This is a genomic window from Clostridium gasigenes, assembly GCF_017348895.1.
Classification (GTDB): Bacteria; Bacillota; Clostridia; order Clostridiales; family Clostridiaceae; genus Clostridium; species Clostridium gasigenes.
Window position 1 is genome coordinate 3,270,120 of the sequence record NZ_CP071376.1, and the last position, 57,671, is coordinate 3,327,790.

58 protein-coding genes, 2 riboswitches and 1 other annotated feature (2 of these 61 cut by a window edge) are annotated in these 57,671 nt (G+C 27.3%); of the genes, 14 read left to right on the forward strand and 44 right to left on the reverse strand.

Features of this window, described 5'->3' with window-relative positions; genetic code table 11:
* The 7 genes from J1C67_RS15310 to J1C67_RS15340 all read right to left on the reverse strand — a co-directional run.
* Positions 1 to 867, reverse strand: partial view of a DUF6414 family protein gene (locus J1C67_RS15310; protein WP_167865090.1) — the 5' portion only. The gene continues 72 nt to the left of window position 1, outside the view; only the first 867 of its 939 coding nucleotides appear in the window; the start codon lies at positions 865 to 867; its stop codon lies beyond the left edge, outside the window.
* Positions 868 to 1,097: 230 nt separating this feature from the next.
* A complete protein-coding gene (locus J1C67_RS15315) occupies positions 1,098 to 1,451 on the reverse strand; it encodes a DUF6508 domain-containing protein (RefSeq protein ID WP_089966057.1) in 354 nt (117 codons plus the stop codon).
* A 200-nt stretch (positions 1,452 to 1,651) separates the two neighbouring features.
* Positions 1,652 to 2,356 carry a 3'-5' exonuclease gene (locus tag J1C67_RS15320; RefSeq protein WP_167865091.1) on the reverse strand — a complete coding sequence of 235 codons (705 nt, stop codon included), beginning with the start codon at positions 2,354 to 2,356 and terminating at the stop codon, positions 1,652 to 1,654.
* 85 nt (positions 2,357 to 2,441) lie between these two features.
* Positions 2,442 to 3,290 (reverse strand): TerC/Alx family metal homeostasis membrane protein, encoded by an 849-nt coding sequence (locus J1C67_RS15325; protein ID WP_423231024.1) that lies wholly within the window; start codon positions 3,288 to 3,290, stop codon positions 2,442 to 2,444.
* Positions 3,291 to 3,465: 175 nt separating this feature from the next.
* On the reverse strand, positions 3,466 to 3,852 hold the full coding sequence (locus tag J1C67_RS15330; RefSeq protein WP_089966062.1) for a hypothetical protein: 387 nt from the start codon (positions 3,850 to 3,852) through the stop codon (positions 3,466 to 3,468).
* Between the two features lie 282 nt (positions 3,853 to 4,134).
* Positions 4,135 to 5,799: a ribonuclease J gene (locus J1C67_RS15335; RefSeq protein ID WP_167865092.1), complete on the reverse strand. Its 1,665-nt coding sequence runs from the start codon at positions 5,797 to 5,799 to the stop codon at positions 4,135 to 4,137.
* 182 nt (positions 5,800 to 5,981) lie between these two features.
* On the reverse strand, positions 5,982 to 6,776 hold the full coding sequence (locus J1C67_RS15340; RefSeq protein ID WP_167865093.1) for a RelA/SpoT domain-containing protein: 795 nt from the start codon (positions 6,774 to 6,776) through the stop codon (positions 5,982 to 5,984).
* A 171-nt stretch (positions 6,777 to 6,947) separates the two neighbouring features.
* Between J1C67_RS15340 and J1C67_RS15345 the strand changes: the two genes are divergently transcribed.
* Complete coding sequence (locus tag J1C67_RS15345; protein WP_167865094.1) at positions 6,948 to 7,169, forward strand: hypothetical protein; 222 nt, start codon at positions 6,948 to 6,950, stop codon at positions 7,167 to 7,169.
* Between the two features lie 83 nt (positions 7,170 to 7,252).
* Here J1C67_RS15345 and J1C67_RS15350 read toward each other — a convergent pair whose 3' ends face one another.
* On the reverse strand, positions 7,253 to 8,155 hold the full coding sequence (locus tag J1C67_RS15350) for a cation diffusion facilitator family transporter (protein WP_089966070.1): 903 nt from the start codon (positions 8,153 to 8,155) through the stop codon (positions 7,253 to 7,255).
* Between the two features lie 411 nt (positions 8,156 to 8,566).
* Between J1C67_RS15350 and J1C67_RS15355 the strand changes: the two genes are divergently transcribed.
* Complete coding sequence (locus J1C67_RS15355; RefSeq protein ID WP_089966072.1) at positions 8,567 to 9,004, forward strand: GatB/YqeY domain-containing protein; 438 nt, start codon at positions 8,567 to 8,569, stop codon at positions 9,002 to 9,004.
* A gap of 75 nt (positions 9,005 to 9,079) precedes the next feature.
* Here J1C67_RS15355 and J1C67_RS15360 read toward each other — a convergent pair whose 3' ends face one another.
* The 5 genes from J1C67_RS15360 to J1C67_RS15380 form a co-directional block, all read right to left on the reverse strand.
* Positions 9,080 to 9,274: a hypothetical protein gene (locus J1C67_RS15360; protein WP_089966074.1), complete on the reverse strand. Its 195-nt coding sequence runs from the start codon at positions 9,272 to 9,274 to the stop codon at positions 9,080 to 9,082.
* A 126-nt stretch (positions 9,275 to 9,400) separates the two neighbouring features.
* Positions 9,401 to 10,219 (reverse strand): ZIP family metal transporter, encoded by an 819-nt coding sequence (locus tag J1C67_RS15365; RefSeq protein ID WP_167865095.1) that lies wholly within the window; start codon positions 10,217 to 10,219, stop codon positions 9,401 to 9,403.
* A gap of 185 nt (positions 10,220 to 10,404) precedes the next feature.
* Positions 10,405 to 11,325 carry a hypothetical protein gene (locus J1C67_RS15370; RefSeq protein WP_167865096.1) on the reverse strand — a complete coding sequence of 307 codons (921 nt, stop codon included), beginning with the start codon at positions 11,323 to 11,325 and terminating at the stop codon, positions 10,405 to 10,407.
* A gap of 69 nt (positions 11,326 to 11,394) precedes the next feature.
* Positions 11,395 to 14,559, reverse strand: coding sequence for an AAA family ATPase (locus tag J1C67_RS15375; protein WP_167865097.1), 3,165 nt, complete (start codon positions 14,557 to 14,559; stop codon positions 11,395 to 11,397).
* A 2-nt stretch (positions 14,560 to 14,561) separates the two neighbouring features.
* Complete coding sequence (locus J1C67_RS15380; protein ID WP_167865098.1) at positions 14,562 to 15,740, reverse strand: exonuclease SbcCD subunit D; 1,179 nt, start codon at positions 15,738 to 15,740, stop codon at positions 14,562 to 14,564.
* 236 nt (positions 15,741 to 15,976) lie between these two features.
* Here J1C67_RS15380 and J1C67_RS15385 point away from each other — a divergent pair, with 236 nt between their 5' ends.
* Positions 15,977 to 16,885, forward strand: a complete 909-nt coding sequence (locus tag J1C67_RS15385) for a tyrosine-type recombinase/integrase (protein WP_167865099.1) — start codon at positions 15,977 to 15,979, stop codon at positions 16,883 to 16,885.
* 184 nt (positions 16,886 to 17,069) lie between these two features.
* Here J1C67_RS15385 and J1C67_RS15390 read toward each other — a convergent pair whose 3' ends face one another.
* The 6 genes from J1C67_RS15390 to J1C67_RS15415 all read right to left on the reverse strand — a co-directional run bounded on the left by J1C67_RS15390 (position 17,070) and on the right by J1C67_RS15415 (position 22,525).
* Positions 17,070 to 19,397 (reverse strand): AAA family ATPase, encoded by a 2,328-nt coding sequence (locus tag J1C67_RS15390; RefSeq protein WP_167865100.1) that lies wholly within the window; start codon positions 19,395 to 19,397, stop codon positions 17,070 to 17,072.
* Positions 19,398 to 19,399: 2 nt separating this feature from the next.
* Complete coding sequence (locus J1C67_RS15395) at positions 19,400 to 19,699, reverse strand: ATP-dependent Clp protease adaptor ClpS (RefSeq protein WP_089966088.1); 300 nt, start codon at positions 19,697 to 19,699, stop codon at positions 19,400 to 19,402.
* 147 nt (positions 19,700 to 19,846) lie between these two features.
* Positions 19,847 to 20,869, reverse strand: a complete 1,023-nt coding sequence (locus tag J1C67_RS15400) for a tetratricopeptide repeat protein (RefSeq protein WP_167865101.1) — start codon at positions 20,867 to 20,869, stop codon at positions 19,847 to 19,849.
* 4 nt (positions 20,870 to 20,873) lie between these two features.
* Entirely contained in the window at positions 20,874 to 21,566 is a 693-nt protein-coding gene (locus tag J1C67_RS15405) for a tetratricopeptide repeat protein (RefSeq protein WP_167865102.1), read from the reverse strand.
* Between the two features lie 59 nt (positions 21,567 to 21,625).
* Positions 21,626 to 22,030 (reverse strand): hypothetical protein, encoded by a 405-nt coding sequence (locus J1C67_RS15410; protein WP_089966094.1) that lies wholly within the window; start codon positions 22,028 to 22,030, stop codon positions 21,626 to 21,628.
* Positions 22,031 to 22,186: 156 nt separating this feature from the next.
* Positions 22,187 to 22,525 (reverse strand): arsenate reductase family protein, encoded by a 339-nt coding sequence (locus J1C67_RS15415; protein WP_089966096.1) that lies wholly within the window; start codon positions 22,523 to 22,525, stop codon positions 22,187 to 22,189.
* Between the two features lie 186 nt (positions 22,526 to 22,711).
* Between J1C67_RS15415 and J1C67_RS15420 the strand changes: the two genes are divergently transcribed.
* The gene (locus J1C67_RS15420) at positions 22,712 to 23,728 is read left to right on the forward strand and encodes a zinc metalloprotease (RefSeq protein ID WP_167865103.1); all 1,017 of its coding nucleotides are present in this window, start codon (positions 22,712 to 22,714) and stop codon (positions 23,726 to 23,728) included.
* A gap of 71 nt (positions 23,729 to 23,799) precedes the next feature.
* Here J1C67_RS15420 and lepB read toward each other — a convergent pair whose 3' ends face one another.
* The gene (lepB, locus tag J1C67_RS15425) at positions 23,800 to 24,351 is read right to left on the reverse strand and encodes a signal peptidase I (RefSeq protein ID WP_167865104.1); all 552 of its coding nucleotides are present in this window, start codon (positions 24,349 to 24,351) and stop codon (positions 23,800 to 23,802) included.
* Between the two features lie 155 nt (positions 24,352 to 24,506).
* Entirely contained in the window at positions 24,507 to 25,415 is a 909-nt protein-coding gene (locus tag J1C67_RS15430; protein ID WP_167865105.1) for a metallophosphoesterase family protein, read from the reverse strand.
* A gap of 217 nt (positions 25,416 to 25,632) precedes the next feature.
* On the opposite strand from J1C67_RS15430, the gene J1C67_RS15435 reads away from it, so the two are divergent.
* The 7 genes from J1C67_RS15435 (at position 25,633) to J1C67_RS15465 (ending at position 32,709) form a co-directional block, all read left to right on the forward strand.
* Positions 25,633 to 26,676 (forward strand): amidase domain-containing protein, encoded by a 1,044-nt coding sequence (locus J1C67_RS15435; protein WP_167865106.1) that lies wholly within the window; start codon positions 25,633 to 25,635, stop codon positions 26,674 to 26,676.
* A gap of 39 nt (positions 26,677 to 26,715) precedes the next feature.
* Positions 26,716 to 27,495 carry a zinc transporter ZupT gene (gene zupT, locus J1C67_RS15440; protein ID WP_167865107.1) on the forward strand — a complete coding sequence of 260 codons (780 nt, stop codon included), beginning with the start codon at positions 26,716 to 26,718 and terminating at the stop codon, positions 27,493 to 27,495.
* Between the two features lie 117 nt (positions 27,496 to 27,612).
* Complete coding sequence (locus J1C67_RS15445; RefSeq protein WP_167865108.1) at positions 27,613 to 28,539, forward strand: DUF5685 family protein; 927 nt, start codon at positions 27,613 to 27,615, stop codon at positions 28,537 to 28,539.
* The gene (locus J1C67_RS15450) at positions 28,511 to 29,116 is read left to right on the forward strand and encodes a J domain-containing protein (protein ID WP_089966110.1); all 606 of its coding nucleotides are present in this window, start codon (positions 28,511 to 28,513) and stop codon (positions 29,114 to 29,116) included. Before J1C67_RS15445 ends, J1C67_RS15450 begins: the two co-directional genes overlap by 29 nt.
* Positions 29,117 to 29,144: 28 nt before the next feature.
* Positions 29,145 to 29,639, forward strand: a complete 495-nt coding sequence (locus J1C67_RS15455; protein WP_167865109.1) for a hypothetical protein — start codon at positions 29,145 to 29,147, stop codon at positions 29,637 to 29,639.
* Positions 29,640 to 30,026: 387 nt separating this feature from the next.
* Complete coding sequence (locus tag J1C67_RS15460) at positions 30,027 to 31,163, forward strand: betaine/proline/choline family ABC transporter ATP-binding protein (protein ID WP_089966114.1); 1,137 nt, start codon at positions 30,027 to 30,029, stop codon at positions 31,161 to 31,163.
* The gene (locus J1C67_RS15465) at positions 31,156 to 32,709 is read left to right on the forward strand and encodes an ABC transporter permease/substrate-binding protein (RefSeq protein ID WP_167865110.1); all 1,554 of its coding nucleotides are present in this window, start codon (positions 31,156 to 31,158) and stop codon (positions 32,707 to 32,709) included. Before J1C67_RS15460 ends, J1C67_RS15465 begins: the two co-directional genes overlap by 8 nt.
* Before the next feature lie 76 nt (positions 32,710 to 32,785).
* Here J1C67_RS15465 and J1C67_RS15470 read toward each other — a convergent pair whose 3' ends face one another.
* Positions 32,786 to 33,478, reverse strand: coding sequence for an MgtC/SapB family protein (locus J1C67_RS15470; RefSeq protein ID WP_089966118.1), 693 nt, complete (start codon positions 33,476 to 33,478; stop codon positions 32,786 to 32,788).
* 494 nt (positions 33,479 to 33,972) lie between these two features.
* Between J1C67_RS15470 and J1C67_RS15475 the strand changes: the two genes are divergently transcribed.
* Complete coding sequence (locus J1C67_RS15475; RefSeq protein ID WP_089966119.1) at positions 33,973 to 35,631, forward strand: glutamine--tRNA ligase/YqeY domain fusion protein; 1,659 nt, start codon at positions 33,973 to 33,975, stop codon at positions 35,629 to 35,631.
* Between the two features lie 137 nt (positions 35,632 to 35,768).
* Here J1C67_RS15475 and J1C67_RS15480 read toward each other — a convergent pair whose 3' ends face one another.
* The 9 genes from J1C67_RS15480 to J1C67_RS15520 form a co-directional block, all read right to left on the reverse strand.
* The gene (locus J1C67_RS15480) at positions 35,769 to 36,647 is read right to left on the reverse strand and encodes a CPBP family intramembrane glutamic endopeptidase (protein WP_167865111.1); all 879 of its coding nucleotides are present in this window, start codon (positions 36,645 to 36,647) and stop codon (positions 35,769 to 35,771) included.
* Positions 36,648 to 36,854: 207 nt separating this feature from the next.
* On the reverse strand, positions 36,855 to 38,513 hold the full coding sequence (gltX, locus tag J1C67_RS15485) for a glutamate--tRNA ligase (RefSeq protein WP_167865112.1): 1,659 nt from the start codon (positions 38,511 to 38,513) through the stop codon (positions 36,855 to 36,857).
* Positions 38,514 to 38,624: 111 nt separating this feature from the next.
* Positions 38,625 to 38,851: a binding site (T-box leader), on the reverse strand.
* An 81-nt stretch (positions 38,852 to 38,932) separates the two neighbouring features.
* Positions 38,933 to 39,529 carry a sugar O-acetyltransferase gene (locus tag J1C67_RS15490; RefSeq protein WP_167865113.1) on the reverse strand — a complete coding sequence of 199 codons (597 nt, stop codon included), beginning with the start codon at positions 39,527 to 39,529 and terminating at the stop codon, positions 38,933 to 38,935.
* 19 nt (positions 39,530 to 39,548) lie between these two features.
* Positions 39,549 to 40,340 carry a DUF4097 family beta strand repeat-containing protein gene (locus J1C67_RS15495; RefSeq protein ID WP_167865114.1) on the reverse strand — a complete coding sequence of 264 codons (792 nt, stop codon included), beginning with the start codon at positions 40,338 to 40,340 and terminating at the stop codon, positions 39,549 to 39,551.
* A gap of 20 nt (positions 40,341 to 40,360) precedes the next feature.
* Positions 40,361 to 41,041: a hypothetical protein gene (locus tag J1C67_RS15500; RefSeq protein WP_167865115.1), complete on the reverse strand. Its 681-nt coding sequence runs from the start codon at positions 41,039 to 41,041 to the stop codon at positions 40,361 to 40,363.
* 9 nt (positions 41,042 to 41,050) lie between these two features.
* Positions 41,051 to 41,749: an ABC transporter ATP-binding protein gene (locus J1C67_RS15505; RefSeq protein ID WP_167865116.1), complete on the reverse strand. Its 699-nt coding sequence runs from the start codon at positions 41,747 to 41,749 to the stop codon at positions 41,051 to 41,053.
* A gap of 3 nt (positions 41,750 to 41,752) precedes the next feature.
* Positions 41,753 to 42,118: a GntR family transcriptional regulator gene (locus J1C67_RS15510; protein WP_167865117.1), complete on the reverse strand. Its 366-nt coding sequence runs from the start codon at positions 42,116 to 42,118 to the stop codon at positions 41,753 to 41,755.
* A gap of 477 nt (positions 42,119 to 42,595) precedes the next feature.
* On the reverse strand, positions 42,596 to 43,507 hold the full coding sequence (locus J1C67_RS15515; RefSeq protein ID WP_167865325.1) for an IS3 family transposase: 912 nt from the start codon (positions 43,505 to 43,507) through the stop codon (positions 42,596 to 42,598).
* A complete protein-coding gene (locus tag J1C67_RS15520) occupies positions 43,483 to 44,151 on the reverse strand; it encodes a helix-turn-helix domain-containing protein (RefSeq protein ID WP_167865118.1) in 669 nt (222 codons plus the stop codon). The genes J1C67_RS15515 and J1C67_RS15520 overlap by 25 nt, the downstream gene beginning before the upstream one ends.
* A 212-nt stretch (positions 44,152 to 44,363) precedes the next feature.
* On the opposite strand from J1C67_RS15520, the gene J1C67_RS15525 reads away from it, so the two are divergent.
* Both J1C67_RS15525 and J1C67_RS15530 read left to right on the forward strand, forming a co-directional pair.
* Entirely contained in the window at positions 44,364 to 44,510 is a 147-nt protein-coding gene (locus J1C67_RS15525) for a hypothetical protein (RefSeq protein ID WP_167865119.1), read from the forward strand.
* A 386-nt stretch (positions 44,511 to 44,896) separates the two neighbouring features.
* Positions 44,897 to 45,376, forward strand: a complete 480-nt coding sequence (locus tag J1C67_RS15530; protein ID WP_167865120.1) for an MORN repeat-containing protein — start codon at positions 44,897 to 44,899, stop codon at positions 45,374 to 45,376.
* 112 nt (positions 45,377 to 45,488) lie between these two features.
* Here J1C67_RS15530 and thiE read toward each other — a convergent pair whose 3' ends face one another.
* From thiE to cbiB, 13 genes are all read right to left on the reverse strand, one after another.
* Entirely contained in the window at positions 45,489 to 46,097 is a 609-nt protein-coding gene (gene thiE, locus J1C67_RS15535; RefSeq protein WP_089966137.1) for a thiamine phosphate synthase, read from the reverse strand.
* Positions 46,098 to 46,111: 14 nt separating this feature from the next.
* A complete protein-coding gene (gene thiT, locus J1C67_RS15540) occupies positions 46,112 to 46,720 on the reverse strand; it encodes an energy-coupled thiamine transporter ThiT (protein WP_167865121.1) in 609 nt (202 codons plus the stop codon).
* A gap of 14 nt (positions 46,721 to 46,734) precedes the next feature.
* The gene (tenA, locus tag J1C67_RS15545; RefSeq protein ID WP_167865122.1) at positions 46,735 to 47,397 is read right to left on the reverse strand and encodes a thiaminase II; all 663 of its coding nucleotides are present in this window, start codon (positions 47,395 to 47,397) and stop codon (positions 46,735 to 46,737) included.
* A gap of 2 nt (positions 47,398 to 47,399) precedes the next feature.
* Positions 47,400 to 48,179, reverse strand: coding sequence for a hydroxyethylthiazole kinase (gene thiM / locus J1C67_RS15550; protein ID WP_167865123.1), 780 nt, complete (start codon positions 48,177 to 48,179; stop codon positions 47,400 to 47,402).
* Positions 48,180 to 48,190: 11 nt separating this feature from the next.
* Positions 48,191 to 48,982: a bifunctional hydroxymethylpyrimidine kinase/phosphomethylpyrimidine kinase gene (thiD, locus tag J1C67_RS15555; RefSeq protein WP_167865124.1), complete on the reverse strand. Its 792-nt coding sequence runs from the start codon at positions 48,980 to 48,982 to the stop codon at positions 48,191 to 48,193.
* Positions 48,983 to 49,093: 111 nt separating this feature from the next.
* Positions 49,094 to 49,192, reverse strand: a riboswitch (TPP riboswitch).
* Between the two features lie 57 nt (positions 49,193 to 49,249).
* Entirely contained in the window at positions 49,250 to 50,842 is a 1,593-nt protein-coding gene (locus J1C67_RS15560; protein ID WP_167865125.1) for a Na/Pi cotransporter family protein, read from the reverse strand.
* A 205-nt stretch (positions 50,843 to 51,047) separates the two neighbouring features.
* Positions 51,048 to 52,538, reverse strand: a complete 1,491-nt coding sequence (locus tag J1C67_RS15565) for a cobyric acid synthase (protein ID WP_167865126.1) — start codon at positions 52,536 to 52,538, stop codon at positions 51,048 to 51,050.
* Positions 52,528 to 53,196 (reverse strand): Dph6-related ATP pyrophosphatase, encoded by a 669-nt coding sequence (locus tag J1C67_RS15570; RefSeq protein ID WP_089966151.1) that lies wholly within the window; start codon positions 53,194 to 53,196, stop codon positions 52,528 to 52,530. Before J1C67_RS15570 ends, J1C67_RS15565 begins: the two co-directional genes overlap by 11 nt.
* A 70-nt stretch (positions 53,197 to 53,266) precedes the next feature.
* Positions 53,267 to 54,025 (reverse strand): ABC transporter ATP-binding protein, encoded by a 759-nt coding sequence (locus tag J1C67_RS15575; protein WP_167865127.1) that lies wholly within the window; start codon positions 54,023 to 54,025, stop codon positions 53,267 to 53,269.
* Positions 54,026 to 54,036: 11 nt separating this feature from the next.
* Positions 54,037 to 55,080, reverse strand: a complete 1,044-nt coding sequence (locus J1C67_RS15580; RefSeq protein WP_167865128.1) for a FecCD family ABC transporter permease — start codon at positions 55,078 to 55,080, stop codon at positions 54,037 to 54,039.
* A complete protein-coding gene (locus J1C67_RS15585; protein WP_167865129.1) occupies positions 55,049 to 55,978 on the reverse strand; it encodes an ABC transporter substrate-binding protein in 930 nt (309 codons plus the stop codon). The genes J1C67_RS15580 and J1C67_RS15585 overlap by 32 nt, the downstream gene beginning before the upstream one ends.
* 227 nt (positions 55,979 to 56,205) lie before the next feature.
* Positions 56,206 to 56,377, reverse strand: a riboswitch (cobalamin riboswitch).
* Positions 56,378 to 56,455: 78 nt separating this feature from the next.
* Positions 56,456 to 57,532 (reverse strand): threonine-phosphate decarboxylase CobD, encoded by a 1,077-nt coding sequence (gene cobD, locus J1C67_RS15590; RefSeq protein WP_167865130.1) that lies wholly within the window; start codon positions 57,530 to 57,532, stop codon positions 56,456 to 56,458.
* 32 nt (positions 57,533 to 57,564) lie between these two features.
* Positions 57,565 to 57,671: the final stretch of an adenosylcobinamide-phosphate synthase CbiB gene (gene cbiB, locus J1C67_RS15595; RefSeq protein WP_167865131.1), read on the reverse strand. Its footprint extends 829 nt past the window's final position; only the last 107 of its 936 coding nucleotides appear in the window; its start codon lies off the right edge, out of view — the gene reads right to left on this strand; it ends in the stop codon at positions 57,565 to 57,567.

Below are 57,671 nucleotides of genomic sequence, written 5' to 3' on the forward strand. Positions count from 1 at the left end.
AATAAGACCTTCATCCTGTAATAGATCTAGAAATGGTTTAATAGATTTAATTAATTTTTCATAATATTCAACTTGAGCTGTTTTTCTTAGGAGGCTTAAATTTTTCCCGTCATAACAAGTTCTCATAATTTTTCCTAATATCTCACAAGGACAATTAACTTTATCAAAAATTGATGAATTTTCATTCAAGAAAAATTTTGTATTTACAGTTACTATTAATGTTTCTTTATTACATTTTATAATAAGATCTTGAGTATTATTTTTAGTTAATAATTCTAATAAATGATTTAACATATTTAAAATTTTAGTATAGTTTAATTTTCCTAAATTTTTATCAATTAATAAGGTATCAAGATATTCTGTCCCATAACATTTTAAAACATCAATTAAAATATCTAAGTAAGAAACAAGGGAAACTGTTGTAATATCTCCTCTTATTTTAATATACTCTCCTTGGGATATCTCTCTATTACATATAGTGAGCTCATTAATTTTTGTTAATATTTTCTTTTCATACATAGCATTTATTAATTGTCTATGAAGAGCAAAAACAGTAAAAATCCGCTTTGTTTCTTCTTCTTGTCTTATAACTTCACGAGTTTCAAAGGATTTATTATTTTCAATACTATTTTGATAAGTGCCTACCTCACTACAAGTCTTTCCTTTGTACCCTTCTCTAATATCTTTTGAATATCTATCTTCATCATAAAATTGTTCTTTATTTCCTTCTAGAAGTTTACCATCAATACAGTTATCATTAATTTTTCTATAAGTTCTAATGTCTATGTACCCGTAAAAAAATACTGATGATAAATTCTTAATTAAATTTTCATCTAAATAAATTAAGAGTTCTAAATCATCTCCCATCTATTCACCTCCTTATAACACAAAATATAATAGATATATTTTAATATATTTTAAAATAGATAGAAAAATGACTAGTTAATAATTTCTAAAAATTATAGGCATATATAAAAAGGAATAAAGGTATTTAATATATAAAATATAATTTAAGTATAGTTAATATATATAAATAAAAAGCAAGCTAGTTCAAATAGAATCCAGCTTGCTTAACGTTTACAGGAATGAGCGTTTTACTATACTCTATAATTAGTATAGGCTATTTCTTCAATTCTAATTATTAATTTTTCAAATATACCATCTCTAAAAGCTTTTGCTATTATACCTTGATTAAATTTATCAATTCTTATAATACTAGTACATATCCTCTTAATACAATCTACATCTGCATTTTCTATTACAGAAATATCATCAAAACATTTAAGGTATTTTAAATAGCCTTCATAGTTTAAATCTTTAAATGGATAGACAAATTCATTTTTGTATAATACCTCTATAAAGTCATGTTCAATTGAGCGGTCGTCATTACATATTTTATTTTTGAAGCTTAAAATCTCATCATATCCTTTTTTGCAAATTCTTCTCTTCATTTTATGCACACTCCTTATATAATTAACTCTATAATTATATTATATCACAATATTCAGAATATTGAATCTTTTAACAGTTATATTTAAATTAATTAGAAAAAATTATAAGTGAGATAAAAAAATTTAATTTCTAATTTATCTCACTTTAGGTATCTTGAAAATTTACTAATTAAGTTTTCAAATAATAACTAGCTTTATAATTATTTTGAGTTCTCATTATCTATAGAGTTAATATAAATTATTTCTTCTTTATATTTTTTATAAACCCTAAATAAATTATGTGCATCATCTAAAGCATTATGTTGACTTCCCTCAAATTCAACTTTATAGTAAGTTAAGGCATTTTTTAAAGAAATCGCCTGATTAGATTTTCTATGAAGTCCATATTCACTTTGGAAATCAATAAAATTAGTTTTTATTGTATTAATTATATCTAATTTATATCCGTTCCTATCATTGTCACCTAGAAGAACTCTAATGTCATCTGGACCCCAACTAACAAAAATACATTTTTCTTGTTTAACCCAGTCTTCTAATGTAAGAAGAACCTCTTTAAAGCTCTTCGCTTCATTTACTTCATCCTGAAGTAAATTTGTTAATTCAATTATCTTAGAACTCATAACATTATTAAAGGTTGGCCTAATAATTGAGTAAAACTCTGTTGTTTCTTCAGTACTAATCTTATACTTTACAGCTCCAATAGATATTGTTTCACCTACACCATGATTTTCTTCTTTATGAAAACTACAATTCATTTCAAGATCAAAAAATATAATACTTGTAAATTCTGACGTTAACTTATCATTAATTTTTATAACTTTTAAAACTTTCTTTTTTTTATTAGACTTGTTATTTTTCAGTTTATTTAATCTATAATAGTTTTTATATTGTTGTTTGTTTTCCATGTAATTCACCTTAAGTTTCCACTTTCTTTTATATTAATACTAGTATAGCAAATTTTTTTTAATTTCTAAACAGTTTATTATGTTATTATTTGATTGAATTAGACTTTTTACTATTATCTTCATCATAAAAAATTAAAGATAATAAAATACTACCTAAAAGTATTATAATTATTATTAAAACTGATATTAAAGCTGATATTTCTATATTAAAATATAGAATAATTAGTTTTATTCCTGTAAACATTAAAATAACTATAATTCCATATTTCATAAATTGAAATCTATCATTAAGTTTAAATAATAAATAATACATACTTCTAAGACCTAAGATTGCAAATATATTGGAGGTATATACTATAAAAGGATCAGTAGTTATAGAGAAAATAGCTGGTATTGAATCTAAAGCAAACATTACATCAGAACTTTCTATAATTAATAAAATTGCAAATAACGGGGTAGCACACAATACATTGTTTTGAAACACAAAAAATTTATTTCCAACTAATTCACTAGTTACTGGAATTATCCTATTTAATCCTTTAATGATAATATTTTCCTTAAAATCTTTTACTTGTTCCATTTTGAACAACATTTTAAAAGCGCTAAATATTAATAAAAAACCAAATATGTAAATAACCCAATGAAATTTATTAACTATTTTTACTCCAAGTATTATGAATATCATTCTAAGTATCATAGCTCCGAATATTCCATATTTTAATACTCTTTCTTGATATATTAATGATATTCCAAATGAACTAAATATCATTAAGAATAAAAATAAATTATCCAAACTTAATGACATCTCAATTATATAACCTCCAAAATATTCTACTGCAGCCTGCTCTCCTCTAGCTATGTAAATAAACAAATTGAAAATTATTGATAAGGTAACCCAAAAGGCTAGTTTAGTAAAATGTTTTTCCTTTTTTATTTTCATATAAACATACTTCCTTATTAAATATTACTAAATATTTATATGAGAATATAAGTACCTATATGAATAATTCTATTTATTTGTACACCTAATTAAATTTCAATATAATTAGGCTAACCACCTATAGTTTATAAATGATTAGCTTTTAGATCCTCTAATATATTAAATTATATTATTTTATGCTCTCAAAAAACTCTAATAATATTTCTTTATTATCTTTTGCGAAGTCATATTCATCTAATACTCTTTTATTTATCCATTTACTGCCTATAATATCTTTATGTAATATAATGCTTTCTTTTATTATACCTGTATACGATGTATTTATAGCATTCTCATTTATAGTAAATTCCTTAAAAGGCGTGAAATTAAAAACAATACCTTTCAAATCATCTTTGGCAATTTTTTCAAGACATTTTTCTATTGTTTCTTTTCCTTTAATCTCTCTGTTTAGAAGACTCCATACCTTAGGTTGTCCTTTTTTAACCTTCCTCTGAATAATTAATACATTATTAAAATCGTCCTTAATTATAAGTGAACAGCTAATAACTTTACTCATTTTGATTACCCCCTTAACTTTTAAATTAGCAGAATAATATTTTATCTAAAAGCATATAAATTATACTTTATCAATATTTTACCACACTTATACTATATTTTTCTATTACTTTTTCTATTACTTTTTCTATTTACATTTTATTAAACACCTATATATTTCTTAATTATAGTAAAAAACACCTATGTAATTAATATTACATAGGTGCAATTTATAATTTCAATAGGTTACTAATATTTTAAGAGTTACCTCTATTTTTTCTATAATTTAGTATATATCCTATTACTATATTTCCATGATAATAGGAATTATACTAGGTCTTCTTTTTGTTACTTCATATATATATTTTTCAACTGCTTTTTTTATATTAAGTTTAATTATATACCACTCTATTATTTTATCATCTAAGCATTTTTCTAGTTCACTTCTTGCTATGTTTTTAATATTACTTAATATCTCTTCTGCTTCTTTAACATAAACAAAACCTTTAGTAATTATATCTGGTCCTGCACTAATACTATATGTATCCCTTTCTATTGTTACAACAATTGTTACCATTCCATCTTGTGCTAAAAATCTTCTATCCCTCAAAACTAAAGAACCTACATCTCCAACCCCTAGCCCATCTACAAATATTCTTCCTGTTTTAACCTTGCCTGTTACATTAGCACTTTCTTCATCAATAGATAAAACTTCGCCATTTTCTAATATAAATATATTAGATTTAGGTAATCCTAGATTTTGTGCTAAATCACTATGATGTTTCAAATGTCTATATTCGCCATGTACCGGCATAAAATATCTTGGATGAACAAGAGTATGAATTAGTTTTAATTCTTCTTGATATGCATGCCCTGACACATGTATATCTTCTAAATCCTCATAAATTACATCAGCTCCATTTTTAAATAATTGATTAATAACCTTAGATATCATTTTATCATTTCCAGGTATTGGTGATGCTGATATTATATATAAGTCATTGGTCTCTATTTTAATCTTTCTATGATTATCAAATGCAATTCTATAAAGACCAGCCATTGGTTCACCTTGGCTTCCGGTTGTAATAATAGTAATATCATTTGGTCTATGTTTATCAAGATCATCAAGTGATATTTGTATCCCTTCTGGTATATGTAAATATCCAAGTTCTATTGCAACCTTTGACATATTTTCCATACTACGACCACTAAATACAATCTTTCTTCCAAATAGAATAGATGAATCTATAATTTGTTGTATTCTATGAATATTAGATGCAAATGTTGCAACAATTACACGACCTTCTGCCTTTGCAATTATTCTTGTCAATGTTGTACCTATGGATTTTTCAGACATTGTGTGACCTCTGCGCTCTACATTCGTACTATCTGCCATCAATAATAAAACACCTTGCTTTCCAATTTCAGCAATACGTTTTAAATCTATAACCTTTCCATCAATAGGAGTATAATCAATTTTAAAATCTCCAGTATGTAGTATTGTTCCAACAGGTGTAGTTATAGCTATAAAGCATGAATCTGCAATGCTATGAGTACTTTGAATAAATTCTACTTTGATTTTTTCTAGCTCAATTATATCTCCTGGATTTACTTTGCAAAGAGTACACTTATCTGCAATTTCATGTTCAATAAGCTTATTCGCTACTATTCCTAGTGTTAAATTAGTTCCATAAATAGGCACATTAAATTGTTTTAAAATATAAGGCAATGCACCTATATGGTCCTCGTGACCATGAGTTAAAAATATACCTTTTACTTTATCAATATTTTTAAGCAAATATGTAACATCTGGAATTATAAGATCTACTCCATACATATCCTCATCGGGAAAAGCAAGACCACAGTCTAAAACAATTATCTCATTATCATATTCAAATACGGTAATATTTTTACCTATTTCCCCAAGGCCTCCAAGTGGTATAACTTTTATTTTCTTTTGTTCTATCAAATCTATACACTCCTTACTTTTTCAAATTTCATACTTCTATTTTATCTAAGTAAGTCTAATCTTATTCTTTATTATGTCGTGTTTTTTAAAACCACTAATTTATTTTGATACAACCATTTGAATAAATGATATTGAAGCGGTTAGATTTGATAAAATTTATTTCTTATGAGTCTATTTGAGAATTAGATTCTTTTTAATTTTTCTATTTCTTTATCCTTTTCTTTTAAAAGCAGTTTATATTCTAACTCCTTTTCACTCCACTCTTTACTAAATCTATTAATTAAAGATGCCATTTCATCTGCACTTCCTGCTATTCTATTAAAAAGAAGCAAATTAGATTTTAGTATGTTTGGAATGTCATTATGAGAATATCTTAATATATGATCTATTTCGCCATATCCTTCTTCAAATATTGTTCGCACTTGTATTTCGGCAATAACCTTTTGGCTTGTTGGATAAAACTCTACCAAATAGTGAACAGAGCGATATCCTGATGCCCTTGATCTCACTTCTATTCCTAAATCATCGAATATTTCTGTATTATCCCCATCCCTCACATTTGCAGTAATCTCTATAATTTTCCATGTATTTATAATAAAATCATGAATATCTTCCCACTGCTCTTTAAATATATGTATAACTCTTATACCAATTAAATCATTAATTTCATTTTTGTAATTATTAATAGTAAATTCAAAGTCGTTTCCATATTTGATTTTTCTATCTTGAGTTTTCCTAATAATTTTTTCTATTAGGCGTTCTGGCTCTTTAATTCTAGATTTAACAGAATGAATAGTTCCTTCACTACGTAATATATTCGCTATAAAATTTGCTTGATTTTCATAAGAGTGTCTATAGCTAATATAATCTTCATATATATCACTCAAATTTTTTATATTTATATTATTTATTTCTATAATATCTTTTGAATAAGAATATTTTTCTAAGAATTCTTCTATTTTAAAAATATTTTCCATTATGGATACCTCACTTAAATTATATTTTTCTAAATATAATTTTATTATAATCTATATTATTAGTATAGTAGGACTTTTTTCCTTACTTTATATTTTTTTTATAAATATGTTAATATTTTTTAGTTATTGACGATAATAATTATGTAGATAAAAATGTGAGGTGAATATTAGTTGTTATATAGATTAATTATTACTAAAGCAAAAAAAAATTACTATGTAGGAGTATCATTCAGTGGTACAAAGTACAAAGTATATAATAATGAATACATAGGTAGTTATAAAGTTGGATCCGATATATCATTTTATGCTAAGAAAGAAAGTGGATTTTTTAAAGATGTTCTTATTCCTATTTCAGATGAAGAGGCAGGCGTGAAAATTATTAATAATGATTAGTAATCTATAGTTAGATTTTTTTCAGTACATAACTATTATAAAAATAAAAAAGCAGAACAAATTTGTTCTGCTTTTCTAATAACTTAAATTGCCCATTTCTTATTTCCAGTAAATGAGACGTTTAGCCATTTTTCATATTTTATATGATTAGTTTCTTTATCAATTTTTTCTCTTACTTTATCCATTTCTTCTAATGATTCCATTTTAGATTCTCCGTTAAATATAAAATCTATTTCTATTCGTAAGGAGCTTCCCATTTTGCTAACTCTAGTAATAGAATCTTCAAAGTTATATTCCTTTTGAATATCTTTAACAATTACGTATATTTCATCATTAATTTCATCATTAGCCTTTACTAAAATTATTTCCTTAAATACTCTTATAAACTGTGAGATAGGAACTTTCAAGAAAATAATTGAAGTTATAATAACCATTACTGGATCTATATATATAGTTAAGTAATATAATTTAGTGTTTTTTATAATTAAGAGAATAATAAATCCTAATAATACACCAGCACTAATTGCTGTATCCATTAACCATTGGCTACTCTCAGCCTTAATTATATCTGAATTTAATTTTTGTCCTTTAGATTTCATATAAGAATAAATTAACCCACATCCAATTACTGATAATATAGCGTAGATTAGAGCAAATCCTGTATCTACAGGATTACCTCCAGTACGTATTGTTTTTATAGCATTACTTAATGTTATAAAACACATTATTATAAGTACAATTGATTTAAAAGCTACAACCATTGGTTCTAATGCTTTCTTTCCAAAAGGGAAATTAACTTTATCATTTTTAGCTATAAACTTACATATAACTATTGATATTATTGATAAGAATAAACTTATTAAAGAATATACTCCATCAAACATAATCATTTCTGAATCTATAAATAATCCCCATCCTATACCAACAAGAGCGAAAAATAATCCACCTGCAGCTGAGAACTTTAATAACTTATTTTCTGTTTTCATGATACACCTCTATCTAATTTATATTATACTAATATAATATAACAATTATATAGATTTATTAACTCACTTAAGGGTTGTATAACTTCTACTAATACGCTTATTTTTTTACATAGTATTTTTTCCAAAAAGCATAAAAGTACTCTTATTTTATGATAATAATACAAATTCTTATATCTTTTATGCTGTTTATTGCAATTTCAGTATATATAATAATTAAATCTATCTTTTAATTATATAAAATAGATAACTTTTGTTAAATGTCTTTATAAAAATATAGATGTTCTTAAGCGTATCTTAAATTCATTCTATAAAAGACTTAACAGTAACAGGTTTATTATGTATAATTAAGATGTTATTCTATTAATACACAGTAACTAATAATAATTACTAAATATGAAAGAGGTTTTTAAAATGTTAAAAGAATTATTAAAGAAAAATGAAATAACTGCAATGAAGGCAAGAGATAAGGCAACAGTAAGTGTTTTAAGACTAGTAAATGCTGATATCAAATCCTTTGAAGTAAATGAAAGAGAAACTATTTCTGATGAAGGAATAATAAAAATAATTGAGAAGCATATAAAACAATTAAAAGAAGCATTGCAATATGCTATTCAATTAAATCATGAAGAAAAAATTGCTGAAGGAAATTTTGCAATAGAATTATTAACACCTTATCTTCCCGCACAAATAAGTGATGAAGATGTTAATTCAATGCTTCAAGAAATTATAACTAATGGGAATTATACGGCATCAGATATGGGGAAAATAATGAAAGAAATTATGCCAAAGGTTAATGGGAAATTTGATAGAGCAAAAATTAACCCAATGGTTAAAACTCTTTTAGGATAGTAAAATATCAATAAACTCCCAATAGATAAATAATATATTTATCTATTGGGAGTTTTAATAATTAATCTAATTATTTTAGTCTTCGTCTTGCATTTCTTCAAATATATTATTATCTATAATATATTCTATTACTTCTTTGTCACTTTTGAATTTTTTTTCAATTTCTATTACATCCTCATCAAATGGTACATAAGTATACTTACCTTCTACATATATTTTCCCAGTCATACTTGATAATATTTCTTTATATAACTTATCTCTTTCGTTCATAAATTTCTCTCCTATCATAATTATTTCCCTTTTATTATACCACTTCAGCTAATATTATAAAATCTCTTTTTAAATAAGCCAATGGTAGTTAGCATTTTTTTAATAACTACCATTGAGCATATTTTACTAACCTAATGCTACATCTAACACCATCATAACTAAAAAGCCTAAAATTAGCCCTATAGTTGTTAGATTTTTATTTTCCATTGATGCTTCGGGAAGTAGTTCTGATCCAACTACTGCTATCATTGCACCAGCAGAAAATGCTAATAAAAGGGGAAGAATACTTCTCATTGTTATAGCTGCAATAACGCCTATTACTCCAGCTATTGGTTCAACTAATCCAGATGCTTGTCCATAAAAGAAACTCTTACTTCTTGAAAGTCCCTCTCTCCTTAATGGCAATGAAACGGCTGCCCCCTCTGGAAAGTTTTGTAGACCTATACCAAGTGCTAAAGTAATGGCCGCAATTAACGTTGTTCCTGGAATACCAACGGCGACTCCTCCAAAAGCAACTCCTACAGCCAATCCTTCTGGAATATTATGAAGGGTTACTGCCAAAACTAATAGTATACTTTTTTTATATTGTTGAGATTTTGGTGTTTCTAATTGTAATTTCCTCTTTATTATAACTCCATATGAATATTTATCCATTAGCTTATCAGCAAAAATAATAAATATTCCTCCTAAAAAGAAACCTATTCCAGGAATTATAAAACCACTCTGACCTAATTCTTCACTAAGCTCTATTGCTGGGTTTAAAAGTGACCAAAAACTAGCAGCTATCATTACCCCTGCTGCAAAACCTAACATAGTATTAAGAATTTTTTTATCAACCTTTTTAAAGAAAAATACTATTGATGCTCCCATTGCAGTTATTCCCCAAGTAAATATAGTTGCAAGTAATCCTTGAAGTACAGGATTTAAATTTATAAACCAGTCCACTAACTAGTCCTCCTAAGTATATTGTTAATTAAATATATTATATAATATACTTATAATCTTCTAATTGTTACATAAACCCTTAATTACTGCTAACTATAATTCAATATTTCTTAAAATAGAAAACACTTTACTTATTTTAGAAAATGTACTATTTATTAATTATTATTCTAAGTCAGTACAAGTACTTACTTTTTAAATTTTTCTATTATATATATTATTTTATTTGTTAAATCTTCACTTTCTTCTAAAATACTAATGCTATATTTTTTGTTATTTTCATGAAAAACATATTCAACTTGATTGAAAATATATTTATTATCTATTAAATCAACAGATATTCCATATTCGTTATTTTTATCAAATTCCATTTCACCAGTATTAATTGAATTCAATTTGATTTTTTCTCCATTTGCTAAACTAAGGGTATCATATATATCCTTTCTAGCGAATGGAATATATAAGCTTCCTTCTTGCACATTACTAAAAAAGTTATTTATATCTTTCATATTTAAAATTCTATCTTTTCCTATAATATTATAATATTCCTGGTCAATAAAACATTCATTAAATAGGATTGGTATAGTTGATGATGGAATAGCACTTATATAATTTTCTCTTACCTCATTAATTAATCCCTCTAAATTATAATCCGCACAGCTTACTTTCATTAATGCACGATCTTCACTAAATGGAATATCATTTTCATCTGTAAATTCTTCTATATTATGTTCAATATAAAAAACACCGTAAGTATTATATCCACAATCTTCTAACTCCTGTTCTATATTATATAGTTCATCTATTTTATTTTTTAAATGTGGCATATCCTCACCAGTCTCTACATTTCTTATTCCAGCAATAGTTGCATAGGATCTATCAGGTATTTTACCAAATCTATTTACTATAGGTGCTATCATTTGTTCTATTTCAACTAATGAATCAATAGAATACGCGTTATTAACATCTCCAGAAAACCTCTTAGCTAAGTATTCAGGATTAAAGTTTTCTAAACTATCTATAAATTTTCCCACGGGACAGATGATAGCTAGTTTTTTATTTTCATATGTACAAGTTACTGCACAAAGTATTTCAATTGATTTATCCAATACATTTCACTCCTTTAAAACTTTTGTAATTAATATATCATGTACTAAATTTAATATACAATAATAAAATTAAACTTTGAATTGAGCTTTGCTCCCTTTGTTTGTTAAGCTTATTTCTAATCTTGCATCTATTCTTTCTTTTAATTCCTCTACATGAGATATTACACCAACTAATCTACCGTCATTTTGAAGGTCTATTAAACATTCTATGGCATTATCTAGGGATTCTGGATCCAAGGTTCCAAACCCTTCATCTATAAACATTGTATCTAGTTGAATTCCTCCAGCATGTGCTTGAACTATGTCTGCAAGTCCAAGTGCCATTGCTAAAGATGCCTTAAAACTTTCTCCTCCAGATAGTGTTTTTATATCTCTTGATTTTCCTGTATAGTTATCAAATACTTCAAGGTCTAACCCTTGACCTTTTCTCATATCTCCTACAATTTGTTTTCTTAGAAGTTCAAATCTATTTGAAGTCATCTTATTAAATCTAATATTTGAGGCCTTAATTATATCCTCAAAATATGCAGCTAGAACATATCTTTCAAAACTTATTTTCTTAGGGTTATCTCCATTAATAATATTAGAAAGCTTCCCTACAGTTTTATATTCCTTTTCATCTATTTCTATTTCCTTATTATATTTTTCACATAGTTCAATTACTGAAGAATTATTTCTTATTCTAGAAAATAATTCTTTGCTTTTTTCCAATAACTCTATCCTATTATTAATTTCTTCATTTAATTTACCTTTAATTATTGTTAAGTCAACTATTACTTTTCCATGAACGTCCTTTAAGGAAACTTCGTATAATTTTTGTGTTGCTGCTAATTTAGAATTGAAATTATTAATTTCTTTATTTAAACTAGCTATTTCAAGTTCTAATAACATACATAGTTTATAATCCTTATAATTTTCAAATCCTAAATCTAAAACTTTTTCTTTAAATATTGTTAAAGCTTCTTTTAACTCTTCCTCTGCCAAATTTCTAACTTGCTTAGCTTTCTTATAGCTACCCATTTCTTGATCTAGTAAAGTTTTTGAGATGTTAAAAATCTTTTCAGATTCATCATAATCACTTTTAAGTTTTCTTATTTTTATAGTTAAACTATTTTCAATAATATCTAATTCTTTTAAAGTTCTCATTTCACCTTTAAATTCATTTTTAATATTATCTAGGTTATTAATTAGAACTCTTAAACTTCCTTCATTAAGAATATATTCCGCATTTCTAACTTTTAATTCTTCTCTTAATAATTCATTATCTTTTTCTCTTCTTTGTTTTTCATTTATTTTATGATTCTCTTTTATAATAATATTATTTAATATTTCGATTTTACTTTTAAGTTCTAATAAAACAAAATTATTATTATTTATAAGAGCTATTACTTCAACTTTTATTTCTTGTAAATTTTCATATTGAGCCTCAGTTACTTGATTATTATTAAGTAACTCTTTATTTAGCAGTTCAGTAGATAGTATATCTATAGAATTCTCTTTTATAGATTTTAAGGTAGAATTAATATCTGTTAACTCTGTTAGTTTATTTTCTTTTACCTCTCTTATTTTTTCTAGTGAATCTTTACTATTATTTACATACTCTTCAGTTATTTCACTATTTGCTAATTTTGCTAATTTGGGATGATTAGATGATCCACACACAGGGCAGCAAACCCCGTCTTCTAATCCTAAAGCAATTAACCCTGCCTGACTTTTCCTTAATGTATCTTCTAAGCTCTCAGTTTGCGATTTTTCTTTATTAAACTGCTCTTCTAATTTTTTAAACATAATTCTTTCAGTTAAATGTTTTTTATAATTTATATTCCATTGATTAATATTATTACTTAAGGTATTTAGTTTTGAATTTTTATTAGTGTATTCTAATTTTTCAGCTTCTAATTTGCCTTTTTCTTCTTTAGCTAAATTGATTTTTTCTATATCTTTGCTAAATTGATTTATATTAGAAGTATTTTCTTCTTTATTTAATTCTATTTCTTTAATTTTATTTTTTAATGTTGCTACTTCTATTGAAAATTTATTAACCTTATTAAATATTTTCTCGTGTTCTAATACCTTTGTTTTTAATCTTAGGTTCTCATCTATATCTTTTATTAACTGATCTTTCTCTTTTTCTTTGCCTTGCTGAAGTCTAAATTGCTCAGTTGCCTTTAAACTACTATCTTTATAACTTTCTATTTTCTGTTCTATTTCTAATATTTCTTCCTTAACCTTTTTTAAATAAATATTTTTCTCATTATACTTATCTTCATAAACTTTAACACTTATTGCTTTTCTTCCTCTATCTAATGCTACTGTTTTTTCTTCAAATTCTTTAATCAGCTTAGTTAAATCATATAACTCTTCTTTATTCTTTTCTAAGCTTATAAATTTATTATTTGTTTCCTCTCCAATAGTTAAACTTCTAGATGTTTCTTCTATAACTTTATTAATACTATTTATTTGATTTTCTAATAGAAGTTGGTCTTCTTTATCATTTTCTATAAATCTATTAAAACTTTTCATAATAACCTCTATATTAAGATTATCTGCATTTATAATCCTAAATAATTCCTCATCTTTTTCTTTACAAATAAAGCTCCTTATTTTCCCTAATCGATCCCTTTCTACTTGCTCTATAGTCTTTTTTAGTTTGATTGATTGCTCCTTTATATCCCTTTGAATTTTTTCAAATATTTCTGTTCCAAATATCTTTCTGAAAATTGCTTCCTTTTCATCACTTTTGGAGTTCAAAAGTTTTTTAAACTCTCCTTGGGGAATCATAACTAATTGTTTAAACTGTTCTGAACTTATACCAAGAATACTTTCTATTTCTCTAGTTACTTCTTTAGACCCTGTGATGGTTTTGCCCCCTATAATTCTTAGTTCTGCTGTTGGCTTACTTTCTGTGAACCCATCCCCATTTTTTTTAGGTTTAAAATAGGAAGGAGTTCTTGTAACATGATACTCCTTCTCCCTTAGTGAAAAGAAAATTTCCACTTCTGTTTTAGTATCTGCTTCTGCAAAGTCACTTCTTAAAGACTTACTTTCTCTGTCGCTTCCACTTGGATCTCCATAAAGAGAAAAATTAATTGCATCAAATATTGTTGTTTTTCCTGCTCCAGTATTTCCTGTAATAACAAACATATTCTTTCCTTTAAGGTTTTCTTCAAAGTCTAATTCCTGTCTTGATGCATAAGGTCCAAACCCTGTTATTATTAATTTTTGCAACTTCATTATCATTCACACCCTTTTTGAGCTTTGGTTATCACTTTTTTAATTACTTCTATCTCTTCTAATGAGCACTCTTCTCCAATAATATCTTCATAAAAATTTTGAAATAAATCAAACTTTGATTTTTCATTTATATTACTTGCTACAACCTTATTATTTGATGAAGCTTTAAGTCTATCTTCTCTAACTAACTCCATAACATTTGGATAAACACTTCTAAGCTTTGCCATTGGATCTAAAAGTTCTCCGGTATCTTTTAGTATTGCCTTTATATAATCCTCTTTATTTTCTAGTGCTACTACATTTTCTTTTAATAATTGCTGTAGTTCTCCAGTAATTATTCTAAAATCTTTTCTTGGCTTAAATTCAAACAACTCGATTTCAATTTCACCGTTACTATCTATATTTACAATTGTTATTCCTTTTTTTTGTTTTATTTCTGAAAAAGAATATTTTAATAAAGATCCTGAATATCTAATTTTATTACTTCCAACCTTTTGAGGCCCATGTAAATGCCCTAAAGCTGTATAATTAAATCCCTCAAAACAAGATGAATTTATAAGATCAGTTCCTCCTATTGATAAAGGTTTTTCTGAGTCACTTTCCTCTAATATAACTAATTCTTCTTTATCATTTTTACTATAGGTAACATATCCATGTGCCATAACAATATTCCGTTCCTTAGTATTTAGAGTTTGTTTTATTGAATTTACAATCTTATTCATTGCATCGTTATGTGTTTTGATTAAATTATCATCAAATAAATCTCTTACAATTGGTGGATCTGCATATGGAATTGGGTAGAAATTAACAGGCCCATATTCATCTGTTAAAGTTATCTTTTCAATATTTCTTTTTAAATTACCACTTATATATAATCCACTTCCTTTTAATAGGTCACTTCCAAAATTTAATCTTTCATTACTATCATGATTTCCAGCTAATGCTATTATAGGTGTTTTTAAACCTCTAACTATTTTATCAAATATTCTATTTAACAATTCTATTGCTTGAACTGGTGGCACTGATCTATCATATAAATCACCTGATATTAATACAACATCAGGTTTTTCTGTTTTAATTTTTTCAAATAGTTGATCAATTACAAATTCTTGGTCTTCTGTCATATAGAACCCGTTGACTAATTTACCTATATGCCAATCTGCTGTATGAAATATTTTCATATATTAAAACCTCCAAAGTATATACTTTAAATATAATTATAATTTTATCATATTTATATTTTTTTGTGAATTTTAGGTTTATTTAATTAATAAAAAACATTTTCGTATATTATTATATTATTAGTTAAATTTCGCAAATATAAATGATATAATCAATATTTTTTTGCTGTATTACTGCGTTCTATTGATATTTATGTTAAACTTCTATTATTAATATAAAAAGGTGGGCGAAATTTATGAACGTAGAAAAAATTGCTTTTGAAAAGCTTGGTTTTATTAATTATGTTCTTTCTGATTATATTGAAAATTTTAGAAAATATATAATTAATTCTCCTAGCTCTATTTCTAAAGAAACTTGTAGATTACATTGTTTGAATTTATTAGGATTTGATAAATTTTTATATTTAAAATATAAAGATATAAATTTTAATATTTGTGATTTAAATGAGGAAGATATTAAAGATTATAGAGATTTTTGTATGAAAGTTTTGAATAATAGCAGAATTACTGTTAATTCTAAACTATTATCAATTAGATTGCTAATTAAATATATGGTCGATATATTCAAAGTCTATAAATATAATTTTTCATTAAATATTCCAAAACTTAAAGTAGAAAAAACTGCTCCAAAGCATGTTAATCCTAGCCATATTAAATTAATTTTAAATATTATTAGAAAAAACAATTATGGTATTCGTGATGTTTGCATTTGTAAAATAATAATTTCTACAGGTCTTAAAATGAAATCTATATTTTCTCTTAATATGTCTAATATAGATTTAGATAATAGACTTATTCGATTAATAATAAATAATACTAATTGTAGTTATCCTATAAGTGATAGTTTATTTAAGGATTTAAAAGATTATATAAATTTTAGAGATTCATTATCACCTGATACAGATTCATTATTTGTTAACGATAAAGGTGGAGTCAAAAATATCCGATCTTTTCAAACAACTTTTAAAAATGCCGTTATAGATTCAAACTTACCGGAGGAGTATACTCCTCAAAACCTAAGAGCAAGTTTTATGTATGTTATGGCCTCTAAAGTTGAAGAAGATCAATTAAAAGAACTTTCAAACCAAAAAATTGTAAAACAATACTGTGATCTTAAGAATAATCCTTTAGCTGGAATAAATTAAAAATATTCAAGTGATTTTTCAAAATTCCTAAGGGACCGTCAAGAAAATAATTAGTCAAATTCTTAATCTTAAAAAGACTAAAATTGGTAATAATAGCCTTTGGCTGAAGGCTATTATTTATACTAATTTCAGTCTTTTCTTATTAATATTTATTATATGTTATTACCTGGGAAATTTTACATATTTACACTATTTTTAATTTAAGTTCATTATTTTCTAGCTCTATATTACAAGCTCCTCCTTTACATAACTCACCAAATAATATTTTGTCTACTAGCAATGGTTTTAACTTTGAATTTATTATTCTAATTATTTCTCTTGCTCCAAATTCTTTTGAAACACCTACATTAGAAATAAATTCTATACACTCTTTTGTAAAAGTAATGGTTACATTTTTACTCTTTAGTTTTTCTTTAAATATACTTAACTCTTTTTTTACTATTTTTTCAGCCATATCCTTATCGACATGATTAAATACAACTACCTTATCTAATCTGTTTCTAAACTCAGGAGTAAATATTTTCTTGATTTCTTCTGTTATTGCTTCGCCCTTAATTTCTCTTTGTCCAAATCCTACTAAGTTTTTTCCAATATTTCTTGCGCCTGCATTAGATGTCATTATCAAAATTACATTTCTGAAATCAATTTTTCTTCCTTGATTGTCAGTTAGTGTTGCATAATCCATCACTTGTAATAATACATTTAATATATCTCCATTAGCTTTTTCTATTTCATCTAATAAAAGCACACAATTTGGTTTCTTTCTTATTGCATCTGTTAAAAGCCCGCCTTCTTCATATCCTACATACCCAGGCGGTGAACCTATTAATTTTGAAGCTGAATGTTTTTCAGCATATTCACTCATATCGAATCTAACTAAGTCTACTGATAATGTTTTTGATAATATTTTAGCTATTTCTGTTTTACCTACACCTGTTGGCCCTACAAAAAGCATTGATGCAACTGGTTTATTATCATCATTTAATCCAGCTCGTGACATTTTTATACATCTTACAACTTCATTAATAGCTTCATTTTGCCCAAATACATTATCTTTTAATATAGACTCAAGTTTTTTTAGGGAATTCACCTCTTCATTTTCTACTTTTTGTTTTGGTATACTACATATTCTTGAAATAATATCTTCTATTATATTTTCGTCTATAGTCTTAGTTTGATCTTTTTCTGCATTCATAGCTATAAATGCTCCGGCTTCATCTATAATATCTATAGCCTTATCCGGTAAAAATTTATCATTAATATATTTATGGCTTAATTTTACTGCGCTTATAATAGCCTCTTCTGTGTACTTTACATTATGATAAGATTCATAGTTTTCCTTAAGTCCATTAAGTATTTTAATTGTTTCTTCAATAGTTGTTTCTTTAACCTCTATTTTTTGGAATCTTCTACTTAATCCTTTATCTTTTTCAAAATGCTTTTTATATTCATCAAATGTAGTTGTTCCTATAAACCTGATTTTTCCTTCCATTAAGTATGGCTTAAGTAAATTTGATGCATCTAATGCACCTGCATTTAATGCTCCAGCCCCTACTATGTTATGAATTTCATCTATATATACTATTGGGTTTGCATGACCACTTAACCCATCTAAAACACCTTTTATTCTTTCTTCAAAATCCCCTCTATATTTTGTTCCTGCGAGTAACGATCCTATATCTAACGAGAATATTTCTGCATCCTTTAGCTTGTTTGGGATTTTACCATCAACAATTAATTTTGCGAGTCCTAATACAATAGCTGTTTTACCAACTCCAGGCTCTCCAACATGAACTGTGTTATTCTTAGTTCTTCTACAAAGTATTTGAAGTGTTCTATTAATTATATCTTCTCTGCCTATTAAAGGATCACTTATACCTGACTTAACAAAATTAGTCATATTGGTTGTGTATTTTTCAACAATAGATTTGTTTTTCTTTGACTTTTTACTAGATTTACTTTCTATTTCATCTTTTTCACTGTCCCTAGTATCATTGCTATATTCATCATCTATTACTTCTTCCATTGAATCCTCATCTTCATAACTTATATAATAATTATTTTCATTACCATCTTCGTTATCATCATTTTCTTCTCTATGACATAAATTAAATAATAACTTTGCCTTAGTTATCCCTTCTTCTTGAAGATAATAAAGTGCATAGCTATCTTCAAGTAAAAACATAGCTGCCATTAGATGTTCTATTCCTATTTTACTTTTCTCACTGTATTTTGCTTGCTCCGTTGCTATATAAAATATACTTCTAAATCCAAAGCTCTCCTCTACATCAATCCCTTCTTCAACCTTTGAAATATGTTCATTTATGTATTCCTCTATCTTGTTTTTTAGATTATCTACATCACCACCACATTTAACAATAGCCATTTTAAACTCTTCATTTTCTAATGCACTATATAATAAATGTTCTGGTGTTATATATTCATGATTATTGATTCTTCCATAATTGAAGGACTCTATTATTATTTCGTTTAATATTTTATCTATTTCCATATTTACACCTCTTCTATTGCAAGTTTTAGAGGAAACTCTTCTGATTCTGATATCCTCATAGCCGTAGATAATTTTGATACTGCTATATCATAAGGATATATTCCAGCTATCCCTTTGCCTTTTTTATGGACATCTATCATTACTTTATTTGCTTCTTCTATGTTCTTGTTAAATATATCTATTAATATGCTAACCACAAACTCCATTGTTGTGAAATCATCATTATACATAACTACTTTATAATGCTTCGGTTTTTTTATTTTTATCTTGTTTTTTTCTGCTATTATTGTATTAGTCTCCATATTTCCTCCATTATTATAAATATTCATAATTTCTATATTACCACGTATTTATAATCTTTTTATATTTTTTATTATAATATTTTTTCTAATATAATAACCCCACTATTATACTATGGACCATTTTTTTTAGTATAATAATGGGATTATCTAGATATTTAGATCTTTTATATTTTTCATATACAGTTCTTCTTTATTATTTATTTCAGAGGCCTTAATATAACATTCTAAAGCTTTATTAAATTGATCATTAGCTTTATAGCTATCACCCATCTCATTCCATGTATAATCATCATCTGGATTTAGTATTAACAGTTTATTAAAGTATTCTATTGCTTCATAATATCTTTCTTGTCTATTCATCTCAAAGGCTATCTGTAATAATATACGGTTATCTTCTGGTTCTAAACTCTCAGCCTTAAACAGAAGTTCTTCAATTGATTTAAAATCTTCTAATGCTTTATAACATAAAGCAATCATAAAATAATTTTCTGCATCCATTATATCTAAAGCTTTTGCCTTTTCGAATAATCCTATAGCTTCTATATATTTTGCTTCTGTTATATATATAATTCCAAGTCCTGTGTATGCCCTTGAACAATTTTTATCTATTTCTAAGGCTTCTTGAAAGGCTATTTCTGCCATATCTGGTTCGTTTGTATCCTCCATGTATATCCACCCAAGAGTTGATTTCATTCCTGCTATTACTATGTTGTTTCCAGGATACTCTATAATATACTCTTTACACTTTTCAATTGCATCTTTGTATTTATCTTCTCTAATATCTAATTCTACTAAAAATTCTTTAGCTAACAATTGCTCTTCATCACTTTCTAAAACTTTTATAAACGCCTCTCTACTTTCTATATACATACCTAGCTCTAAAAAAGCTTCGCCTTTAACATTATAAGCATATACATAGTAGTCACTTCCACTTTCTAATGCTATATCAATGCATTCTAATGCTTTTTCATATTCTCCTAAAATTAAATATGTATGTCCTAAATATATTGCATAATCAGGATTCTCACTCTCTTTTAACCCATTCTCACAATAGGTTAATGCCTTTTCTGGATCTATTTCTAATATTTTATTAAATACTTCTTCTATATCATTATTTCCTAATGCTTGATTAATTATATTTTTCATAATATCTTTATTAATATTACTCATTAATTTACCCTCTTTTCCCATTTTCCTTTTCTTTGGCGGTCTCTAGTCCTTTATATACTATATCGTAGCCTTCATCTAATTCTAATGCTTTCTCATAACTATTTATTGCTTCTATATATTCTTCTTTATATAAATAATAGCTACCTAGTCCAACATAAGCAGTTCCACAATCTCTGTCTTTATTTAAAGATTCTTTAAATAATAGGAAAGCTTCTTCTTGTTTTTCTAAATATTTAAACATTATCCAGCCTTTTTTTGTTTCCATAAATGCAGTATCTTTATTATTTAGAGTTTTTGAATTTAATATTATATTTATTCTATTTATCCCATCTAGATATTTACCTTCAGCTATATCTATATCAACAATATATACAATTGCAAAAAAACTATTTTCTTTATTTTTTATAACTTCCTTAAACGCTGATCTGCTTTCTGTATATTTTTCTAAGTAAAACAAAGCTTCGCCTTTTAAACTATATGCAAAAACTTTATTTGTACAGTTTAACTCTATCCCTCTACTTATAGTTTGGGCTGCTTCTTCAAAATCTTCATTTGCCATTAATGCATCTCCAAGATATACAAGTATCTCTGCATTTTCACTATCTTCTAAGCTGTCTATGCAATACTTTAATCCCGCGTCTATATCCTCTTCCATAAGTTGTTCATATTTCGCTTTAAATACATCTATAAATTGCATAATAATCTCCTTAATTAATATAATGAAGTTTTTCTTGTCCTAATGTACTTTCAAAAAAATTAAATATTTAACTTAACTTTTTGAAATGCAATTTCCTTTTCAATGGACATACTATCTATATTTATTGATACCTTGTATATATTAGGACAATTTTCTTCTCTCCATAACCTCATATATTTTGCATTTGCAGTTAATGTATAATAGTATTTCTCATCAAAATCATCTGAAAACTCTAAGTATGATAAAATACTATTTTTATCTATTAGCAGGTTTTCTTTAGGTAGATTATTAAATATAGGTATAAAATATCTTAATGGAACTTCATAGTTATATATTCCAGTTAGTTTTTTACTATCCATTAAAGACCTTTTTAAAAATTTGTATATATTTAAATCCTTCTCCTTAATACCCAATTTCAATATAGGCTCTTTGTCATTATTTTTTTCTAATTTAACTTTTATCATTCGCTACTTCCTTACTTTAAAATATAATTATCCATTTATACTATTGTATTTTCTTATTAGTATGTTTAATTCAATTCTTATTCTAGTATAAATTCTTCATTAAAACCAGTACTTTTTACAGGGGCTTTACTATACTTATTATAAACTTTTTTAAAACTACTCCCATTTTTGCCAAATTTCATTCTTATATCCTAATGTAGCTAATTTCCCATTTCTAACAATTGGAGTCTTTATTAGTTTTGGATTATTTAATAAAATTTCTTCCTTTATTTCTATACTTCTAATCTTATCTAAATTTAGTTTAGTATAATCTTTCGATGAAATATTTATTAATGTATTTATAGGTACTGATACTTTAACTGAGTTTAATTCGCCTTTACTTAATCCCTTTATATCAATATCAATAAATTGATATTTTATACTTCTTTCCTTAAAGTATCTTTCTGCTTTTTTAGTATCAAAGCATTTTTTTCTTCCAAAAATTTGTATATTCATTTATTTCTCCTTTTTATGATTAATAGGGTTATTTTATCACAACTATTGTATTAATTAAATTATTTAAACATCATATTTTATAGAACTGAAAATTCTTATTATAGATACTCATAGAAAATAGTATCATATCTAAACTTTATAAATATATTATATATAACTACTGTTTTTTATAAAGGATGGTGCATTTTGTTTTATATTATAATGTTTATAAAATCTATTTTACTGGAATATATTTTAATTTTTTGTCATGAATTAATTCATTTAATTTGCTCGTTTTTCTTAGGCTTAAAAATAAGTTTTTTTCAGGTTATTCCTTTTACAATTTATAAAAAACCTAATGGTATAGGAGTAAATATTAAATCAGGATACGAACCAGGATTTACAGGAAGGCTTCATTTTAACTCTTGTAGGTTAACTTCTTCTTTAGAATATTCAAAACTTCTAAAAAAGCTTAGAATATTCCTTTGGGTGGGACCTATTTTTGATTTTACTGTTTTTATAGTTTTATTTATTTTAGGAGTATCCCTTAAGGATTCATTATATCTTACTATTACTGCCTTGATTCATTTAGGTGTTGCTTCAATGACATTTTTTAATAGCGACGGTAAATATAGCATAGGTTCTAAAGAGGATGCTAGAATAGCTTACGCACTTGTTAATGCATTCACTTTATGTGGTAATGGTGATGTTAACTATGAAACTAAAAGAATTATGACTGATAAGCATATAGAAATTAGTCAAAATATTGATTGGACGTTTTTTCAAGTTCATGATTTATGGAACTTTTTAAACAACCTATCCTTTTATACCTACTCCATTTGTAACTATTTAAACAATGATTTATTATCTCTTGATGATAAAACCGAATTTTTTATGGAAACTCTTATTACTGATTTCGATAAGATAAAAACTTTTGACTATAGACAGGTAACTAAAACTTCAAGTTCTATTTTACTATATTATATTTATAGAAAAATACAATATAAAAGTTTTATTCCAGATAAGCATGTAGTAATTGAAGCTCTTAAATATTGTAACTCAATTTATTATAGAACCCTTTATAATTATTATTTTAATGATGATAATTTCGATTTCACTTCTTGTAAGGCGTATCTTCTTACAGAAGATAATATGCCTATGTTCTGCCATAACTGTCCTGGATATAGTAAATTTTTTTATAAACTTGTGAAATTAAAAGACTAGTCTTATATTAAAATAGAGCAATTATATAACGTTGTTATATAATTGCTCTATTTTAATATAAATTTTTAATTTTAGCTATTTTCTATTAACAAATCCTTTGGGCTCTTAAACGGTACTAGCCCAATCATAATTTCACCTATAACTTGCTTTTTACAATCGAAAACTCCATAAACTCTACTATCAGCAGAGTTTTCTCTATTATCCCCCATTGCAAATATTTTATCTTTTGGTATAGTTATTTTACTAAAATCCTCATATTTTGTATTTTCTCCAAGCTTTGTATATTCCTCATCTAGTTCTTTATCATTTAATAGAATCTTATTATTTTTTATTTCGAATGTATCGCCTTCTATTGCAATCACCCTTTTAATTATAAAATTATTTTTCCCATTAAATGTATCAATAACTACTATATCTTTATACTCTGGACTTTTTTTCTTATAACTTCTACGGTTAAGTAAAAGAATATCTTTATCCTGAAGTGTATGTTCCATTGATTTCCCTTCTACTTTTGTTATTCTAATAAAACACATAACTATTCCACTTAAAATAAATGCTATAAAAATTATTTTGATATATTCAACTACCCCTTGAAGTACTTTATTTCTTTTATCTACCTTCATTTATTTTCCACCTTTTATTTTATTACCCTTTCTAACGGACACTCCTAATTATATTACATAATTTAACTATACAATCAATTTTTCACCTTGTCGACTTTTTATTTTACTTATACTATAGAAAATAACCTAATTATTATTATTTTTCTTTTATGTACTTATAAATTAGATTTTTTAAAATTATCTATAATCCATGGTTTTTTTATTTCTTCATTATTCGAGAAATCCATTCTTATTATTGTTATCTTATTATTTTTATCTACTTTAACTATTAACCCTTGACTTCCTTCATCTATATTATTTTCTTCAATATCAACGCCGCCTATTCCACCAGCTGTAATAACAGTATAATTGTTTTGATATATTCCTCTTTCATCATTAAGTGGAAAGTGAGAATGACCTGCAAATAAAATTACTTGTTTATATTCATTAAAAACTTCTTTCAAGTGGTTATTACCCCATATATCACTTCCATAAATAGTATCTTTAGGTGGTTGGTGTGTAAATATAAATATAGGTTTGCTCGGATTATCGTTTATAGACTTTTCTATTTCTTTTTTCGCAAAATCCAAACTTTTTTCTGAGTAATATCCATGTACCTCATCATTTTCTGTGCTTAATAAAATAAATGTGTATCCCTTTATTTTACGACTTGAATTTAGTTCTTCTTTAAGCTCATTTCTAAATCTATTTTTTGAATCTTCAATGTTTAACCCATTCCAGTAATCATGATTCCCCATTATTGTTATTCTTTTTTCATTGGATGAAACATTTCTAGAATAAATTTCATTAAGTAACTTATATTCTTCAATATATCCACTATTAGTGTAGTCTCCTGTAAATATGTACTTATCTATATTTGGTACTTTTTTATTAATAATAGAAAGAGCATTCTCTAATTTTTCACTTTTAGTTTTATCTTTTTCATTAATATGTACATCGGATAAAATTGCAAAAGCAAGATTTTCTTTCTCTTCACTTAAGTTTTCAGCATGTATATTGAAAAATGATACAAATAAAACAAAACAGCTACTAAAAAATAATATTTTCACTAATATCTTCTTCATAAAATCACCTTACCTTTAAGTTTTTCTATTATATTTTTTAGATTCCTTACCATACTAGTTTAACCATATAGAACTTTTCTATCCTATTTAACCCTATTATTCACTCACCTAATTTCATATTTTTTCATATCATTAATTCAAATATCATATACTTTATTAATAATAAAACTCTATAATTTCTTTATTGAGTTTTACAAAAATATTTAGGATGGTTTACATGTTATATAAATTAATTTATGAATATTTCAAGCTAAATACATTAAGTAGTTACTGCAAATGTGAATTTAATGCTAGAAAATTAATTAGTAATGAAGTTTTATTAGAAGATACGTTGGCTAATTTTATATTTAAAGATGAATGGTATAAAAAACTAAATAAGAAAATTAAACATCATCATTTTGATTTTTCTATAACTTCTATAGACAACCTTAGCAACTTATATCGTATTCATGTTAATCGTAACAGAGTATTTTCTTATAATATTAGTTCAAAAGTTTTCCATAAATCAAATAATGAAAAATTTATATTTCTCATTTCTCAGAAAAATAATAAATATTATATTAACACTGTGGTCTATAAAGAAGAAAACCCTACTTTTTATGAAACCTTATCAACTAGTAGCCTGGAAAACATTTCATCATCTAGAAATTCAGGAGAATATTTATGGAATCAACGTGTTAATAACTTAAATATTTTATATAACAGTTATACTATTTTAAAGAATTCTTTATCTTCTAATAATATTTCAAGTATTACTGAAATAAAAGATACTAGAAATAGTCAAACCCAATTATACAAATCAAACATCCAGATCCATTCAACTCTTATTAATGGTGAAAAGTTAATTAAATATGCCCGTACTTATGCCTTAAAGTATAATAAAAATTATACTAACTTCAATAATAGTGGTGGAGATTGTACCAATTTTGTATCTCAAGCTCTTAATTTTGCTGGTTTAAATCAAACTCATAATTGGAAGCCTTATACAGCTTCTTGGATAATGGTAATCCCCTTTAGAGATTATATTGTTAAAAATAATTTTGCAATTGAATTTCAGGAATTATGTCCAAATCCTATTGGAACTATTATTCAATTCTTTAGTCCTATTAAGGAACGATTTTCTCATACTGGAATTATAACCGACATGATGGATGACGGTGAATTACTTTATTGTTGCCATGATTATGACAAATTAGATTTTCCACTTAGTGAAACTTACCCTATCTTTTATAAACGCATTAGAAGTTTGCAAATCAAATAAGGTAGATAAAAAAAATATCAAATAAAAGGAGTATTTCTTATGCTAGATAATCAATCATTTATACCTTTACTATTATCAGTACTTGCTGGTTTATCTACTGTTATAGGTGCATTTATTGTATTTTTTTCAAAATCAGAAAATAAAAAACTTATTACTTTTTCACTAGCATTTTCTGCTGGGGTTATGATTACAATTTCTTTTACTGATTTATTTCCAATGGCTGAGACAACACTAAGTAAATATCATGGAAAGCCTACTGGCATATTTTTTTCTCTTATATTCTTAATTATTGGAGCATTTATAGCTATGCTTATAGATTTTTTTATTCCCGAACAAGATAAGCATGTAAACAGTTCTAAATCTTCAGATTCTAAACTTTATAGAGTAGGATTTGTATCTATGATTGCCCTTATGCTACATAATTTTCCTGAAGGTATTGCTACCTTTGTTTCAGCTTATGAAAATACAACTTTAGGTATTTATATAGCTATTGCTATTGCACTTCATAATATTCCAGAAGGTATCGCCATTGCTATGCCTATTTATTATTCTACAGGCAGTAAACTAAAAGCGTTTAAATATACCTTTTATTCAGGGATTGCAGAGCCGCTAGGTGCTTTTATAGCTTTCTTATTTTTAAAACCTTTTATTAACGATATTATTTTAAGTGTTATTTTTGCTATTGTTGCAGGTATTATGCTATATATATCTTTTGCTGAATTAATACCAGCTTCACGAAAATATGGATATCATAAAACTTATGTATTTTCAGTATTTCTAGGCATATGTATTATTCCAATTAGTCATATTTGGACTTAATCACAATACTTTTAATTAAAAATTTAAATACTTTATACATTGTTTATATTGCTCTACTTTTGTATAATAAATTTACAAGGTGCATTACGGTGCGTAATAAATTTTAGAGGTGATTAATTGTTTGGATATGTAACTCCCTTAAAACAAGAACTGAAAATAAAAGATTTTAATAGATTTAGAAGTTATTATTGCGGATTATGTTTTCATATAAAAAAAGATTTTGGTAACATTCCAAGGATGACTTTGAACTATGATATGACATTTTTGGCTCTTCTTTTAGATGGCTTGTCTTTAGACGAAGTTGAGTTTGACCTAAAAAGATGTGCTCCACATCCAACTAGTAAAAAGCCTGTAATTATTAATAATAAACCTTTAAGTTATGCAGCTGCCATGAATGTAGCTTTAGTTTATTATAAGATTTTAGATGATGTTCAAGATGACCACACCTTATATAGTAGGGTCCAATTGCTTACATTATCTCCATATAAAAAGAAGTTCGATAAATCTATAATTGAACTTAACAAACTAATTTCTATCAAATTAAAAGATTTAAGTGATTTAGAAAACAACCTGAGTTTTTCATCAATTGATGAAATATGCCATCCATTTAGTGAAATAGTGGCTAATATTCTTAAGTGCTATCCTCATAAATTAATAGATGATAGTGCAGAGCTTAGGGACAATCTTTATAATTTAGGATATACTTTAGGCAAATGGATTTATTTAATTGATGCTTTGGATGATTTAAAGGCGGATATGGAAAAGAAAAAATTTAATCCTATTAATTTTCTATATAATGATAAGAATTTATCTTACATTGAACTTAAAGAAAATATTAAAGAAAGAATTGAGTTTACCATATTAAATTGTTCATATAATTGTGTTGAGTATTTATCTAAACTACCAATACATAGAAATATTGATCTTTTAAATAATACACTAGAGCTTGGCATGATGGATAAATATATTAATGTATTAAATAATACTAATGAAAATAAAAGGAGTGACTTTAAAAATGAATCCACACGAAATATTAGGAATTAAACCCGGTGCTACTCAAGAGGAAATTAAATCAGCTTATAGAAAGCTTATAAAGCAATATCATCCAGATCAATATGGGGATAACCCGCTTCGTGAATTAGCTGATGAAAAAATGCGAGAAATTAATAGTGCCTATGATCAATTAACTAAAGGGAATGGTAAATCAAGCTCAAGCTATAGTAATTCATCTAATTCCACTGGCAATTCAAATGATACCTATGATTTAAGTGAAGTTAGAAGACTTATTCAAGGAAGACAATTCTCAGCTGCTGAAGCTAAACTTAATTCAATTAATAATAAAAATGCAGAATGGAATTTCCTTTATGGAGTAGTCTTAAGTAATAAGGGTTGGTATGATGGCGCTCTTAAGCATCTTCAAGCAGCAGTAAACATGGATCCAAACAACTTTGAATATAAGCAAGCCTTAAATTCAATAAATCAAAGAGGCCAATCTTATGGAGGGAACTTTTATAGACAAACAGGAAGAAATAATTCAAATAATTTAGATTGTTGTATAAATCTTTGGTGTCTTGATAGCCTTTGTGAATGTGCTGGTGGAGACTTAATTGGTTGCTGCTAATATTATAAATATATTGGAGGTTTAAATTTTGAAAGCTAAAGACTTAACTCTTGGTGGTATTTTAATAGCTCTTACACTAGTAATATTATATTCTAGTTCTATACTACCCATAAGTACACTTACAATTTTAACCTTAGCCTCTTGTTTAATTCCTATATGTATAATCCGTAGTTCTGTTAAAACAGGTTTTCTTGTTTATATTGGCTCTACAACTTTAGGATTCTTTATAATTCCTATTAATATAATTGTATATTATGGATTATTCTTTGGCGTTTATGGGATTATTAAATATTATATTGAAAGGCTAAGAAAATTATATCTTGAGATTATATTAAAACTTATAATATTTAATATAATTTTCATAATAAGTTTTACAGTGGCAACATTATTCTTAGGTAATGTTGTAATCAATATTCCTTTATGGCTACTATGGCTACTAGCTCAACCAACATTCATAGTATTTGATTATGCACTAACCCTTATTATTGGTTATTATTTAAATAGATTTCATAAGGTCATGTAAGAGAATGCCTAATTAAGATAAGCTGAAATAAGTGATTATATTTAACACTTATTTCAGCTTCTTTTAGGTATTAATTTAAGGGGCATTTTAATAAATAACAAGTCAGTATGCTAGCCTATTTTGCACCATACCTTGTCGACTGAACACGCTGATAGAATAATAGCAACAAGGTCTGCCTCCTTACTATTGCACAAAATATCCATCCCATCTTTAACTTATTATTTACTTTCACAGACCTAAGTTCTCCTTCTATATATTCTTATTTATAATACTATAATTTCCCAAACTTATTTGCTCATATTTTCTTTTTTGGGTTAATTATGTTATACTGATACTGACAACCTAAAACCAAAAATAAGTTGTCATCGTCTTTAAGGAGGTATGAATATGATAAAATTCGAAAATATAACTAAAAAAATTGGTTCAAAAACTATTTTAGAAAATATAAACTTAACTATAGAGAAAGGTTCTCTTATTGTTCTAATCGGATCTAGTGGATGTGGTAAAACCACTTCATTAAAAATGATAAATAAACTTATCGAGCCTACGTCTGGTGAAATTTATATAAATAATATGCCTATTTCTAAAATGAACACCATAGATCTTCGACGAGGAATTGGTTATGTTATTCAAAATACCGGCCTCTTCCCTCATATGACTATCAAAGAAAACATTTCTTTAATTCCTAAATTGAAGAATATTGAATCTAAAGAATCTATTGCTACCAAAACCAATGATCTATTAAATCTTGTTGGGCTTTGTCCTGAAGATTACTTAGATAAATATCCTAGTGAATTAAGTGGTGGACAACAACAAAGAGTTGGAGTTGCAAGAGCCTTTGCTAGTGATGCTGAAATAATTTTAATGGATGAGCCTTTTAGTGCTCTTGATCCTATAACACGTAGTTCTCTCCAAGAGGAACTTTTCTCATTGCAACAAGAGCTTCATAAAACAATAATATTTGTTACTCATGATATGGAAGAAGCTATAAAACTAGCTGATAAGATTTGTATTATGATTAATGGAACAATTGCACAGTTTGACACGCCTGAAAATATTCTTAAAAATCCAGCTAACGATTTTATTAAAGATTTTATTGGAACAAATAGAGTTTGGGACAACCCTGAATTTATAAAAGCTACTGATATTATGATTAAAACTCCTATTTCAGTTTCTTCTTCAAGAAATATCCTGCAAGCAATTGAAATTATGAGAACTAACAAGGTAGATAGTTTACTTATTGTTGATAAATCTAATATTTTAAAAGGACTTGTAACTTTAAAAGATATTAAGCGTAGTACTGCAAAAGAAACTAAACTCGAGGATATAATGGAGCATGATGTTATATCTGTTTATGAAGATGATAATATTTTAAAAATACTTGAGCTAATTAACGCTCATTCATTCGGCTATATTCCTGTTATAACAAGAGATAATCACCTAGCTGGACTTGTAACTAGAAGTAGTTTAATTTCTGTCTTAAGTGAACAATTCTTAGATATGGAGGATTCAAGTAATGAGTAATTTTTTTGAATTTGTAATAAATAGAAAAGAGGAAATTTCAAGTCTTTTTCTTCAACATATATATTTAACTTTCGGAGCTATTTTAGTTGCTATTTTAATAGGTATTCCAATAGGTATTTTGATAACTAAAATTAAATCACTTCAAAAACCTATTTCCGGTTTAATAAATATAATACAAGCTATTCCTTCTATGGCTCTTCTTGGATTATTAATTCCTATCCTTGGTATTGGAAGTGTTCCAGCTATTACTATGGTAGTTTTATACTCCTTACTACCAATTGTTAAGAATACTTATACAGGACTTACAAATATTGATCCTAATATACTTGAATCAGCTAAAGGTATGGGGCTTACTAGTAACCAAACCCTTAGACTAGTTCAAATGCCACTAGCTCTTCCACTAATCATGTCTGGTGTTAGAATATCTGCTGTTACCGCAGTTGGACTTATGACTCTTGCTGCATTTATAGGCGCTGGTGGACTTGGATACCTTGTTTATTCTGGAATACAAACTGTTAATAACAATATGATTTTAGCTGGAGCTATTCCATCTTGTATATTAGCTCTTTTAATAGATTTTCTTTTCGGAAAAATTGAAATTCTTATTACTCCAAGGGGATTAAATCCAACTAAGCGTAAATCTAAGTCAACTGTTTTAAAAGTTACTTTATTTATAATTTTGTTTGCTTTTATAGGTTCTTCACTCTTTGCTATTCTAAAACCAAAAACCGAAAAAATAGTTATTGGTGCTAGAAGCTTTTCTGAACAATTAATTTTAGGAAATATGTATGCGGAGTTAATCGAAGAACATACTGATTTGAATGTAGATAGAAAATTCAGTTTAGCCGGTAGTTCTGTTAGTATGGCTGCACTTTATGCTGGTGAAATTGACCTTGCTATTGAATATACAGGAAGTTTATATATTAATGTATTAAATCAAGAACCGTCTACTGATAGTAAAGTTGTTTATTCAAAATCAAAAGAACTTATGGAAAAAGAACGTAATGTGACTTTATTAGATCCTATAGGCTTTAATAACACCTATAGTCTTGCTATGAAACCTGAAGTTGCGGATAAATATGGGATAAATTCAATATCTGATTTAGCTAAAGTAAGTCCTGAATTAGTTTTTGGACCAACTTTAGAGTTTTTAAATAGAGTAGATGGATTTCCTAATTTATCTAAAGCTTACAATTTGAATTTCAAGAATTCTGTTGGAATAGATGGAGCGCTGCGTTATACTGCTCTTAATAGTGGTGAATCTGATGTTATAGATGCGTTTTCAACTGATGGGCTTTTAAAATCCTTTAATCTTAAGGTTTTAGAAGATGATTTAAATTTCTTTGCACCTTACGATGCAATCCCACTTGTACGAATGGAAACTCTTGAAAAATATCCTGAACTTAAAACCGTATTAAATATGCTATCTGGTACAATTAATGAACAAACTATGATTGACCTTAATTATAAAGTTGATGATCTTGGCGAGGATGCTTCAAATGTTGCTAAAGAATATCTTCGATCACAAGGTCTAATTGATAATTAAAAATAAATCCCGTGTTAAGATAATCTTAACACGGGATTTATTTTTAAAAATGACTAAAGAATGTAAAATAATTAATTTATTCCCCTTCCTCTTCTTTTACATACCAACCAATTCCATAAACTTCTGGATTTAACCCTATGGTACTTACAATTCTTTCACATATCACATCATCACTTCTTGATCCCATTACATTAACTTTTACCTTTACCGATCCATCTTCTTCATCATTGCTATCTAATCGCCTTAAAAATAGCTTTTCATCTTTTATCATAGTCATTATTAACTTTCTAACATTACCTTCTTGATTTTCAGAACATCTAATTTTAATTTCATATAAAAGTTCCTCTTCAATGTCCTCTTGTTTTAATCTATATAATTTTCTACCAAGTGGTCTTAAAATCAAATTAGATATTATAATCATTGATGCACCTATAATTGCAAATAAAATGTATCCGCCACTAGCTAGCACTCCAACAGATGCAGTGCACCAAAGAGTTGCTGCTGTATTTAACCCTTTAACATTTAAACCTTCTCTAAGTATTACTCCTCCACCTAGAAAACCTACCCCTGTAACTACTTGGGCTGCAACTCTTGTACGATCTCCAGTTCCATCTATTAATGAAAACATTACAAATAAACAAGATCCTACAGAAACAAGCACATTGGTATGTATCCCCGCTTTTCTTTGTCTATATTGTCTTTCCAGCCCAATCAGCATTCCTAATATACATGCTGTTAAAAGCCTCACTACAAAATCCCTTGTTGTCATATTTTATCACTCCTATTAATTATATATATCCTCATTTTAATAGTTTATATTCTAAAAACTTAATTATTCTATTTTAAATATTAACATTAATTTGTTAAAACTATTAGTTAATTTTATTAATTAATTTTTATTTTAGTCATTAAGGTGTCTTTATAATAATAGCAAGTTAATTTTTCCCTTTTAATTGCTCTATTTAGTATCTTTTTTCAATATTTACCTAATTAAATACTAAATATTAATAAAAAAATATTTTTTACCACCATATCCCTTTATTTTTTCTTCATTGTAGTTTAAAATTAATAATAAAACCTAATATATATTTATTTGCTTATTATAAATAGTTAAATTTATTTACATAATAAGTGATTCTTTAAATCTATGATTTAGTTTAGTTGAACTTACTCCTTTGAATGTATAGAAAAAGGAGTTTCCCATAATAAACTTTAATTTAACCTGCAGATAAATATAATTTTTTTATAAGAGAGGTAAAAATTATGACTAATGAAATTAATTCATCAAACTTTATAAGGAATATAGTTATTGAAGATTTAGAAAATAAAAAACACGACGGGATAATAACTCGTTTTCCCCCTGAACCAAATGGCTATCTTCACATAGGGCATGCAAAATCTATAGTTCTTAACTTTGGTTTAGCAAATGAATTTAAAGGTAAGGCTAACTTAAGATTTGACGATACAAATCCTACTAAGGAAGATACTGAATATGTTGAATCAATTAAAGATGATGTAAAATGGCTTGGATACAAATGGGATGAGCTTTTCTTTGCATCTAATTACTTTGATGTAATGTATGAAAAAGCAATACTTCTTATAAACAAAGGTTTAGCTTACGTTTGTGATTTAACACCTGAAGAAATGAAGGAATATAGAGGAACATTAACTACGCCTGGAAAAGAAAGTCCTTACAGAAATAGAAGCATAGAAGAAAATCTTGATTTACTCCATAAAATGAAAAAAGGTGAATTTAAAGATGGAGAGAAAGTTTTAAGAGCCAAGATTAATATGGCTTCTGCTAACATAAACATGAGAGATCCTATTATATATAGAATATCCCATGCGTCTCACCATAACACTGGTGACTCTTGGTGCATCTACCCTATGTATGACTTTGCTCACCCACTTGAAGACGCTATAGAAAACATTACTCATTCTGTTTGTACTTTAGAGTTTGAGGATCATAGACCTCTTTACGAATGGTTTGTACGCGAATGTGAAATGAATTCTACTCCAAGACAAATTGAATTTGCAAGATTAAATATTACAAATACAGTTATGAGTAAACGAAAGCTTAAAGAACTTGTTGATAACAATATAGTTGATGGATGGGATGATCCAAGAATGCCAACTATTGCAGGTCTTAGACGAAAAGGATATACTCCTGAGTCTATTAGAAACTTTTGCCTAGCAATTGGTGTTTCTAAAGCTTCATCAACTGTTGATAGTCAAATGCTTGACTTCTTTATAAGGGAAGATTTACAACCTAAAGCACCTTCTGCTATGGCTGTTATGAAACCATTAAAACTTGTAATAACTAATTATCCTGAAGGTCAAAGTGAAATGCTTCCAATAGAAAATAACGCTAAAGATGAATCTCAAGGATTAAGAGAAGTTTCATTTTCAAGAGAACTTTACATTGAAAGAGAAGATTTTATGGAAGTACCAGTTAAAAAGTACTTTAGACTATTCCCAGGAAACGAAGTTAGATTAAAAGGTGCTTATTTTGTTAAATGTAATGAGATTATTAAAGATGAAAATGGAGAAGTAACTGAAATCCACTGCACTTATGACATTGAAACTAAAAGTGGTTCAGGATTTACAGGACGAAAAGTTAAAGGAACAATCCATTGGGTTGATGCAAACAACTGTAAACCTGCTGAATTTAGGCTTTTCGAACCTTTAATATTAGATGATGCTCCTGAAAATGAAGGGAAACACTTCCTTGAACAAATAAATCCTAATTCACTTGAGGTATTAAATGGATTTATAGAAATTACGGCAGTTAAAAATGCTTCATTTGGAGATAAATATCAATTATTTAGACATGGCTTCTTTAATGTAGATAATAAATACACTACTGAAGATAAATTGTCCTTTAATAGAATTGTTTCATTAAAAAGTTCATTTAAACTTTAATTTATTTAAATATAACTACTAATGCATATTTAAATAAAAAACACCTAAGGAATACTATTTACGTAATCCTTAGGTGTTTATTTTATACCTATTTATAAAATGTCATTTTAAATTATATTTATCTATTTAAATAGCATTTATAATTCTATTCCTACTTTAGTATCTTCTATTATTTTTGGATTATTCTTTTTAATTAGGAATGTTCCAACTGCGGTTATAGCAAACCCTAAACTTAATACGATTATAAGAGAAAATACTGTTTCAAGGCTTTCTCCTAAAATTAATGATGCAATTGTTGAAACTGTATTATTAACCATATGCATTATAATAGCTGGCCATAATGATTTAGTTTTATAAGTTACATACCCAAATAATATTCCTAGCAGTGTTGCATATATGGCTTGCACAAGAATCATATGATAAACACCAAAAAGCACTCCTTGAATTATTATTACAGCGGGTATAGACATACTTTTACTTAATGTTTTATATATTATTCCTCTAAATAATAACTCTTCTGCAAAAGGCGCTACAATCCCAACTACTAATATTGTTAAAAATATATTGCTTTCCCCAATAAATGACATATTCTTCTCCAAAGCATAAAATGACCCTTTAAATAATCCTGCCTTACTAAGTAAACTAATAAATCCAATATTAAATAAGTACACAGAAACTCCAAGTAATAATGCTACCCAATAATTAGATGCCTTTGTTTTTTTAAATCTTAATTCTTCTGAAAGTTTCTTTTTTCTTAATTTGTATATTAGCATAAATATTAATATTGTAGTTATTGATGATGCTAATAAAATATAATTCATATTTCCCATTATTTGTTTAGCAATCATTACAGTTGTGTCTTCTTTTCCAGCTCCTGTTAATGAATCTGCTCCTTGTTTTACAGTATAGCTAACTGCGATTATTATTCCACCAATAATCGAAACAATAATTTGAACTGAAAACCCAATAGCCATGTACATTAGCGCTACTAAAAAACCTTTTATTTTACTTTTCATTCATACTCACCACCTTTACCTTAATATTACATTAATACATTGTTTTTGTAAACTCTCCTTAGTCTTTATAAAATAAAAATAACACTACCAACCTGTTATTTATTTTACAATCCTTTAATAAGCTACATACTTCTATTGTAATATTAAAAAGGAGGAGTCCTTCCTAATGATGTTAATAACCATTAGGAGAACCCCTCTATTAAATACTTAAATTGACATAAACTTTTTAAATCTATCTCTAACTTTTTCTTCACCCATAATTTGCATTATAGTATAAAGATCTGGCGTATTAGTTCTATGTGCTATTGAAGATCTTACTGCTCCTGCCACATCTGAAATCATTCCTTTATAAGCATCTGGATTTGCTTTAAACTCTTTTCTATTTGCACAATACCCAAGATTTATAGCTATTACCTTTAACTCCTCAAACCATTCTTCTGCATTTGTATTAAAATTATATTCTTTTGCATATGCTTCAATTATTGATTTTGCAGTTTCTAAAGTAACCCCTTTAGGTAATTCTACTTGCTCTGCAGTTTCTTTTTCAAATAACTCATCAAAGAAATAGAATGTTTTTTCTTTAACATCACTCCACTTTGCAAAATCTTTTCTTGGCTTTGGACCTTCTTTATCTATATTAAATACTTGTTTACTTAATTCTTCTTTACTTGTTACTAGTTCAAACATTTCTGCATCAAATTCTTTTGCCCAAGCTGTGTAATAATCATAAACCACTTCTGGTTTCATTTTACAAATTACATCTTTACTTACATCATTTAATTTAACCGTATCAAATAAAGCTCCACTTTTACTCATCTTATCTAAAGCTACAGAAAAATCATGATAATCTGTTAATGGATTTTCAACTCTCCATTCTTCAAATGTTGAATTAATAATATTTAATAAATATTCTATAACTGATACCATAGGGTATCCAACTTCCTTATAATAAGAAACAGCAGCTTCTGCATCTTTTCTCTTTGAAAGTTTTCTTTTTGACCCATTATCATTTTTCATTATTGTTGGAATATGAGCATATTCTGGTTTGTCTAATCCTAGTATTTCAAATAATTGAACATGTATTGGAAGTGAAGATAACCACTCTTCTCCTCTTATAACATGAGTTGTTCTCATTAAAGCATCATCAATTACATGTGCAAAGTGATATGTTGGAAGCCCATCACCCTTTATTATAACTATATCTTGATTACTTTCTGGGAAACTAATGTCTCCTTTTATTAAATCATGGAATTCTACTCTATTTTCAAAATTTCCTGGTGACTTTATTCTTATTATGTATTTTTCACCATTATTTATTTTTTCAATAGCTTCTTCTGGAGATAAATTTCTAAATTTAGCATATTCCCCATAATATCCTGTTGTTATTTTTTCTGCTATTTGTTTTTCTCTAAGTTCTGTTAACTCTTCTGGTGTACAGAAACATGGGTAAGCTAATCCTTTTTTAACTAAGTCTTTTGCAAAAGTTTTATAAATTTCTGATCTTTGACTTTGTCTATAAGGTCCATATGATCCTTTTTCTGTGTTATCTCCAGTAGTTCCTTCATTAAAGTTCATTCCAAAATTATGCATTGTATCTATTGTATCTTGTATTGCACCTGCAACCTCTCTTTTTTGATCAGTATCTTCTATTCTTAAGTAGAAGATACCCTTTGTTTGACTTGCAAGCCTTTCATTTATTAAGGCAGCAAATACTCCGCCAATATGTTGGAAACCAGTTGGACTTGGTGCATACCTTGTAACTACAGCACCTTCTTTTAATTCTCTTTTTGGATACTTTGCTATAAAGTATTCTGGTGTTTTATCAACACCTTTAAATAACATTTCTGATAATTTTTCTAAACTCATTTTTCCACCTATCCTTTTTGTAAGTCATTTTCAAATAAATAACAATCCATATTATAGAGTTTTATCAATTAAAAATGCTTGAAATATAAAAAAACCCTTCGTCCTAAAAAACCTTAGGACGAAAGATTACTTCCGCGTTACCACCTAAATTAATTAAACAGAAGTTTAATTCACTTATTTCTCTTTAAGGGAAGAACCCCATAAACCTACTCTACTAAATGTAATTTCCGGCATATAGCTCCAGAGTTTCTTTCTATAATGTTATTTTCTAGGCTTTCACCTTCCCTAGATCTCTTAAAAATAACTACTTATATACTTTTCTCTTTCAATGCTTAATATTTATTTATATTTTTTCCTAAATACATTCTAATTATACCTTTGTAATTAATTCTTGTAAATACTTTAATAGTATTTATTATCTATATATATCTATCTTTAAAATACCTAATTTTATCTTCTTCAGTTATTTTTCTAATTACTTTGCATGGGTTGCCTGCAGCGATAACATTAGCTGGTATATCCTTAGTTACTACACTTCCAGATCCTATTACTGTATTTTCTCCAATAGTTATATTTGCATTTATAGTAGTACCTCCCCCTATCCACACATTATCCTCTATAGTTATAGGAAATCCATACTCTAGGTCCATACTTCTAAGTGTTGGATGTACAGGGTGTCCTGCTCCAAATATATTTACATTAGGCCCCATCATTACATTATCTCCAATTGTAACAACACAACAATCTAATATAGTCAAATTGTAATTAGCATAGGAATTTGCTCCCCAAAAGATATTATATCCATAAGCACATTGAAAAGGTGACTCAATAAAGAATTTTTCACCAGTTTTCCCGAATAAACCTTTTAATATTTCATATCTTTTTTCTACTTCACTAGGTCTAAGATTATTAAAGTCAAACAATACCTCTTTTGCATGTTGACGTTCTTTTAATAATTCATCTCCACATGATGAGTAAAGTTCCCCATCTAACATTTTTTGCTTTTCTGATTTCATATTAAAGTCCTCCATTTTTTTAATTTACCGATAAGCTACCTATTCCAATACTTAAATCAAATTCATAGGTGTTTTCTCCGGATGTACTTGCATTAATCTTTGCATCACCTAAACCTGATGATGTTTTTATTCTTACAGGTGATTTATCAGGTATATATATATCAGTTTCTCCAACTCCACCCTCATAAGCTAAATCTCCACCTACTTCTGACATTCTAAGAGTAAGATTACCTACACCTCCGCTTATTTTAATATTGCCGCATTTTTCTTTTAAATCTATATCTGTATTTCCAACTCCTTGTTCTAAATCTAATGATGAAAAGACTATATTTTTCATATCTAAATTACCAGCTCCACCTTCAACATCTAATTCACTTACATTTATTCCTTTAACTGTAACGTTTCCAGCTCCATATTCTAAAGATAGCTTATCTATATAACTGCTTGGAATACCTATTGTGACTTTTCTATCTTTAAATGTATTTTTCCCATTAATCCAACCTGAATTATATTTCTTTTCTTCAATTACTATAGTATTTCCTCTTTTTTCAACTATAGTTTTCTCTGCTAAATTACTTTGTCCTAGAAAATCTACCTTTACATCATTACCTTCTATTTCATTAATAATTATATTTGCTGCACCTATAGAAATATCTATATTTTCTATATTGTCAATTGAAATAGATTGATTTACCACTTCTTCATTATTATTTTCATTTCTTGATTCTACTCCAAATTTTATATTACACGATGTTAAAGCTAATGCTAAAACACCTATTATAACTGCCATTATTGTTAATTTAATTTTCATTTTTAACACCCCTATTTAATTTATAATATGTCTATTTTTTTATCAATATACTTTCCAGCGATAATTTGAAGTGCTAGTACTGTTAGAATACCTAGAATCGATGATATTACATCTATTTCTATTATATTACTATTTCCTATAGTTATATAAACATATGGCATAATACTTAATATAATTGAAGTTATAAAATCATATATTAAACTTCCAATACTAAAAATAATAATAATTGCAATTATTGATAGGAATTTATTTCGAATATATGATGAAAATATTCCTATTAGTGCAGTAATTATTAAGTATGCTGTTATAAGCCCCATAATAACCGTAACACTTGCTTGTAATATACCACTGTTTATTTCCCCAATATTTATTAAATTCACTATTAATGCTATTATTATAACTATTAAATTTGCAGATACTAATCCTAATAGATGTCCTACTATAAATTCAATACCTTTAATTGGCGTTAAAAATAATAAATACCCATAGTCTTTAGAAATTTGTTTTGAAAATAAAATTATATAAGATATAAAATTCATTGTAGCAATTGTAGATACTATTGCTAGTACATCCCATCCTCCAGTAAATTGTGATAAAAATTTACCACTAACTAATCCTACTAATAGTATTAAGAATTCTATAAAATATAAAATTTTTAAAGATTTAAAACTATACTTCATTATATTTAATATATTTTTCATACACATCACCTATTCTGCAAATACCTTTCTATATATTTCGTCTATGGATGCTCCATATTTTTCCCGAAGATCCTCAGCATCACCTTTTTCAATTATGGATCCTTCACCTATAAATATTACTTTATCAAAAAGTTTCTCAAGTTCTCCTACATAATGGGTTGTTATTATCATTGATGTATCTTCATCTAAATTATTTATAATTGTATCAACTATTTTATCTCTACTTATTGTATCTACTCCCGATATTGGTTCATCTAATATATATAATTTACTCTTTCTACTTAAAGTTAAAGTAAGTCCTAATTTTTCTAACATACCTTTAGATAAGGTTTTTATCTTTGCTTTTTTATCTAATTTCATAAATTTAAGTAATTCACTTAGTTTAACTTCATCAAAATCATTAAAAAAGTCTTTATAAAAACAAGCTGCATCCTCTACAGTCATCCACTTATATAAATAATCCTTTTCTTGAAGATATGACACTATTTTCTTAGTTTCATATCCAACTAAAATTCCATCTACTTTTATTTCTCCCATGGTTGGTTTGTATAGCCCTGCAATTAAGTTTAATAAAGTTGTTTTCCCCTGACCATTTGGACCTAAAATGCCAAGAACTTTTCCACGCTCTAAGCTTAATGTTATATCATTTAATACATTTTTTCCTCCTAATCTTTTTACTAGGTTATTAATTTCTAAAACCTTACCCATCTTTTATACCTCCTCATACATCGACTTAATTAGTTCTACTATTTCTTCTTTAGAAAATCCAAGAACCTTACTTTTTAAAATAAAGTCTTTAAGTAGATCTGTTGACGCTTGCTTTCTTAGTACTTTTATATTTTCTACATCTTCAGTTACGAATTTACCTATTCCTCTTTGGGTACTAATTAGTCCCTCATTCTCAAGTTCTGAATAAACTCTTAAAATAGTATTTGGATTAACCTTAAGCTCACTTGCATAATCTCTTACAGACAACAATCTCTCCCCCTCTTTTAATTCACCTGAAACAATCCTCATTTTCATAAACCTCTTTATTTGTATATATATAGGTTCCTTTGAATTTAATTCGAATTCCATACTTATACACCTCATCTTCATCAGTTTTGCTGTCTTAATAGTATAATACACCTATGTCAAGCGAATTGTTAATTGCATTTTAAGCATTTAATATAAATTATATTATTGTACCTATTATTATCTTCCATTTACTCAATATTCCTTAACTTTATAATTATTTTTCTAAAAAGCATTTACAACAGCTTCAAATAGTGTTATTATTTACCTAATAAGTATTTAAAAGGAGGTAGGGTTTAATGATAAATTATTATAAATTTACTAAAAGCATCTATATTAATTCAAAATTTAATATAATCATTGGTAACTCTACGTCAAGTATAGTAAAGACTGTACTACTTTAAACTAAAAAAATAAAATAGTTTAATTTTCCGTGAGTTATTATTACTCATGGATTTTTTATATTTATTTTTAATAATGATATTAAAGCCATGGACTTGAACTGTCCCCTGTCAAGTAGACAGTGTAAATAATAAAAAATTATGATGCTAAGGTATGACTTCGATATTCGATCGGAGTCATGCCTTTTAGCTTTTTCTGTAGCCTCTTTGTATTATAAAAATCTATGTATTCATCAATAGCTGCTTCAAGTTCCTCATATGAATCAAATTTTCTTAGGTAATACATTTCAACTTTAAGTATGCCCCAAAAGCCTTCCATAGGACCGTTATCAATACAGCGACTAACTCTAGACATGCTCTGTGTTGCTTCAAATTTATCTAATTTATTTTTGAACGTTCTATTTGTATATTGAAAACCACGATCACTATGAAAAATTGGCTTTGCAGTTGGGTTCGTATCGATAGCTTGGTCTAATGTATCAAACACAAGTATATTGTTGTTTGAATGACCTAATACATAGGAAATAATACTGTTATCACCTAAATCTAGTATTGCACTTAAGTAAGCTTTTTTTCCAGTTGTTAGTTTAAATTCTGTTACGTCAGTTAACCATTTTTCATTTGGTCTTTCAGCTGTAAATTCTCGATTCAACACATTTTCAGCAGTAATTTGAGGTGTGCTTTGAATATAATTTTTTCTTTTTCTACGAATGACTGACGATAACTTTATAGATTTCATAAGTCTATAAATACGCTTATGATTGTATTGTGAATTAAGTCTTCTATTAATATTTAATGTTATACGACGGTATCCATAAATACCTTTAACTTCTAAATAAACTTTAATAATTTCATCTAAAACAATAGCATTTTCTCTATCTCTCAACGTTTCTGGTCTATTAAGCCATTTATAATAAGATGCTCGTGCAATTTTTGCATACTTACACAATTCAGAAATTGAGTAACCAATCGTATGTAACTCTTTTATTGCTATGTATTTATTCTTTTGAGAACTGTTAGATGTATCTACCTCCTTTCTATCTCCTTTAATTTTTTTAGAAAATCATTCTCCATTTTCAAACGCCTATTTTCAGATTCTAAAAGTTTTAACTGTTTTTCAGAATCATTTAATTCTTCGAGTGTTTTATGTTTTCCGCGTCTATCGACTAGCTCGTCGAAATCGTTTTTTTCATATTTCTTTACCCAACAATAAACCTGTTGATAAGAAACTTTATATTCATTAGAGGTTAATTTGTAATCGTTAGCATTAGCGATACAGAATGTAACAATTTCCATTCTCTCTTCATAAGTAGTTTTTCTTCCAGTGTTCATAATAGCAGCTCCTTTAGTAGCACAAGATGTAATTGTCTTATCACTATTATACTGCTTTATCCATTGTTGAAGAACACTATGTGATGAAATATTATGACGAATACAAATTTCTCTTAAAGAACCTTTTGCGTTAAGAAAGTCTGCTATTGCTTGTATCTTAATTTCAGGAGGGTAATATGTGTTTCTACTTTCAGTAATTAACCCTTGTGGTCCTAATATTTTATATTTACGTACCCATGCATCAACTGTACATGGATTAACTTCTAATCGATAGGCTATCTGTGCTAAACTATTTTCACCTGTTAAATACTCTTCAACAACTTGTATTTTAATTTCAGATGATGCTTTTGATTTTCGTCCCATAATAAAATGCCCCCTTTATAAAAACAGTTTTATTATTTTAACTGTCTACTATATAGGGAGCATATCAACTATCCATGGCTTTTTTATATAAAAAAATAATGCATATTAAAATATGCTAATTATGAAAGGAGACTATATTATGAAAGACAATGCAAACACATTTATGCTAAGTTCAAAAAGAGAGGAAAATATGATAAAAGGAGGGCTTCGACATGTCAAATTTCGAACAATACGACTTATATGCTGATACTAAATATAGAGAAGATAGACTAAATTCGGATTTTAAAATTTATTGTAAAAATGAGGGTATAGACCTTGAATATTTTAAATATCTTTTAACATTAGTAACAGGTAAATAATTAATAATATAAACAATATGCTTGTTCTAATTATATAGAACACATAAAAAGGACTATGAAACAATTTTTGAGAATTATTTCATAGTCCTTTTTTATATTTTATTCAATATGTAACCCCGCCTTTTATTAAAATTTTGCAATTACGTTTAACATTCTGTAATATAATATAATTCAATCTATACCATTATTACTTTATTTACGATTTATTACTAAACCTTATATAATGATATTTATTGTTAATTGACATAATATATTACCATTAGACTAAAAATATGTTAATATATTATTAATAGTCTATTTGCATATTATTTTTATAATAGTATATGCTATAAATAATAAAACTAATGTTACATAAATTCATGTAATTGATGAAAGGAACTAAAATAATGAAAAAATTTAAATTAACTAATATTAAGGATTCTGCTTTAAACATAGCCGTTAATAAAGCAGAGGCAACTGAGCAGCATGTAACTAACGGTATATATGAAGGCGAAGGCGTAAATGGTAAAAGAGATGGATTTGGAATATTTACCTTTACTAATGGTTCAAGATACGTTGGAAATTGGAAACAAAATAAATTCCATGGCGAAGGAACTTTAGAATGGTCAAATGGTGAAGTTTATCAAGGAACTTGGGTTAATGATGATATAACTGGATATGGGATATACACTTGGCCAGATGGTGAAAAGTATGTTGGTAACTGGTTAAAAGGTGCCAAAACTGGTAATGGTATCTATGTTTATGGAAATGGAGATATTTTCATAGGTTTATGGAATGATGATAACAGAATTGGTGATGGAATAATGACTTATCACGATGGTGAAAAAGTTGTTGGAGTCTGGAAAGATGACGAATTAGTTAAATAGCGCTAAAATGAGATGTCTTATAATGATTACAATCATTATAAGACATCCTTTTTATCTTTTAGATACTTATTATAATATATATTTTTACTTTTAGCTTAAATTATCCACTTCGCTATTTTATCCATTTCTTGGTTTCTAAATATATGTCTTTAGCACCTAAAATTGCAGATATAATTGCATAACCATCTATATTACATTCTTCAATTTTTTTTATATTTTCTAAAGTTAACCCTCCAATTGCAACTATCGGTAAATCTATATTTTCATTTATGTATTTTAAAGTATCTATACTAACAGCCTTTGCATCTAATTTAGTGTTTGTTTCAAACATCGCTCCTACACCTAAATAATCTGCTCCATTTTTCTTAGCTTCTATAGCTTCCTCTAATGTTCTTGCAGACACACCAACTATTTTATCTGAGCCTATTAGCCTTCTAACTTCTAATGGAGAAATATCACTTTGTCCTACATGTACTCCATCAGCCTCTACTAAAATCGCTATATCAACTCTATCATTTATTATAAACATAACATTATATTTTTTAGTTAATTCTCTTAATTTATAAGCTTTATCTAAAAATTCTTTTCCTGATGATTCTTTTTCTCTTAATTGTACTGTTGTCACTCCACCTCTTAAAGAATCTTCTATACACTTATAAAAATCTCTACCCTTTAATATTTTTGAGTCTGTAACTAAATATAATTTCAATTTTTCTTTCATAAAGCTTCTCTCCTCTAATAATACAGATCTTTTTTATTAACTACCCTATTTAGCCTATTTAGTGGTAATATACCTATTACAATTGTAACTACTAAACCTTCAACTCCTGCACTACTTACATTATATAATAATGAATATACTAACAGATTCATTCCTGGAGGGGCAAATTGCCCAAAGTAAACTACTCCAGAAAGTACACTTATAGAAACGGATACAACAATTGCTAATATGCATCCATATACTACTTTATACTTTTTATTATTTCCAAAAGTTCCTGTAAGGCCTAGTGCCATAGTTGCAAATATAAAATCTAATAAGAATTGAGCTGGATTTAATATCATTGCGCCATTTAATATCTTAAGTAATCCAAATATTAATCCACCTGTTAACCCGGCTTGTCTTCCACATAATATAGAAAGTATCATTACAGGCATCATCGAAAGCATCGTTATTCCTCCGCCTTGTGGATACTTTATTAGAGGTATCATATATAGAACATATGATATTGCACACGTCATTCCTACCAAAACCATTGTTTTTGTATTTATTTTATTATTTTTAATATCAATTAAGTAAAATACGAATAATACTATACTAACTAATATGATAACAGTATTAACCATAATATCATCTCCTTTTATTTAATATTTTCATAAGCCATATCCCAGAATTTCATTTCATGAATACTTGAATTTACAAATATGCCTACTAATTTTTTCTTTTCCTCTTCTCTTAAGTCCTTGCAAAGATTATTAATATAATCTATCCATTCATTAGTAAAATCAGTATATCCTTGTGATGCATATGATTCTATCCACGGTTTATAAAAATTATTTTCTAGGTTTTCTCCATATGTTTTAAATAAATATTTTCCTATATAGCTGTAGCTCCACGTACAAGGCATTATAGTGGCTGCTATTTCTTTTAATTCTCCTGTTAATGCTAATGCTTGCATATAGCTTGTATAACTTGAAGTAACTAACTTACATTCACAGTTTTCAACTTCTTCTTGTGATATACCAAATCCCTCTAAATATCTTATATGAACTGCGGTTCCATCATTCATGGCCCCTTTTATAGAATTATAGAAAAATCTCATATCTTTCATTGTTTTAGATTTAACTATCCCTATACAAAATACTTTTGAGTACTCCTTAAGATATAAATAATCTTGTATAAGGTAATTTTTGAATTTATCTTTATCTAAAGTACCTTCTCCCATTTCGATTACGAATGGATGAGTTAAATATTCATCCCATATTCCTTTTACTTCTTCAAATAAATAATCTGTAAATTTCATATTTATTCCACCTTTCCATACTTACGCAATTTTTCTTCACTCATATTAAATATATTATCCATTAAGTTAACTTTAAAGGTTCCAATTGACATATCCTCTTTATCTGCTAGTTCTCCACTTAACGACATTGTAAGTACTCCCATAGCGGCTGCATTAAGTTTATTTTCTGAGGCCCCTATATAACTACCTATTAAACTTGCAGTCATGCAGCCTGTTCCAGTAACGCTTTTAAGCTTAGTTGTTCCATTATTTATTTTTATTACTTTTTTTCCATCTGTTATGGTATCGATCTTACCTGTTGCAACTACTATACAATCTAGCTTTTTTGCTACTCTTTTTATTATTTCAGATATATCCTCTCCATCATCAAAAGAATCTACACCCTGCCCTCTAACATCGAAGCCTCCAATATATTTAATTTCTGCTACATTTCCTTTTATAACATCAAATCTAACTTTGTTTAATAGTTTATTTATAAAATCAGCTCTAGTTTTTGTTGCAAATACGCCTACGGGATCTAATATAACTGGTTTATTATATTTATTTGCAGCTTTTCCGGCTTCAATAAATAGATTCAATCTTGAAGAGTTCATTGTTCCTATATTTATAATTACTGAACTTGCAATACTGACTATTTCTTCTACCTCTTCATATGAATAGCTCATTAATGGACTTCCACCTAATGCTAAAGTTGCATTAGCACAATCATTAATAGTAACTTCATTTGTATAATGAAGTACCAAAGGATTTACTTCTTTTACTTTGTTTATTAATTTATACACAATTACACCTCCTAAAATTTATAAAAATGATGTACAGGCCCTATTCCCTTGCCTATATCAAAACTATTTCTTATTGCTTCTGTTATATATTCTTTACTTAATTTTACCGATTCATCAATACTCTTTCCTAGTGCCAAATATGAAGTTATTGCTGATGACAAGGTGCACCCTGTTCCATGAGTATTTTTTATATTTAATCTTTCTTCCCTGTACACTTCAAACTTATCCAGTCCTATAAGTACATCTATTGCATCACCATCTAAGTGCCCGCCTTTCATAAGTACATATTTAGGTCCAAGTTCTAATATTTTATATCCCGCTTTTTTCATATCATCTAAATTATTTATTTTTATTCCCGTTATTTCTTCTGCTTCTAATGTATTTGGAGTTATTACATATGCCATGGGAATTAAGTATTCTATTAAATTCTTCTTTGCCTCAGGCTTTAATAATGAATATCCACCTTTTGAAATCATAACTGGATCTACAACTAAATATTGTGGATTATACTTTTTTAATGTATCCACTATTATCTTAATTATTTCAGGGCTTGATACCATACCTATTTTTACTGCCTTAGGCTCAATATCATCAAAAACTACCTCTATTTGTCTCTTAATTATTTCCTCACTTAGCTCTTCAACTAAGAATACTCCTTGAGTGCTTTGTGCAGTCACTGCAGTAATAACGCTCATTCCATAAGTTCCTATTGCACTAAATGTTTTTAAATCTGCTTGTACACCTGCTCCCCCTGATGAATCTGATCCTGCTATTGTTAATGTGGGTATTTTATAATTTCTCAATTTTCATTCCTCCTCCTTTTATACAAACTATATTCAATTTAACATACAAAAAAGCTACATCCAAAATTTGGATGTAGCTTAAATAGTTAAATTTAATAAATATACTTTATTGATATATTTAAAAAGCTTTCCTACGCTGGCATTATCCAGATCAGGTACGAGGGTCGATACTAGTATCTCTCAGCATAAAATGCACCCCTAGCTATTAGTTATTCTATTAATTTAATTATATACTTATAGATGTTTTTGTCAATTTAACTTTTTTTATTAAAGTTTTCCTATATTATTAGCATGATCTCCGATTCTTTCTAAATTACTTATTATGTCTAAAAATATAATACCAGAATTAGGTGAACATACTTTATTATTTAATCTATCTATATTGTTTCCTCTTAATGATTTTTCTAATTTATCTATTTCTTCCTCATTTTTTTCAATGTTATTTTTATTTCCAATTTCTCTTTTTTCATACATAGTAATTGCATAATCTAAAGCCTCTAATGTTTTATTATACATTATAGTTAACTCATTAGTTGCTTCTACCCCTATATCAATTCTACCATTTATTTTCTCTACTGCTAAGTCTGCAATATTTTTAGCATGATCTCCAATTCTCTCAACATCATTAATTACATGATAAGTTGAAGCAAATGTCTTTATTTCAGCTTCTGGTAGTTCAAGCTGTGAAAGTTCTATTAAATAGTCTGTTATATCTTTTTCTAGCGCATTTATTATCTTTTCATTATGATAAACTTTTGTAATAGCTGCTTCATTATTTTCCATAAAAGCCTTCATAGCAAGCTTTAAGTTTTCTTTTGATTTATTTGCCATTCTTACAGTTTCTTTTGCAACTTGATCACAAGCTACTATTGGTATATTTAATGATTTTTTATCTAAATATATTGCGCCTTCTTTTTCTATTTCATCCTCACCTGGTAATATTTTGTTTGCTAATTTAACTAAATATCCTGCAAGTGGAAACATTATTACAGTTACTGTAATATTAAATATAGTATGTGCGTTTGCAACTTGTCTTGCAACATTAGAATCTGTACTTTCAACTAGTCTTATTAACGGATCCATAAATGGTAGGAAAATTAAAGTTCCTCCAATATTAAAGAATAAATGTATTAACGCTGCTTTTTTTGCTGTTTTATTTGTTCCTATTGACGCTAACAATGCGGTTGCGCAAGTTCCTATATTACAACCAAAAATAATTGGTAATGCAATATTCATATTAATTGCTCCTGTTGTTGCTAAAGCTACTAATATACCTGTTGTTGCAGAAGAACTTTGTACAACCGCAGTCATAGCAAGTCCTGCTAATACGCCTAAAAATCTATTTTCACCAACAACTAATACAAAGTCTTTAAACCATTGTGCGTCGGCAAGAGGCTTCATTGAACTTGACATTAGCCCCATTCCCATAAATAATATACCAAACCCTAAAGCTATATTTGCCATATCTCTTGTTTTTTTCTTTTTTGCAGTAACTACTACTACTGCAGCTACTCCAATTACTAATGGTGCTATTGCATCTAATTTAAATGATACCATCTGGGCTGTAATTGTTGTCCCAATATTAGCTCCCATAATAACGCCTGCTGCTTGCATTAATGACATTAACCCTGCATTAACGAAACTAACTACCATAACTGTAGTAGCAGATGAACTTTGTATTACGCAAGTAACTAACGCTCCAACAATAACTCCTATAAATCGATTACTTGTTAATTTTTCAAGTATTCCTTTAAGTTTATCTCCCGCTGCATTTTCTAATCCATCACCCATTAGTTTCATTCCGTATAGGAATAATCCAAGTCCCCCTATAAGCCCTATTATAGTTTCAAAATTAATCATTTTAAATCTCTCCTATCTTAAGTAATTTAAATATAAAATAATATCATTTATTATTTTATCATTTTTCTACAACTAAATAGGTTAATTCTATGTTAAATTTATTATTTAATAGTATAAAAATATAACATATTACAATACTTATGCACTTTTTAAAAAATAACAGAGTAATTTGCTGGTCTATCATTTTTTTTAGTGCTTTACTTATTTAAAATATTATTTCTTCTACTTTTTCCATATCAATATTCTCTTCTAGTAATGCTGCTAACTTATCGTATTGTTCTAATTTATATTTTTCATAATCTAGATTTTCTTCATTGTATAATTTTATACCATTATATTCTTTTATATTATTAATTAATTCTTTAGCAAAGTTACCCTCATCAAATATCCCATGAAGATAAGTTCCAAGTATCTTTCCATCTGTGCTACATACTCCTACTACTTCACCATTTATATCATTTATAAAAACTTTAGAATCTTTACTTTTAATTGTTTTTCCATTATGTATTTCATAACCACTAACAGTTATGCCATTACAGCTTTTAATAATATTACTATTTACTGTAACTACCCCTTTAATCTGTCTTGTTAATTTTTCCTTATTAAATATAGTTTTTATATCTAGTAGTCCAAACCCTTCTTCACTAGTTTTTTCACCCTCTACACCATCTAAATCTTCAATAAGTTTTCCAAGCATTTGATATCCACCACATATTCCAAATATAAATACCCCTTCTTTTTTAAGACTATTTATCTTTTCAAATATTCCATTTAATTTAATTGCTTTTAGATCTTCTATTGTGTTTTTAGTTCCAGGAATTATTATAACATGAGGCTTTTTAATTTCATTTACCTCTTTAACATATCTAACTTGAACTCCTTCTAATCTTTCTAATGAATTAAAATCTGTAAAATTAGACATATGAGGAAGCTTAATTACTACTATATCTAATCCTTTTGCTTCTTTATTTTTTATTCTGTCTGTAACACTATCCTCATCTTCTATATCAAATTCTGCATAGGGCAGTGCTCCTAATACTGGAATCTTAATTATTTCTTCTAATTGTTTCATTGCAGGTTTAAAGTACTCCATGTTCCCTCTAAACTTATTAATAATAACACCTTTAACTCTATTTTTTTCTTCTTCATCTAAAAGCATTATTGTCCCTACAACAGAAGCAAATACGCCTCCTCTATCTATATCTGCTACTAAAATTACTGGTGAATCTGAAATCTTAGCCATAGACATATTTGCTATATCACTTTCTTTCAAGTTTATTTCAGCGCAGCTACCAGAGCCTTCTAAAACCATCAGTTCATAATCTTTTTCTAAATTATAAAAAGTATTTTTTGCAACTATTCTTAATTCTTTATTTAACTCTTTATACTTATATGCATCCATAGTACAATGAACTTTTCCATTAAGTATAACCTGTGTTTTTAAGTTTCCACTAGGTTTTAAAAGTATTGGGTTCATAAATGCGGTTGGAACTATTTCACAAGCTTCTGCTTGAACCACCTGTGCTCTCCCCATTTCTAAACCATCTATTGTAACAAATGAGTTTAAAGAAATATTAAGAGCTTTAAATGGGGCAACCTTTAACCCTTTATTTTTAAAATATCTACAAAAAGCTGTAGCTACTGTACTTTTACCAACTGAAGATGCTGTTCCAAGCAGCATTATTTTATTTGCCATTGTCTTCATCAACTATATCTAAGAAACCATGGGTTCCATTAGTTATATTTCCTTGTGTTTTAAATTTTATAGGAAACTTAAATAGTGGTCCATCATATACAAATGTATGATATTCACCGTTTTCTCCGCAAGGATCTGCCCCAGTTGCTTTTATATCACTAACTACTTCCTTAGTTAGTATTTTTCCTAAAAATTCTTCTTTAAGAAATTCTAATTTTACATTTTTAAGTACAGTTTTAAATCCTCTATCTATAAATTCATGAGTTAACCCTTCGCGATCTTCATTCCAAAGTGGGAATATAGCTTCAATTTCAACTTCATTACATCTATCTGTGCACCAAGTTCTATGAGCTTCTAAATCAATATCCCCAAATACGCAAGCCTCAACTCCAAGTTCATTTTTCGCTAGTAATAAAGTATTCTTAAATGCATCTGCATATTCAGCACCTTCACATTTCACTAATAAAAGTGGAATATTTAATGATTCGGATACATTATGCAATAAATTTTCTGGTACTCCATGAAACCATGATCTACATAAATTTTTATCTACCGTTATTAATAACGCTACTGGTGTATGTCCATTTTCTATCATTCTATTCAATGCAAGTGTGCTATCTTTACCACAACTATATGACATTATAAATTTTTTACTCATTTTCTATCTCCTCCGTAATTTCAATATACTATATTCATATTTTTATGAATATTAAATTAATTAGAATTTTTTATTGTTGCCATTTTCTTAAAACATTTAACATAAATGTTTTAATATTAATACCATAGACCTTTTTTAATTTTTCTTCTTCCAAAACATGTTTAGGTATTCCTTTTGCAACTACTTCACCATTGTTTAACATTAATACTGATTCTCCAAAACTTTGAACTAGATTTAAATCATGTAATACTGCTACTACAATCCTATTATTTTCTTTTGCCCATTTATTTAAATACTCTAAAATATCTATTTGACATCTTAAATCTAAATGATTTGTTGGTTCATCTAGTAAAATAACCTCTGGGTCTTGAGCAAAAGCTCTTGCTAAAAATACTCTCTGAAGCTGTCCTCCAGATAATTCATTTATTAATTTGTTTTTTAAATCTAATAAACCAACATTTTCTATACACTTAACTATAATATTATTATCATTTTCTGAAAGAGTTGCAAACACTCCCTTTAAATGAGCATATCTTCCAAGAGCTACTGTTTCATAAACTGTATATGGAAAATGAATATGACTTGATTGTGTCATAAGTGCTATTTTAGTAGCTAACTCTTTTCTATTTAACCCACCTATTTCTTTTGAATCTAACAATATATTTCCTTTATAGTTAATTAAATTTGCTATTGACTTTAAAAGAGTACTTTTACCGCATCCATTAGGACCGACTATACAAATATTTTCCCCTCTATTTACTTTAAAGCTTACATTTTTAACTACATTTAATCCATCATATCCACAACTTACATTATTTACTTCCAACAATTTAAAATCACCTACTTTGACTTTTTAAAATAAAGATATGCAAAGAATGGAGCACCTATTAATGCTGTTACTGCGCCTACGGGCAGTTCAGAGGGAATAATAATAGTTCTTGCTACCAAATCTGTAATAACCATTAGTGATCCACCTAAAACAATAGACATTGGAACTACATATGAGTGTTTTGATCCAAATATTTTTCTTACCATATGAGGTGCAATTAAATCTATGAATCCAATTGTACCACTTATCGCTACAGCACTTCCTGTTAAAATGGCTGTAAATAAAAAAAGTCGTTTTTTTACTTTTTTTGTATCCACTCCTATTGATTTTGCTGCTTCTTCTCCAAATGTTAATACATCCATTTCTTTAGAATATATCATAACCCCAACTACTCCTACAATAAAAAATGGAAGTCCTGCTTTTAAATATGACCATCCTCTCATTGAAAATGAACCCATTTGCCACATAGTAATACTTTCAATTTTATCTGTAAATAATGCTGTAATAGTTGTAAGTATTGCATTAAAGAACAATGAAAATACAAGACCTGCTAATATTATTGTATTGTTAGAAAGACTTTTATCTACCTTTGAAGCAAATTTTAATATTAATATAACTGTTAATAAACTACATATAAATCCTATAAGTGGCAACGTTAAATTTCCAAGCAATGGAATTGAAATTCCTGTGACTATTACAATACCAACACCAAGTGAAGCACCAGATGATATACCTAATGTATATGGTGATGCTAATGGATTTTTTAATACCGATTGAACAACCGCTCCACTAGCGGATAAGGCTCCACCTACTATAAACGCTAAAAGAACCCTTGGAAGTCGTAAGTTCCATATAATAGCTACATCTTTACTATCTATTTCAGATCTTAATGTAATTCCCAGTATTTTATGTCCTATTACTGAAATACTATCCAATATGCTAATATCGGAACTCCCAAATGAAGTTCCAATACATATTATTAAAAATACTAAAGGAATGGATAATATCATTAACCTTTTATTTTTATTTGTTTCCATATACTTCTGGATAAACATATCTAGCCATTTCCTTTAATGCTTTAATTATATTTTGTGATGATCTTGATGAAGAATTTTTATCAAGAGTAAATATTTTATCTTCTTTTATTGCATTTATACTATTCCATCCATCACGGCTACTCACATCTTCAACAGCTGTTTTTCCTGCTGTATTTTTTCCAGGTGTATTTACTAATATAACATCCGGATTTGCATCTATTATTGATTCAGCGCTTGGAGAAATCCAAGATTTTTCATTTTTAAATATATTTTCCGCTCCAATTATTTCTATCATTTCATTTAAGAAAGTTTCGCTACCAAAACTACTTAATTTTGAACCAGCTCCTATTTCAAAATAAACCTTTTTCTTATCTGTAATTTTATCTCCAATTGCCTTTATTTCAGCGACTTCTTTTTTCATGTCTTCAATTATTTCTTTTCCTTTTTTTTCTGTTCCAGTAATACTTGCCATAAATTCTATATCTTCATATATTCCATCTATGCTGTAGCTACTTGGAATGTATGCTACTGGAATCCCAGCTTCTTTTATTAATTTAAATGGATCATTATCTCCAACTTTGTTGTGTCCTGAAGCTATTATAATATTAGGATCTAAAGATATTAATGTTTCTGCATCTGGATTTCTAAACTCAATTTGAGGTAAATCTGTATTAACACCTTCAACATCTGCTGAATATTTATCAATTGCAACTAACTTATCTGCTAGTCCAAGTGCTACTAACACCTCGGTATTTGATGGTGCTGTTGATATTATAGTTTTAACCTCTTTAGGTGCAGTAAACTCTGTTCCCTCTCTATCTGTCCTTGTTATTATCTTCTCTGTGCAACCTGCAAATAACATTGTTGTAAAAGTCATTGCAAATACTAGTGATAAAATTTTACCTTTCTTTTTCATTAATTATTCCTCCTTAATCTATATATCTAGGGCTCTCTTAACTTTATTATATTAAGTTATGTTATTTATTTTTAATAACCTTTACATATAAAATATTAAAAGAAAGGCATACCCCTTTAAGGGGTATGCCTAAAATACATAATTGCTTAATTTCATAAAATTATTATTAAATAATAATTAAGAATAAAAATTACAACTTATATCCTATCATTTCACCCACAGAAAATGATATTGTCGCACAAAAGGTAGGTATCCCGGCTCTACTTCATCCTACTCTCTTACCTTCCCGCATTTTGCAGTGGCTTTTAAGATTTCGTCCATAATACGGTTACTGGGGTAGCTCAGGATTTAGACCTGATTCCCTATTAAGTCAGCTAACGCCTTTTTGTGATTTATTTTTCTTATTGATTATATTACTAAAGTTTATTATATGTCAATTAAACTTTAGTATCATAACTAGTTTTTAGAATTCTAAATTTATATTACTAAACTATAATTTAATGCAGTAATAATTTTTTCGTTTTCCTCTCTAGTTCTTACTGCTATTCTATAAAAACTACTATTCAAACCTTCATAATTACTACAACTTCTAATTAGTATACTGTGTTTTATCATCTCTTCCTTTAAATCTAAGTTATTTAAAATTTTAAACATAATAAAATTAACTGATGGTTTAAACACTTTAATGTTTTTTATTTGTTTTAAATTATTATATAAATAGTTTTTTTCCTTTTCTACGTACTCAATACTGTGTCTTATATAATCTTCTTCTTTAAGAGCTTGTATAGTACCTTCGGATGCAACTACATTTACAGTCCAAGGAACTGTAACTTTCTTTATTAGAGTAATAAACTCTTCATTTTTAGAAATTCCATAACCAATTCTTATTCCTGGCATTGCAAAAAATTTAGTTAATGATTTTATAATTATAATATTTCCATATTTTTGCAATAAATCTTTAGATGTATACTCTTCTTCTGAGTTTAAAAAATCTAAAAAAGATTCATCTATAACTATAGTTGTTTTTGTTTCTAGTCCCTTCTTTGCTAATTTCTCAATAAAAGTATTTTTAGTTAAAACCCCTGTTGGATTATTTGGATTACATATAAATATCATATCTATGCTTTCATTTAAAGAGTTTATTAATTCATTATTTAATTTAAAATTATCTTCTTCCTTCAAATGATAATACTCTATACTTCCGTCTATACTTAACACAGCTTCTTCATATTCTGAAAAGGTTGGTGCTGGAAGCAATACTTTTTTAGGTTTTAACCCCCTAATTATATTGAAAATCACCTCTGCTGCTCCATTTCCAAGTACTAAGTTCTTTATATCTATATTTTCATAGTCGCTTATAGATTTTTTCAAATTAAAATAAGATATGTCTGGATATTTTTCGATTTTATCTAAAGCATTAATCATGGCATTTTTAACATTTTTATTTAATCCACTGGGATTAATATTAGCAGAAAAATCAACTATTTCTTCAGAATTTATTTTGTATTTTCTTGATATTTCTTCTACATTCCCACCATGAACTATTTTACTCATATAATCTCACCTCAAAACCTTTGCAAACTTTTTTATATAATTAAATTTAAACCTATTGCTAATATGTATCCAAAAATAGCAACTCCATAAAGTATTTTATTAGTCTTATATAAATGATCTATTTTTATTTCGTCTAAAT

Excerpts from the sequence above, each read along its gene's own strand:
- J1C67_RS15490 (WP_167865113.1), bottom strand. The coding sequence starts at position 39,529 with ATGAAATCAGAAAAGCAAAAAATGTTAGATGGGGAACTTTACTCATCA.
- J1C67_RS15520 (WP_167865118.1), bottom strand. The coding sequence starts at position 44,151 with ATGGGACGAAAATCAAAAGCATCATCTGAAATTAAAATACAAGTTGTT.
- tenA (WP_167865122.1), bottom strand. The coding sequence starts at position 47,397 with ATGAAATTTACAGATTATTTATTTGAAGAAGTAAAAGGAATATGGGAT.
- lepB (WP_167865104.1), bottom strand. The coding sequence starts at position 24,351 with ATGAAGGTAGATAAAAGAAATAAAGTACTTCAAGGGGTAGTTGAATAT.
- J1C67_RS15390 (WP_167865100.1), bottom strand. The coding sequence starts at position 19,397 with ATGGAAATAGATAAAATATTAAACGAAATAATAATAGAGTCCTTCAAT.
- J1C67_RS15410 (WP_089966094.1), bottom strand. The coding sequence starts at position 22,030 with ATGATAAAAGTTAAATTAGAAAAAAATAATGACAAAGAGCCTATATTG.
- J1C67_RS15395 (WP_089966088.1), bottom strand. The coding sequence starts at position 19,699 with ATGGAGACTAATACAATAATAGCAGAAAAAAACAAGATAAAAATAAAA.
- J1C67_RS15505 (WP_167865116.1), bottom strand. The coding sequence starts at position 41,749 with ATGGGTAAGGTTTTAGAAATTAATAACCTAGTAAAAAGATTAGGAGGA.
- J1C67_RS15340 (WP_167865093.1), bottom strand. The coding sequence starts at position 6,776 with ATGGAAAATATTTTTAAAATAGAAGAATTCTTAGAAAAATATTCTTAT.
- cobD (WP_167865130.1), bottom strand. The coding sequence starts at position 57,532 with ATGAGTAAAATAGTTCATGGTGGGAATGTAGAAGAAATATCAAGAAAA.
- J1C67_RS15570 (WP_089966151.1), bottom strand. The coding sequence starts at position 53,196 with ATGAGTAAAAAATTTATAATGTCATATAGTTGTGGTAAAGATAGCACA.
- J1C67_RS15480 (WP_167865111.1), bottom strand. The coding sequence starts at position 36,647 with ATGAAAAGTAAAATAAAAGGTTTTTTAGTAGCGCTAATGTACATGGCT.
- J1C67_RS15465 (WP_167865110.1), top strand. The coding sequence starts at position 31,156 with ATGAGTAATTTTTTTGAATTTGTAATAAATAGAAAAGAGGAAATTTCA.
- J1C67_RS15405 (WP_167865102.1), bottom strand. The coding sequence starts at position 21,566 with ATGCAATTTATAGATGTATTTAAAGCGAAATATGAACAACTTATGGAA.
- J1C67_RS15415 (WP_089966096.1), bottom strand. The coding sequence starts at position 22,525 with ATGAATATACAAATTTTTGGAAGAAAAAAATGCTTTGATACTAAAAAA.
- J1C67_RS15315 (WP_089966057.1), bottom strand. The coding sequence starts at position 1,451 with ATGAAGAGAAGAATTTGCAAAAAAGGATATGATGAGATTTTAAGCTTC.
- J1C67_RS15565 (WP_167865126.1), bottom strand. The coding sequence starts at position 52,538 with ATGGCAAATAAAATAATGCTGCTTGGAACAGCATCTTCAGTTGGTAAA.
- J1C67_RS15530 (WP_167865120.1), top strand. The coding sequence starts at position 44,897 with ATGAAAAAATTTAAATTAACTAATATTAAGGATTCTGCTTTAAACATA.
- J1C67_RS15495 (WP_167865114.1), bottom strand. The coding sequence starts at position 40,340 with ATGAAAATTAAATTAACAATAATGGCAGTTATAATAGGTGTTTTAGCA.
- J1C67_RS15510 (WP_167865117.1), bottom strand. The coding sequence starts at position 42,118 with ATGGAATTCGAATTAAATTCAAAGGAACCTATATATATACAAATAAAG.
- J1C67_RS15375 (WP_167865097.1), bottom strand. The coding sequence starts at position 14,559 with ATGAAGTTGCAAAAATTAATAATAACAGGGTTTGGACCTTATGCATCA.
- J1C67_RS15430 (WP_167865105.1), bottom strand. The coding sequence starts at position 25,415 with ATGAAGAAGATATTAGTGAAAATATTATTTTTTAGTAGCTGTTTTGTT.
- J1C67_RS15400 (WP_167865101.1), bottom strand. The coding sequence starts at position 20,869 with ATGAGTAATATTAATAAAGATATTATGAAAAATATAATTAATCAAGCA.
- J1C67_RS15580 (WP_167865128.1), bottom strand. The coding sequence starts at position 55,080 with ATGTTTATCCAGAAGTATATGGAAACAAATAAAAATAAAAGGTTAATG.
- J1C67_RS15435 (WP_167865106.1), top strand. The coding sequence starts at position 25,633 with ATGTTATATAAATTAATTTATGAATATTTCAAGCTAAATACATTAAGT.
- thiT (WP_167865121.1), bottom strand. The coding sequence starts at position 46,720 with ATGGTTAATACTGTTATCATATTAGTTAGTATAGTATTATTCGTATTT.
- J1C67_RS15385 (WP_167865099.1), top strand. The coding sequence starts at position 15,977 with ATGAACGTAGAAAAAATTGCTTTTGAAAAGCTTGGTTTTATTAATTAT.
- J1C67_RS15525 (WP_167865119.1), top strand. The coding sequence starts at position 44,364 with ATGTCAAATTTCGAACAATACGACTTATATGCTGATACTAAATATAGA.
- thiE (WP_089966137.1), bottom strand. The coding sequence starts at position 46,097 with ATGAAAGAAAAATTGAAATTATATTTAGTTACAGACTCAAAAATATTA.
- gltX (WP_167865112.1), bottom strand. The coding sequence starts at position 38,513 with ATGAGTTTAGAAAAATTATCAGAAATGTTATTTAAAGGTGTTGATAAA.
- zupT (WP_167865107.1), top strand. The coding sequence starts at position 26,716 with ATGCTAGATAATCAATCATTTATACCTTTACTATTATCAGTACTTGCT.
- J1C67_RS15470 (WP_089966118.1), bottom strand. The coding sequence starts at position 33,478 with ATGACAACAAGGGATTTTGTAGTGAGGCTTTTAACAGCATGTATATTA.
- J1C67_RS15330 (WP_089966062.1), bottom strand. The coding sequence starts at position 3,852 with ATGAGTAAAGTTATTAGCTGTTCACTTATAATTAAGGACGATTTTAAT.
- J1C67_RS15360 (WP_089966074.1), bottom strand. The coding sequence starts at position 9,274 with ATGAACGAAAGAGATAAGTTATATAAAGAAATATTATCAAGTATGACT.
- J1C67_RS15560 (WP_167865125.1), bottom strand. The coding sequence starts at position 50,842 with ATGATTAATTTTGAAACTATAATAGGGCTTATAGGGGGACTTGGATTA.
- J1C67_RS15475 (WP_089966119.1), top strand. The coding sequence starts at position 33,973 with ATGACTAATGAAATTAATTCATCAAACTTTATAAGGAATATAGTTATT.
- J1C67_RS15500 (WP_167865115.1), bottom strand. The coding sequence starts at position 41,041 with ATGAAAAATATATTAAATATAATGAAGTATAGTTTTAAATCTTTAAAA.
- J1C67_RS15585 (WP_167865129.1), bottom strand. The coding sequence starts at position 55,978 with ATGAAAAAGAAAGGTAAAATTTTATCACTAGTATTTGCAATGACTTTT.
- J1C67_RS15460 (WP_089966114.1), top strand. The coding sequence starts at position 30,027 with ATGATAAAATTCGAAAATATAACTAAAAAAATTGGTTCAAAAACTATT.
- J1C67_RS15450 (WP_089966110.1), top strand. The coding sequence starts at position 28,511 with ATGAATCCACACGAAATATTAGGAATTAAACCCGGTGCTACTCAAGAG.
- J1C67_RS15320 (WP_167865091.1), bottom strand. The coding sequence starts at position 2,356 with ATGGAAAACAAACAACAATATAAAAACTATTATAGATTAAATAAACTG.
- J1C67_RS15350 (WP_089966070.1), bottom strand. The coding sequence starts at position 8,155 with ATGAAAACAGAAAATAAGTTATTAAAGTTCTCAGCTGCAGGTGGATTA.
- J1C67_RS15380 (WP_167865098.1), bottom strand. The coding sequence starts at position 15,740 with ATGAAAATATTTCATACAGCAGATTGGCATATAGGTAAATTAGTCAAC.
- J1C67_RS15355 (WP_089966072.1), top strand. The coding sequence starts at position 8,567 with ATGTTAAAAGAATTATTAAAGAAAAATGAAATAACTGCAATGAAGGCA.